Annotated in this window: 59 protein-coding genes and 1 tRNA gene (2 of these 60 cut by a window edge); 14 read left to right on the plus strand and 46 right to left on the minus strand. The window is 62.9% G+C overall.

The window, feature by feature from the left end; translation table 11 throughout:
• Both KGZ40_04925 and KGZ40_04930 read right to left on the minus strand, forming a co-directional pair.
• Window positions 1-2,098: the 5' portion of a PAS domain S-box protein gene (locus KGZ40_04925; protein ID MBS3956852.1), read on the minus strand. 659 nt of this gene lie to the left of the window's left edge; 2,098 of the gene's 2,757 nt are visible here — the first part of the coding sequence; the start codon lies at window positions 2,096-2,098; its stop codon lies off the left edge, out of view.
• Between the two features lie 91 nt (window positions 2,099-2,189).
• Window positions 2,190-2,486, minus strand: a complete 297-nt coding sequence (locus KGZ40_04930) for a hypothetical protein (protein ID MBS3956853.1) — start codon at window positions 2,484-2,486, stop codon at window positions 2,190-2,192.
• 306 nt (window positions 2,487-2,792) lie between these two features.
• Between KGZ40_04930 and KGZ40_04935 the strand changes: the two genes are divergently transcribed.
• The 3 genes from KGZ40_04935 to KGZ40_04945 all read left to right on the plus strand — a co-directional run bounded on the left by KGZ40_04935 (window position 2,793) and on the right by KGZ40_04945 (window position 5,907).
• Window positions 2,793-4,307: a TrkH family potassium uptake protein gene (locus KGZ40_04935; GenBank protein ID MBS3956854.1), complete on the plus strand. Its 1,515-nt coding sequence runs from the start codon at window positions 2,793-2,795 to the stop codon at window positions 4,305-4,307.
• A gap of 95 nt (window positions 4,308-4,402) precedes the next feature.
• Window positions 4,403-4,777 (plus strand): hypothetical protein, encoded by a 375-nt coding sequence (locus KGZ40_04940; GenBank protein ID MBS3956855.1) that lies wholly within the window; start codon window positions 4,403-4,405, stop codon window positions 4,775-4,777.
• 14 nt (window positions 4,778-4,791) lie between these two features.
• Window positions 4,792-5,907, plus strand: coding sequence for a hypothetical protein (locus KGZ40_04945; protein ID MBS3956856.1), 1,116 nt, complete (start codon window positions 4,792-4,794; stop codon window positions 5,905-5,907).
• A 28-nt stretch (window positions 5,908-5,935) separates the two neighbouring features.
• Here the strand turns inward: KGZ40_04945 and KGZ40_04950 are convergent, their stop codons facing one another.
• The 3 genes from KGZ40_04950 to typA all read right to left on the minus strand — a co-directional run bounded on the left by KGZ40_04950 (window position 5,936) and on the right by typA (window position 9,232).
• Entirely contained in the window at window positions 5,936-6,394 is a 459-nt protein-coding gene (locus tag KGZ40_04950) for a hypothetical protein (GenBank protein MBS3956857.1), read from the minus strand.
• Between the two features lie 54 nt (window positions 6,395-6,448).
• Complete coding sequence (locus tag KGZ40_04955; protein ID MBS3956858.1) at window positions 6,449-7,324, minus strand: SDR family oxidoreductase; 876 nt, start codon at window positions 7,322-7,324, stop codon at window positions 6,449-6,451.
• Window positions 7,325-7,390: 66 nt separating this feature from the next.
• Window positions 7,391-9,232: a translational GTPase TypA gene (gene typA / locus KGZ40_04960; protein ID MBS3956859.1), complete on the minus strand. Its 1,842-nt coding sequence runs from the start codon at window positions 9,230-9,232 to the stop codon at window positions 7,391-7,393.
• 225 nt (window positions 9,233-9,457) lie between these two features.
• On the opposite strand from typA, the gene KGZ40_04965 reads away from it, so the two are divergent.
• A complete protein-coding gene (locus KGZ40_04965; protein ID MBS3956860.1) occupies window positions 9,458-10,030 on the plus strand; it encodes a rubrerythrin family protein in 573 nt (190 codons plus the stop codon).
• Window positions 10,031-10,120: 90 nt separating this feature from the next.
• On the opposite strand, the gene KGZ40_04970 is transcribed toward KGZ40_04965, so the two are convergent.
• Window positions 10,121-10,957, minus strand: coding sequence for an aldo/keto reductase (locus tag KGZ40_04970; protein MBS3956861.1), 837 nt, complete (start codon window positions 10,955-10,957; stop codon window positions 10,121-10,123).
• A gap of 90 nt (window positions 10,958-11,047) precedes the next feature.
• Between KGZ40_04970 and KGZ40_04975 the strand changes: the two genes are divergently transcribed.
• Window positions 11,048-11,566, plus strand: coding sequence for a methylated-DNA--[protein]-cysteine S-methyltransferase (locus KGZ40_04975; protein MBS3956862.1), 519 nt, complete (start codon window positions 11,048-11,050; stop codon window positions 11,564-11,566).
• Window positions 11,567-11,608: 42 nt separating this feature from the next.
• On the opposite strand, the gene KGZ40_04980 is transcribed toward KGZ40_04975, so the two are convergent.
• Window positions 11,609-13,516: a cation:proton antiporter gene (locus KGZ40_04980; GenBank protein ID MBS3956863.1), complete on the minus strand. Its 1,908-nt coding sequence runs from the start codon at window positions 13,514-13,516 to the stop codon at window positions 11,609-11,611.
• A gap of 79 nt (window positions 13,517-13,595) precedes the next feature.
• Window positions 13,596-14,138, minus strand: a complete 543-nt coding sequence (locus KGZ40_04985) for a TetR/AcrR family transcriptional regulator (GenBank protein ID MBS3956864.1) — start codon at window positions 14,136-14,138, stop codon at window positions 13,596-13,598.
• Between the two features lie 429 nt (window positions 14,139-14,567).
• Between KGZ40_04985 and KGZ40_04990 the strand changes: the two genes are divergently transcribed.
• Window positions 14,568-15,497 carry a LysR family transcriptional regulator gene (locus KGZ40_04990; GenBank protein ID MBS3956865.1) on the plus strand — a complete coding sequence of 310 codons (930 nt, stop codon included), beginning with the start codon at window positions 14,568-14,570 and terminating at the stop codon, window positions 15,495-15,497.
• Here the strand turns inward: KGZ40_04990 and KGZ40_04995 are convergent.
• The 10 genes from KGZ40_04995 to purD all read right to left on the minus strand — a co-directional run bounded on the left by KGZ40_04995 (window position 15,481) and on the right by purD (window position 25,522).
• Window positions 15,481-15,906, minus strand: a complete 426-nt coding sequence (locus KGZ40_04995; protein ID MBS3956866.1) for a hypothetical protein — start codon at window positions 15,904-15,906, stop codon at window positions 15,481-15,483. The two genes, KGZ40_04990 and KGZ40_04995, sit on opposite strands and share 17 nt — an antisense overlap.
• Before the next feature lie 70 nt (window positions 15,907-15,976).
• Entirely contained in the window at window positions 15,977-16,444 is a 468-nt protein-coding gene (locus tag KGZ40_05000) for a hypothetical protein (GenBank protein ID MBS3956867.1), read from the minus strand.
• Window positions 16,445-16,463: 19 nt separating this feature from the next.
• Window positions 16,464-19,010: a copper-translocating P-type ATPase gene (locus tag KGZ40_05005; protein ID MBS3956868.1), complete on the minus strand. Its 2,547-nt coding sequence runs from the start codon at window positions 19,008-19,010 to the stop codon at window positions 16,464-16,466.
• A 55-nt stretch (window positions 19,011-19,065) separates the two neighbouring features.
• Window positions 19,066-19,584 carry a cupredoxin domain-containing protein gene (locus tag KGZ40_05010; protein MBS3956869.1) on the minus strand — a complete coding sequence of 173 codons (519 nt, stop codon included), beginning with the start codon at window positions 19,582-19,584 and terminating at the stop codon, window positions 19,066-19,068.
• A gap of 64 nt (window positions 19,585-19,648) precedes the next feature.
• A complete protein-coding gene (locus KGZ40_05015; GenBank protein MBS3956870.1) occupies window positions 19,649-20,935 on the minus strand; it encodes a sulfite exporter TauE/SafE family protein in 1,287 nt (428 codons plus the stop codon).
• A gap of 72 nt (window positions 20,936-21,007) precedes the next feature.
• A complete protein-coding gene (locus tag KGZ40_05020; protein MBS3956871.1) occupies window positions 21,008-21,382 on the minus strand; it encodes a hypothetical protein in 375 nt (124 codons plus the stop codon).
• Window positions 21,383-21,515: 133 nt separating this feature from the next.
• The gene (locus tag KGZ40_05025; GenBank protein ID MBS3956872.1) at window positions 21,516-22,328 is read right to left on the minus strand and encodes a hypothetical protein; all 813 of its coding nucleotides are present in this window, start codon (window positions 22,326-22,328) and stop codon (window positions 21,516-21,518) included.
• Window positions 22,329-22,402: 74 nt separating this feature from the next.
• On the minus strand, window positions 22,403-22,840 hold the full coding sequence (gene msrB, locus KGZ40_05030; protein ID MBS3956873.1) for a peptide-methionine (R)-S-oxide reductase MsrB: 438 nt from the start codon (window positions 22,838-22,840) through the stop codon (window positions 22,403-22,405).
• A gap of 107 nt (window positions 22,841-22,947) precedes the next feature.
• Window positions 22,948-24,234 carry a coproporphyrinogen III oxidase family protein gene (locus KGZ40_05035; protein MBS3956874.1) on the minus strand — a complete coding sequence of 429 codons (1,287 nt, stop codon included), beginning with the start codon at window positions 24,232-24,234 and terminating at the stop codon, window positions 22,948-22,950.
• Between the two features lies 1 nt (window position 24,235).
• The gene (gene purD / locus KGZ40_05040) at window positions 24,236-25,522 is read right to left on the minus strand and encodes a phosphoribosylamine--glycine ligase (protein ID MBS3956875.1); all 1,287 of its coding nucleotides are present in this window, start codon (window positions 25,520-25,522) and stop codon (window positions 24,236-24,238) included.
• A 142-nt stretch (window positions 25,523-25,664) separates the two neighbouring features.
• Between purD and KGZ40_05045 the strand changes: the two genes are divergently transcribed.
• The gene (locus KGZ40_05045) at window positions 25,665-25,844 is read left to right on the plus strand and encodes a transcriptional regulator (GenBank protein MBS3956876.1); all 180 of its coding nucleotides are present in this window, start codon (window positions 25,665-25,667) and stop codon (window positions 25,842-25,844) included.
• Between the two features lie 49 nt (window positions 25,845-25,893).
• Here the strand turns inward: KGZ40_05045 and KGZ40_05050 are convergent, their stop codons facing one another.
• The 17 genes from KGZ40_05050 to KGZ40_05130 form a co-directional block, all read right to left on the minus strand.
• Complete coding sequence (locus KGZ40_05050) at window positions 25,894-27,429, minus strand: glycosyltransferase family 2 protein (protein MBS3956877.1); 1,536 nt, start codon at window positions 27,427-27,429, stop codon at window positions 25,894-25,896.
• Window positions 27,430-27,588: 159 nt separating this feature from the next.
• Window positions 27,589-28,878 (minus strand): adenylosuccinate synthase, encoded by a 1,290-nt coding sequence (locus KGZ40_05055; protein MBS3956878.1) that lies wholly within the window; start codon window positions 28,876-28,878, stop codon window positions 27,589-27,591.
• Window positions 28,879-29,070: 192 nt separating this feature from the next.
• Entirely contained in the window at window positions 29,071-30,078 is a 1,008-nt protein-coding gene (locus tag KGZ40_05060) for an arsenic resistance protein (protein ID MBS3956879.1), read from the minus strand.
• A gap of 34 nt (window positions 30,079-30,112) precedes the next feature.
• Window positions 30,113-31,486 carry an FAD-dependent oxidoreductase gene (locus tag KGZ40_05065; GenBank protein MBS3956880.1) on the minus strand — a complete coding sequence of 458 codons (1,374 nt, stop codon included), beginning with the start codon at window positions 31,484-31,486 and terminating at the stop codon, window positions 30,113-30,115.
• A gap of 88 nt (window positions 31,487-31,574) precedes the next feature.
• A complete protein-coding gene (gene dnaB, locus KGZ40_05070; protein ID MBS3956881.1) occupies window positions 31,575-32,948 on the minus strand; it encodes a replicative DNA helicase in 1,374 nt (457 codons plus the stop codon).
• Window positions 32,949-33,195: 247 nt separating this feature from the next.
• The gene (gene rplI / locus KGZ40_05075; GenBank protein ID MBS3956882.1) at window positions 33,196-33,789 is read right to left on the minus strand and encodes a 50S ribosomal protein L9; all 594 of its coding nucleotides are present in this window, start codon (window positions 33,787-33,789) and stop codon (window positions 33,196-33,198) included.
• Window positions 33,790-33,846: 57 nt separating this feature from the next.
• Window positions 33,847-34,806, minus strand: coding sequence for a DUF2232 domain-containing protein (locus KGZ40_05080; protein MBS3956883.1), 960 nt, complete (start codon window positions 34,804-34,806; stop codon window positions 33,847-33,849).
• 13 nt (window positions 34,807-34,819) lie between these two features.
• Window positions 34,820-35,089: a 30S ribosomal protein S18 gene (gene rpsR / locus KGZ40_05085; protein ID MBS3956884.1), complete on the minus strand. Its 270-nt coding sequence runs from the start codon at window positions 35,087-35,089 to the stop codon at window positions 34,820-34,822.
• Between the two features lie 89 nt (window positions 35,090-35,178).
• The gene (ssb, locus tag KGZ40_05090) at window positions 35,179-35,592 is read right to left on the minus strand and encodes a single-stranded DNA-binding protein (GenBank protein ID MBS3956885.1); all 414 of its coding nucleotides are present in this window, start codon (window positions 35,590-35,592) and stop codon (window positions 35,179-35,181) included.
• A gap of 62 nt (window positions 35,593-35,654) precedes the next feature.
• The gene (locus tag KGZ40_05095; GenBank protein ID MBS3956886.1) at window positions 35,655-35,948 is read right to left on the minus strand and encodes a 30S ribosomal protein S6; all 294 of its coding nucleotides are present in this window, start codon (window positions 35,946-35,948) and stop codon (window positions 35,655-35,657) included.
• An 80-nt stretch (window positions 35,949-36,028) separates the two neighbouring features.
• The gene (locus KGZ40_05100) at window positions 36,029-37,108 is read right to left on the minus strand and encodes a peptidoglycan DD-metalloendopeptidase family protein (GenBank protein MBS3956887.1); all 1,080 of its coding nucleotides are present in this window, start codon (window positions 37,106-37,108) and stop codon (window positions 36,029-36,031) included.
• Window positions 37,109-37,265: 157 nt separating this feature from the next.
• Window positions 37,266-37,341, minus strand: a tRNA-Gly gene (locus KGZ40_05105).
• A 66-nt stretch (window positions 37,342-37,407) separates the two neighbouring features.
• Entirely contained in the window at window positions 37,408-38,076 is a 669-nt protein-coding gene (locus KGZ40_05110) for a TrkA family potassium uptake protein (protein MBS3956888.1), read from the minus strand.
• Between the two features lie 3 nt (window positions 38,077-38,079).
• Window positions 38,080-38,724: a TrkA family potassium uptake protein gene (locus tag KGZ40_05115; protein ID MBS3956889.1), complete on the minus strand. Its 645-nt coding sequence runs from the start codon at window positions 38,722-38,724 to the stop codon at window positions 38,080-38,082.
• An 89-nt stretch (window positions 38,725-38,813) separates the two neighbouring features.
• Window positions 38,814-38,960, minus strand: a complete 147-nt coding sequence (locus KGZ40_05120) for a hypothetical protein (protein MBS3956890.1) — start codon at window positions 38,958-38,960, stop codon at window positions 38,814-38,816.
• A 108-nt stretch (window positions 38,961-39,068) separates the two neighbouring features.
• Window positions 39,069-39,773 (minus strand): DUF1461 domain-containing protein, encoded by a 705-nt coding sequence (locus KGZ40_05125; GenBank protein MBS3956891.1) that lies wholly within the window; start codon window positions 39,771-39,773, stop codon window positions 39,069-39,071.
• Window positions 39,773-40,981: a GGDEF domain-containing protein gene (locus tag KGZ40_05130; protein MBS3956892.1), complete on the minus strand. Its 1,209-nt coding sequence runs from the start codon at window positions 40,979-40,981 to the stop codon at window positions 39,773-39,775. Before KGZ40_05130 ends, KGZ40_05125 begins: the two co-directional genes overlap by 1 nt.
• A 76-nt stretch (window positions 40,982-41,057) precedes the next feature.
• Between KGZ40_05130 and ccsA the strand changes: the two genes are divergently transcribed.
• Both ccsA and KGZ40_05140 read left to right on the plus strand, forming a co-directional pair.
• Entirely contained in the window at window positions 41,058-42,029 is a 972-nt protein-coding gene (gene ccsA / locus KGZ40_05135; GenBank protein MBS3956893.1) for a cytochrome c biogenesis protein CcsA, read from the plus strand.
• A gap of 19 nt (window positions 42,030-42,048) precedes the next feature.
• Window positions 42,049-42,693 (plus strand): hypothetical protein, encoded by a 645-nt coding sequence (locus tag KGZ40_05140; GenBank protein MBS3956894.1) that lies wholly within the window; start codon window positions 42,049-42,051, stop codon window positions 42,691-42,693.
• A 70-nt stretch (window positions 42,694-42,763) separates the two neighbouring features.
• Here KGZ40_05140 and KGZ40_05145 read toward each other — a convergent pair whose 3' ends face one another.
• The 5 genes from KGZ40_05145 to KGZ40_05165 all read right to left on the minus strand — a co-directional run bounded on the left by KGZ40_05145 (window position 42,764) and on the right by KGZ40_05165 (window position 47,472).
• Window positions 42,764-44,503 (minus strand): M28 family peptidase, encoded by a 1,740-nt coding sequence (locus tag KGZ40_05145; GenBank protein ID MBS3956895.1) that lies wholly within the window; start codon window positions 44,501-44,503, stop codon window positions 42,764-42,766.
• A 101-nt stretch (window positions 44,504-44,604) separates the two neighbouring features.
• Window positions 44,605-44,943: a hypothetical protein gene (locus KGZ40_05150; protein ID MBS3956896.1), complete on the minus strand. Its 339-nt coding sequence runs from the start codon at window positions 44,941-44,943 to the stop codon at window positions 44,605-44,607.
• 2 nt (window positions 44,944-44,945) lie between these two features.
• Window positions 44,946-46,574 carry a hydroxylamine reductase gene (gene hcp, locus KGZ40_05155; GenBank protein MBS3956897.1) on the minus strand — a complete coding sequence of 543 codons (1,629 nt, stop codon included), beginning with the start codon at window positions 46,572-46,574 and terminating at the stop codon, window positions 44,946-44,948.
• Between the two features lie 36 nt (window positions 46,575-46,610).
• Window positions 46,611-47,000: a 4Fe-4S binding protein gene (locus KGZ40_05160; protein MBS3956898.1), complete on the minus strand. Its 390-nt coding sequence runs from the start codon at window positions 46,998-47,000 to the stop codon at window positions 46,611-46,613.
• 55 nt (window positions 47,001-47,055) lie between these two features.
• Window positions 47,056-47,472, minus strand: a complete 417-nt coding sequence (locus KGZ40_05165; GenBank protein ID MBS3956899.1) for a nitrous oxide-stimulated promoter family protein — start codon at window positions 47,470-47,472, stop codon at window positions 47,056-47,058.
• Between the two features lie 131 nt (window positions 47,473-47,603).
• Here KGZ40_05165 and KGZ40_05170 point away from each other — a divergent pair, with 131 nt between their 5' ends.
• Entirely contained in the window at window positions 47,604-48,365 is a 762-nt protein-coding gene (locus KGZ40_05170; protein MBS3956900.1) for a Crp/Fnr family transcriptional regulator, read from the plus strand.
• 25 nt (window positions 48,366-48,390) lie between these two features.
• Here the strand turns inward: KGZ40_05170 and KGZ40_05175 are convergent, their stop codons facing one another.
• The 6 genes from KGZ40_05175 to KGZ40_05200 form a co-directional block, all read right to left on the minus strand.
• On the minus strand, window positions 48,391-49,413 hold the full coding sequence (locus KGZ40_05175) for a hypothetical protein (GenBank protein MBS3956901.1): 1,023 nt from the start codon (window positions 49,411-49,413) through the stop codon (window positions 48,391-48,393).
• 136 nt (window positions 49,414-49,549) lie between these two features.
• Window positions 49,550-49,753 carry a cold-shock protein gene (locus KGZ40_05180; protein MBS3956902.1) on the minus strand — a complete coding sequence of 68 codons (204 nt, stop codon included), beginning with the start codon at window positions 49,751-49,753 and terminating at the stop codon, window positions 49,550-49,552.
• A 154-nt stretch (window positions 49,754-49,907) separates the two neighbouring features.
• Entirely contained in the window at window positions 49,908-50,363 is a 456-nt protein-coding gene (locus tag KGZ40_05185) for a hypothetical protein (protein MBS3956903.1), read from the minus strand.
• Between the two features lie 52 nt (window positions 50,364-50,415).
• Window positions 50,416-50,619, minus strand: coding sequence for a hypothetical protein (locus KGZ40_05190; protein MBS3956904.1), 204 nt, complete (start codon window positions 50,617-50,619; stop codon window positions 50,416-50,418).
• An 11-nt stretch (window positions 50,620-50,630) separates the two neighbouring features.
• A complete protein-coding gene (locus KGZ40_05195) occupies window positions 50,631-50,972 on the minus strand; it encodes a hypothetical protein (GenBank protein MBS3956905.1) in 342 nt (113 codons plus the stop codon).
• A 115-nt stretch (window positions 50,973-51,087) separates the two neighbouring features.
• Window positions 51,088-51,732, minus strand: coding sequence for a hypothetical protein (locus tag KGZ40_05200; GenBank protein MBS3956906.1), 645 nt, complete (start codon window positions 51,730-51,732; stop codon window positions 51,088-51,090).
• Between the two features lie 512 nt (window positions 51,733-52,244).
• On the opposite strand from KGZ40_05200, the gene KGZ40_05205 reads away from it, so the two are divergent.
• The 4 genes from KGZ40_05205 to KGZ40_05220 all read left to right on the plus strand — a co-directional run.
• Window positions 52,245-53,105: an ABC transporter ATP-binding protein gene (locus KGZ40_05205; protein MBS3956907.1), complete on the plus strand. Its 861-nt coding sequence runs from the start codon at window positions 52,245-52,247 to the stop codon at window positions 53,103-53,105.
• Complete coding sequence (locus tag KGZ40_05210) at window positions 53,106-54,353, plus strand: ABC transporter permease (protein ID MBS3956908.1); 1,248 nt, start codon at window positions 53,106-53,108, stop codon at window positions 54,351-54,353. It begins immediately after the preceding gene.
• Window positions 54,350-55,414, plus strand: a complete 1,065-nt coding sequence (locus KGZ40_05215) for an ABC transporter permease (GenBank protein MBS3956909.1) — start codon at window positions 54,350-54,352, stop codon at window positions 55,412-55,414. Before KGZ40_05210 ends, KGZ40_05215 begins: the two co-directional genes overlap by 4 nt.
• A gap of 68 nt (window positions 55,415-55,482) precedes the next feature.
• Window positions 55,483-56,792, plus strand: the 5' portion of a protein-coding gene (locus KGZ40_05220) for a serine/threonine protein kinase (protein MBS3956910.1). Its footprint extends 424 nt past the window's final position; the window shows 1,310 of its 1,734 coding nt (coding positions 1-1,310); its start codon is at window positions 55,483-55,485; its stop codon lies off the right edge, out of view.

Consider the following 56,792-nt stretch of genomic DNA (forward strand, 5'->3'; position numbering starts at 1 on the left):
GCGGGGTACGAAGTTCGTGGCTCATCGACCGGAGAAAGCGGGACTTCGCCTCGTTGGCCTCGACGAGATCGCGATTGGTCGCCCGCAGCTCTTGGGCAAGCTGCTGAAGCTCCCTGTTGGTCGCGTTCAGCGCTCGCGTGCGCTCCTCCACAACACGCTCGAGCGAAGCGTTCACGCGGAGCACCTCGGCTTCCGCCTCGTGTCTCAACACCACCTTCCACACGCCATCCATGAGCACGGCGAGACGGCGAGCGTCACTGTCTTCGTAAAGGGTGCGAGAACCGCACACGACGACCACGCCTGCGACGCGCTCCGCGCTGAACACGGGGACAGCCAACATTCGGCCAACCGCGACCTCATCCATCATGAGTCCGGTGTCATCACGTCCCGTCGTCCCCTGGCGGATCACCGGCGAACGCGTGGCCACCACTTCGGCGATCAGCTCGCCTCGTCCGGCCGCTGTCTGCACGACGCACGGGTCACTCCCCGCCCCGTCCCAGGTCTGCACCGACCCAGCGAGTGCCACCTCGGCACCATCAGGACCGTACCGGTAGAAGTCAGCGGCGGTACTCCCCGTCATAGTGAGCGCCTCCTCGAGAGCCTCGCTCACGTACCGCTCCACGTCATCATGCTCTGCGCTGGAGACCCGGAGCAGCGCCTCGAGCAGGTCGCTGTGCGTCCTCACCTCGCGTTCTTGCTGCTTGCGATCGGTGATATCGAGTGCCGCGAACGAGTACCCGCGTGAAGGATCCGCCTGATCTATCGCGGTACTGTGGAGCATGATCTCGATGGTTCGTCCATCACGATGCCTGAATCGAGTCTCTACCGTCCCTGTCCCGGATTCGAGCACGCGTTGGTGAAGCTGTCGGCCCACGTGATGGAACTGCCGGTCGCTTACGTATGCTATCCGCTCGGACTTGCCGAGCAGCTCCTCGCGCTCGTATCCAAGCATCTCGCAAAACCGGTCACTCACGACCGTGTACACCCGGTCAACGGTGATCCCAAGGCCCATCGGCGCCGCGCGGAACAAACTGAGCATCATCTCTTGTCCCTCGCGTTGCACACGTTCCGATTCGAGCCGCGCCGAAAGGTACGATGTCCGGCCGAGCTGCCAAACGATGGAAAACCCGCCACCCATCAACATGATGACGCCAACAGCGAGCGCGATTATGAGCACGCCTCGGTCACGCCACTGGGCAAGCGCCTCGGACTCGTCGATCTTGGCTACCATGTACCATTCTGAATCGGCGATCGGCGCCGCGTACGCCAGTACTTGTTCGCCCCGGTAGTCAACTCCGTCCACGATGCCCTCAACGCCCATCACGGCCATGACCGAAGGGTTATCTCCCTGTGTGAGCGGGATCCTGAGTCTGTGAGCGGCATCCTCTGCATGCCGGAGGTCGTTGAGGAAGAGCGCGTGCGAAGCGTCTTTTGCCACCAGCGCCGTCTCCGCCGTGACGCTGGGTGTGGGCCAGCTCTGCACGAGCGGATAGAGGAACTCCTTCGCTGAAGATTGCAAGACGATCGCGCCTGAAGATACGAGCTTCCCGTCCGATTCGAAGAACAGTGGGGCGACGACGTCGATGTACGCCGAACCCCCAGCGGGACCTTCGTGCAAGCGCGTCAACACCGGATTTCCGGACGCGACGGATTCGCGGATGGCCGCGACCGTGTCATCGTGCATAGGTGTCGGCTTGTCGCCTAGACGGAGCAGCTCACGGCCGGACGTGTCCACGAGCACCACATCGAAGTAGTCGTTGCTCGGCTGTTCCGCGCGCATTCGCTGGAGGATACCCGTGGCCGAGGTGGACGCAGGATCTTGCATCCAGCTGTTGACGATCCCGGCAAACAGGCGGCTGTTGGTGAGCCGCCACGCCGTCCTCATGTGATTTTCGCGCCACGTGACGATCTGCTCGATCTTCAAGCCGGCGATCGTCTCCAGCTCGATTTGCGCCCTCTCGCGCAACGCGTTCTCTTGATCGCGATAGAGCCACGTCCCGGCTACGATGACGGCAAGACCCGCAACCACGAGTGCGCCGATCATCCAGACCGGAGGTCTTCCCGCCCAGTCGATCGCGGCCCGTGCCCGTTGCCTCAAAGTGGTGTCCTTTACGCGAATGGGCCTTCCACTGCTATTACAGTGGTTGTCCGGTGACTCGTCAAACCAGAAGCCCGCGCACGCGCTGACGCTAATCGTCGATTTTCCCGATCATGGTGAGCTCAAAGGAGTGATCAGACTCGCCTTCGGCGACACCAGAAGACGTCCGCGTCGAAGTGCACGCAGCTTCCCGCCCGAGGCGCGCCGGGCCGGTCCGATCGCAAAAGACGGCGAAGTCGGTCCTGAGGATGCACTCTGCGAGCTGCGCGCTCGTCAAGCGAGCTACTCTCAACGCGACACTCCCATCACCGTACTTGGTCAACTTCGCTCCTGGTTTGAAAAGGCAGCCGATGCCGCAGCCGGCGTGCGTAAACTCGTCTTCTCTCACCTTATCGGCACCGGTCGCCGACGGGATGAATCGTTGCCGACAACCCGTCGTTCGTGTGCCAGTTTCAGGCAGTCGTTGAGGCAGTCGTTGTTGCCTCCTTCCCCCGCGCGGACATATCCTGGTAACGGTCGCTTAAGACACGGAAGCAACCCGGAGGAGGGGCCACTATTCGCACGCACCGGCTTCAAAGTCCGTTCGAACATTGGCGTGTAGGTCTGCTTGTCGAGTTACTAGCGTTCGGAGCGTTCATCGGCGGAGTGTCTCTGATGGCGGCGCTCATCGCCTGGGTCACCTGAGGTCCGCGCGATGTGGATACGACTCGGCTCTTCCGACCAGCGCCTCATCGTGCACTACGTCGGCGTGCTCGTGATCGGCATCGGGCTGGCTATGTCGGTCCCGCTCGTCACCGGAATCGTATGGGGTGAGTGGGCCGCCGTAACAGACTACCTTCTGGGCATGGGTGTGACCTGCACCATCGGTGCACTCATGATGAACGTTGAGACCCGTCCTGACCGGCTGCGCCAGACACACGCCCTCATCATCACCGCACTCGGTTGGCTCGTCGCTTCGATGGTCGCAGCGATTCCCCTCGCGCTTTCCGGAAACTACCTTTCCTACATTGACGCGCTATTCGACGCGATGTCGGGGTTGACGACTTCTGGGCTGACCGTGGCGCAAGATCTCGACCACATGGCTCACGCTCACAACATGTGGCGCCACCTCACCCACTTGATCGGCGGTCAAGGTATCGTCGTGGCGGCGCTATCGTTGAGTGTCGGCCTGCGCTCAGGCGGCTTCTCGCTCTACCTTGCCGAGGGACGCGACGAGCGCATCCTGCCCAACGTCATCCATACGGTACGCTTCATCTGGTTCGTGACCGCCACCTACATCGCGCTAGGAACGCTCGCACTGCTCGCGGTAACCACATATCTCGGCATGGACCCTGGGCGCGCGGTACTGCACTCATTTTGGGCTGCGGTTGCCACATACGACACGGGCGGGTTTGGTCCGCAGTCCATGAACGCCATGTACTACCACAACTTCCTTTTCGAGACGGTAACCATCTTCCTGATGATCGCGGGCTCGCTCAACTTCAACCTGCACGCGCAAGTCTGGCGAGGGGACCGAAGAGAGCTGTGGCAGAGCATCGAGGTCAGGGTTCTCGCGTCAAGCGTGGCGGCCCTCTCGGCGGTAACGGCGATCGGGTTCGCGACGACACACACGCTTGAGGCGCCGTTCGCCGCTATTCGTAAGGGCGTCTACCACGTGTTTTCAGCCCACAGCGGTGCGGGACATCAGACGCTTTACGGGTCACAGTGGCTCGCCGATGTCGGCGGAGCCGGGTTCGCCGCGATACTGATCGCCATGGCGGCCGGCGGGGCGGTTTCCTCGACAGCCGGTGGCATCAAAGCGCTACGCCTCGGAGTGATTGGAAAGGCGCTCTTGCAGCAGGTGCGTGAAGCCCTAGCGCCTCAAAGCGCGGTCATGCGTGCGCGCTACCATCACCTCGGAGAGAGATTGCTGACACCGGAGACCGTCAGCGCCTCGGCCATGGTGTTCATTATGTACATGATCACGTACGTCACCGGGGCGGTCATCGGCGCGAATTACGGATACGATCTAGGCGAGGCCGCGTTCGAGTCGATCTCGGCGACCGCAAACGTAGGGCTGTCGACAGGCATCACGTCAGCTGCGATGCCCACGGGACTCAAGCTCACCTATATGGCGCAGATGTGGGCGGGTCGCCTCGAGTTCCTCGCTGTGCTTGTGCTTGCCGCCCACATCATCACGTCGCTGGCGGGCGGTCGGCCAAAACGGTGAGGCGAATCTGTGGATCATCTCAGCACTCGACGAGACATGCCCTCGACGCGTAGACTGCGGGAGTACCCGTACCAGTATCCGGAAAGGAGCGCGACATGAGACGGACGCTGCTTGGGTGTGTGCTTGCCGGAATGCTGTCCGGGACGCTCTTCCTCACTGGATGCGGACCCGCGACGCCAGAAGAGGGAGCGGAGTCTGGCGGCAGTGACACGATCGTCCGTATCGCCGACGAGCGCATTCTCGGACAATGGACGGGTGATGACGGAGTAGTTGAGTTCCGCACCGACGGCACGCTGGTGCTCGACGACGGATCCGAAGTGCCGTTCGCGATGCCCAATCCGGACCGTATCGATGTCGAGTTCGCTGCGGGAACCCGCACATTCAACATTACATGGGACGGCGACGACCGCCACGGCGTACTGGCTACCGACAGCACGACGACCACCCCCACTTGGTACGTCCGCAAGTAGCGGACCACCGGCGCATGAACGGTCGCCTTCGCCGCATCTTCACCGTAGCGCTTGCGGCCATCACCCTCACAACCACGGTGGCGTGCGGCCTCGACGGCGGGCACCTGTTGTCGGCAGGCGTCATCTACCCCTCCATCACGCCCGACATGACAGCGGCGGGAACACGGGCCGTTTCACACACCTTCCGGTTCGAGGGCCGCGAACGGACGATCTCGGTAGCCGTCGCCGAGTCCCTCTACCAGGGAGCCCGGTCATCCACCAAGAGTGCCGTGCGCTTTGGAGGATCTGGTTCCGGCGAGTGGATCGACGAGTACTACCCGGCATTCATCTGGGACACCGAACAAGATCCGTTCTTCTCCGACCTTCTTGCGCCCCTGCGAGACATCCGCACGAGCGAGACACTCGATTTGGACCGGTACGCTGAACTCTTAGTGGCGTTCGTCCAATCGTTTGAGTACCGGACTGGCCCTGATGAGCTCGAGCCCAAGTTTCCGGTCGAGACATTTGCCGATCGCTCGGGCGACTGCGATGACAAGGCGTTGTTGCTCGCCGGACTTCTCGCCCGCGAGGGCTACGATGTCGCAATCATGCTCTTCGAGCCTGAGCAGCACGTCGCCGTCGGAGTGCGCACGAAGGGTCCTTGTTACCGAGGAACCGGCTACGCGTTCATCGAAACCACCAGCCCCGGATACATCGGCATGGTGCCAAGTGAGCTCGACGGGGGCATCACGTTGGAGAGCGCGCCGCGAGTCATCCCTATCGGTGAGGGCACCGTCGCGTACGAATCGGGACACGAGGTCGCCGCGATTCTCGCCCTGCTCGCTAACGCAGATGAGCGCATCACGGAACTCAGAGACGCCGTTTCGCGAGCTGACACGGAGATCGCAGCCGCTCGATCGCATGTCGACGCCGAGCAGGCGCGGCTGGAATCGCTCCGCGCTGGGGGCCGCCTTGACGAGCATGATGCGGGCGTCTCGGCATACAACAGCCTTGTTTCGGAGTTCAACGCCTCCGTCGAGACGCGCAACGCCATCGCGAATGACTTCAACCGCTGGGTCGAGATTCAGGCACTGATCGTCGATTCGGCCCATGACCGGCCAGCCGCGTATCGTGCCGCACGGTCGTTTTAAGCCATGATGGCCGACGGCAAGGCGATGTCTACGCTGGCACCCTCGCGATGACGCGTTCGATTTGAGCGTGATGGTGTCTGATGATTTCTCGCGGCGTCCCCCACGCCGACGCGCTCGCCGCTAGCACTTCAATGGCACCTTCAAGACTCTGCCGAGTGGGAGCGCTGTAGTCTCCACCGGCCGACTTGAACGCGCCCCTGACCGCACTCACCACGCTCCTCCTGAGACCCTCTTCATCGATCGGCAGACCGAGATCACCCTTCGCTTGTACGAAAGTCTCTCTCTGCGCGGCCATAAAACACTCTACGAGAAGATCCCGTGCACGCAGTGCGTCAAGTCCCTTGAGTTCAGCCTCACTGACGACCCATCGGTGGCACGTACGAGTGTCCATCGTCACACCCCCATCGCAACATGACGCGCTCCGGCGGCTCTCCCTCGCCCCCAGGTCGATAGTGTCAGGCGCGCCGTACCAAAGTGTGACCATCATACCCCTGGGGGCACTCCTTCTTCTGTGACGAATGAACAACTGGGCAGGACGCGGTTATTGCGGGCAGGTAAGACACCCACACCCGGACAGCTCTCGCGATAGCTCCCAGAGACGGGCCTGCTCTTGCTCATCACGGCTGGCAGCCGACGAACGATGGTGACGGCCGTTGAAGAAGTAACCGCCTGTGACGCCCTCGACGTCCGGTGAGGCCGCGAGCCATATCACGGTTTCAGCGGCCTCCTGGACGCTTCTGGCCGTCAGGGGCGAGAGCGCTCCGATCACGCGGCCCCACGCGCCGTATCCGCGAACAGCGAGCCCGGTCCCCGTCATCCCCGGGTGCACCGCGTTACACGTGACCCCCATTGGCGCGAGTCTCCGCGCCTGCTCATAGCACCACATGATGCCTGCCAACTTCGAGTGCGCGTACGCCGCAAACGGGTTCCATCCGTCACGGAGGGTGAGGTCATCAAACCGGATCCCGCGCCTGGCCGCGTAGTGCGCGTCGCTCGAGACGTGAACCACGCGAGATGGGGAAGACGCCCACATCAGCGGCTGCAGCACGCGCCAAAGCATGAAATGCGCAAGGTGATTGACTTGAAAAGTTAGCTCATTGCCATGCTCAGAGATGAGTCGCTGCGGATTGATCACCGCTGCGTTTAGCACGAGAATGTCGAGCCGGTCGTATCGGTGCACGTACTCATTTGCCGCGGCGCACACCGCGAACAGGTCGGTGAAGTCCGCGACGAGAACTTCCACCCGGTCCGTACCGGTCTGTTCGGCGATCAGATCCCTCGCGGCCTCACCACGCCGCTGGGTGCGCGCGTGCACCACGACGTCAGCGCCCATGCGCGCAAGCTCGCGCGCGGTGACAAAGCCGATACCGCTGGTCGCACCGGTTACAAGTGCCCGCTTGAACCGCAACCCGTCCATCGACGCCTCTCCGTCGTGAACTACCCCCAGGAGTATACAGCGCGCTGGTGATTAATACTAGATAATCTACCCTCGAGTGTCCGTATCCACCGCGCCCGTTCCGCTCTTCTCGCTCTTTTTGCGGTCGCTGGCGTCGAGAACCCGCTTTCGTAACCTGATTGAGCGAGGGGTGACCTCCACGAGCTCGTCGTCCTCGATGTACTCAAGCGCCTCTTCGAGTGTGAACCTCACCGGCGGCGCAAGGATGATTCCCATGTCCTTGGTCGAAGCGCGGATGTTGGTGAGCTGCTTGGCCTTGGAGACATTGACGATGAGATCCCCGGCCTTTGCGTTTTCGCCAACGACCATCCCCGCATAACACTCGTCTCCCGGTGCGACAAAAAGCGTGCCGCGCTGCTGGAGCGAGTCGAGCGCGTACGCGGCCGCCCTGTCGGTCCCCATAGCGATGAGCGAACCGTTTTGACGTCCGCCGAGCTCCCCGCGGTACGGACCGTACGCGTTGAAGTGGTGGAAGAGCGTAGCCTCCCCGCGTGTCGCGTTAAGGATGCGAGTACGCAAGCCCATCACGCCACGCGACGGGATCGAGAACTCGAGGTGGACCTGGTTGTCACGCTGCACCATGTCGAGCATCTCTCCACCACGCGCGCCAAACGCTTCGATCACCTTGCCGGCGTACTCGCTGGGCACATCGACAACGGCAAGTTCATAGGGCTCGAGCACGTCGCCGCCCTCACGCCGGTAGATGACCTGCGGACGGCCCACCTGGAACTCATAGCCCTCACGCCGCATCGTCTCCATGAGTACCGAAAGGTGCAGGACCCCTCGGCCGGCCACCTCTACCCCGGTTCGGTCCTCGACCTCCCGGATACGCATCGAGATGTTCGCCTCGGCCTCGCGCATGAGACGCTCTTTGAGCTGGCGTCCGCCTACGATCTCGCCCTCACGTCCCACGAACGGACTCGTGTTCGCCGAGAAAACCACCGCCATTGTGGGATCTTCGACGTGAATCGGGCCGAGCGTAACCGGTGCCGTGCGGCATGTGAGCATGTCGCCGATATCGACCCCGTCAACACCTACCACCGCGACGATGTCGCCCGCATGCACGTCGGTCGCCTCGACCCGCCCGAGCGCTTCGAACGTGTACAGCTGCTTGGCGGTCGCCTCGTAGCGGCTCCCGTCGTTTTTGATGACAAGCACCCGATCGCCCGTGCGCATCGTGCCCGAGAAGATGCGACCGATTCCGATCCTGCCCACGTAATCCGAGTAGCCGATCGTGCACACCTGCATCGCTACCGGCCCGTCGACATCGACATCAGGGGCGGGGATGTGCTCAAGCACGGCATCAAGGAGCGGAGTCATATCGGTGCCGCCATCGTCCGGCTGAAAGCGCGCGTAACCCTCGGCAGCCGACGCGAACACCGTTGAGAAGTCGAGTTGCGCGTCATCAGCACCGAGCTCAACCATCAGATCGAACACGGCGTCGACCGCCTCGTGGGGACGAGCGCCGGGCCGGTCGATCTTGTTGATGACTACAAGCGGTGTCAGCCCGTGCTCAAGCGCTTTCCGAAGCACAAACCGCGTCTGCGGCATTGGGCCCTCGAAAGCGTCCACGATGAGCAGAACACCATCGGCCATCTTGAGGACACGCTCAACCTCGCCGCCGAAGTCAGCGTGTCCCGGAGTGTCGATGACGTTGATCTTCACATCGCGCCAGCGGATCGAGATGTTCTTTGCGAGAATCGTAATGCCACGCTCACGCTCCTGGTCGCCACTATCAAGAACTCGCTCGACAACCTGCTGGTTCTCGCGGAACACCTCGGTGGTGTGCAAGAGCCTGTCGACCAACGTGGTCTTACCGTGGTCGACATGAGCGATGATCGCGATGTTGCGTATGTCCTCGGCGCGCATGACATGAAGCCTTTCGAAGAGTGGGTACCCGATATGCGAACCGACGATCACGGGCACCCGGGACAGCGGATAAGGGTAGCACGCCTAGCGGCGGAGTGACGAACCCGATCGGCCGTAGTCATAGTCCAATATGCGCACGCGGTCGCTGAAACGGTCATTGTACGTGAGCGTACCGTTCGTGTAGACTTTCAAATCGTAATGGTTCCGAACAATGGAGGATGACGAATGAGCATCAGGGGCACCCGTACTGAGCAGAACCTGCTGAAGTCGTTCGCAGGTGAGTCCCAGGCGCGCAACCGCTACACCTTCTACGCGTCGATCGCGAAGCAGGAGGGCTACGAGCAAATTGCCGCGCTCTTCCTCGAGACCGCCGAGAACGAGAAGGAGCATGCGAAGGTCTTCTACAAGTACCTTGAAGGCGGCGAGGTCGAGATCACCGCGGCGTATCCCGCGGGCACGCTCGGAAGTACCGCGGAAAACCTGCTCCACGCCGCCGATGGCGAGAAGATGGAGTGGGGAACTCTCTACCCGGACTTCGCGGCCACAGCCGATGCGGAGGGTTTCCCCGAGATAGCCGAGTCGTTCAGGGAGATCGCCGAAGTCGAGGAGTTCCACGAGTCCCGCTACCGTACACTCCTGGCAAACGTCGAGGGAGGCACAGTGTTTATGCGTGCAGAGACCGTCAAGTGGCACTGTCGCAACTGCGGCTACGTCCACGAGGGTCCCGAGGCGCCCGAGCTCTGTCCCGCATGCGCGCACCCGCGCGCGCACTACGAGATCCTCGCCGAGAACTACTAGGCGCTGGACCCGCACCGTTCAATGAAGGAGGGGTCCGCGCGGAACGGACCCCTCCTTCAACGGTGTCGAATCACGTTCGCGGCTTTTCGCTCAGCTCCTCGCAAACTCGTCCGGATGCGTCCCCGAGCGGCCGTCCTCTCCGCGATCAAGCACGTCGATCGCGGCTTTCTCGGTGTCTGAGAGGGCAAAGCTGAACACATCGGCGTTCTCCCGGATACGCGACGGCGTCACCGACTTGGGAATCGCGATCCCACCGTTTTGGAGCACCCAGCGGATAGCGACCTGCGCTGGGGTCACGGAGTGCCTGGCGGCTATGTCGAGCAACACGGGGTCGTCGAGCAAGCGACCGCGAGCGATCGGCGCCCACGCCTCGAGCGCGATACCATCACGCCGCAGCCGGTCGCGGAGCGCCGGTTGCTGGAGATACGGGTGGTGCTCGACCTGATCGACCATCGGCGCGATCTCGGCCACCTGGGCAAGCCCGTCCAGGTGAGAACCGAGGAAGTTGCACACACCGATAGCTCGTGCCTTGCCTGACTCGAAAGCCCGCTCCATCCCTCGCCATGTGGAAGCGTAGAGTCGGCTGATCGGCCAGTGCACGAGGTAGAGGTCTACATAGTCGAGTCCGAGCCGCCCAAGCGAGCGCTCGAGCGCGGTGAGCACACCCTGCTCGCCTTGCTCATCGTTCCAGCACTTCGTTGCGATGAAGACCTCGCCGCGGGCGATACCGCTGTCGCGAAGTGCTCGTCCCACCTCGGCCTCGTTGCCGTAAAGCGACGCTGTGTCGATGCTGCGATACCCCACATCGAGCGCCTCTCGCACAGACGTGTACGCCTCATCGCCGCGAATCTTAAACGTCCCAAAACCAAGAACCGGCATCTCCACACCGTTTGCCAGCGTGACCGTAGTGTCGATCGAAAGCTCCATCGGCCGACCACCTCCTCGCCTCTCTATTCCCGAACCGTGCACGTGCACGGTACTCTTCGTACAGAATCGCACCGCGACCAAGGAGCGCGCATGCCCCCCACCGACGAACGGATCCGTTACGCCACCACCCGCACGACGCTCGGCCAACTACTCGTCGCCTGCAGCGACGCAGGCATCTGCGCGGTCTCGCTCGGGAACAACGATGCCGAGCTCCTCGCCGGACTCAAGAGCCGGTTCCCACGCGCACAGATCGAACCGGCCAACTCTGCAATGGAGTTCCCGGTCGAGGCGATCGCGACAATCGTCGAGGAACCCGCCTCGGCACGTCCGGATACGCTGTCGCTTGACATGCGCGGGACTCCATTCCAGCTCTCTGTGTGGAGCGCGCTCACCGAAATAGAGCCCGGAACGACCATCACGTACGGCGAACTCGCGCGGCGCGTGGGGCGCCCAACTGCGGTCCGTGCCGTCGCGCGAGCGTGTGGCGCGAATCCTGTCGGCGTTCTCGTCCCGTGCCACCGCGTGATCGGCGCTGACGGCTCACTCACCGGATACGCCTCTGGGGTGGAGCGCAAAGCCGCTCTGCTCGAACGCGAAGGTGTTCGGTAGCCCTCAAAGCCGCCCCTTCGCGGCACTGCGCGGTGCCCATGCCTACCCGTCCGCGCGCTCAACCGGACACGCGAGCAGCGCACGCAGTTCCGCAAGTGACTCATCGCTGCCAAGCGCGAACAGCTCGTCTTTGGCGTCGATGATCGTCCTCCCGGTGGGAACGAAGACCCGCTCTCCTCGTTTCAACATGACGACGAGCGGCTTGCTCGGTCCGCCAAGATCGAGTAAGCGTGCGCCCACCCCCGGTGAGCAGTCTTCGACGATGAGCCGCTCGACGGTGATGCCTATATCTTCGGGCGTACGCACGTCGATGGGAAATGCCTGGCCTGTGAGGAGATCGACCGCCTGGTCGGCCGCGTCGACAAACGGCAGCAGCACGAGGTCGGCGCCGGAGGCCTTGAGTTTCTCGGCTTCCGCGTCTGAATGCGCTGTCAGCGCGACCTTGCCCTGGTAGCCGTGCACTCGGAGCGCGTGCAGGAGCGACAGGTTGACGTCCATGACAGGCGTTGTGCTCACGATCCAGCGTGCCTGCCCAAGCGGCAGTGTCCCGGTAAGCTCAGGGTCGTCCGCATCCCCGTACTGGGTCGGCACTCCACGACTGCGCGCCTCGCGTATCGCCGCAGGGTCGAAGTCCACGCCGAGGACGTGCAGCCCGCGCCCCAGGAGGCCATCGGCGACTCGCGATCCAAACCTGCCAAGACCGAACACGATCGCATCGACGCGTGCGGGTCCGATGTCGCCCTCCTCGGCGGCGATCTCACGAAACGGCCGCTGCCGTTCGAAAAACCGCAGCGGCCTCTCGAACCGGTCGTAGATCGAGTGAGAGTACAAGATGAGGTAGGTGGAAAGCGCGATTGTGATTATGCCTACCACCGTGATCAGGCCGAGCGTCTCGGAGCCGATGTGACCGAGTGAGACGCCGAGCGCCGCTAAAATGAGTGAGAACTCACTGATCTGCGCGACGGTCAACCCGGCAAGGAAGCCGGTGCGGCGTCGATACCCCATGAAGCCCATGATGCCCACCACGATAAGCGGGTTTCCAACGAGCACAAACACCGAAAGCACGAGCGCCGGAACGATCTGATCGCCGATGGTCGTGACGTCCAGCTTGCTTCCCAGGTCGATAAAGAAGAACAGCAGGAGGAAGTCGCGAACGCTCGTCAAACGAGAAGCGATCGCCTCGCGAAACTTGGTAGACGCGAGCGAGAACCCCGCAAGGAACGCCCCAACCTCCTTACTGAAACCAAGACCGTCCCCGAGCGCGGCGAGCGAAATCGCCCACGCTATCGCCGTCATCACGAGCAGCTCCGGAGAGCGCGCGACCCGCTCGAGAACCCGGGGGATGACAAAGCGCATGAGAACCATGATGAGTGCGACAAACGCCGCGCCCGTTAGAAGCACCCTCAGCAGCACAGATGGCAACGCGACGCCGTCGTCACCGCCAAAGGCGGAAAGCACGATCATGACGATCACGACGACTATGTCTTGCACGATCAAGAACCCGACCGCGATGCGTCCGTGCAGCGAATCGATCTCGCGTTTGTCCGACAACAATTTGACGATGATGATCGTGCTAGAAAAGGTGAGGGCGACGGCGATGTAGATCGCCGCGGTGGTTCCATAGCCAAGCATGAGCGCGATGACGAACCCGACACCTGACGTGAACGCCACCTGGCCCAGACCAGTCGCAAGCGCAACCGGGCCGACGCTCGAGATGAGTCCAATATCGAGCTTCAAGCCCACGACAAACAGCAGAATCGCAATGCCGATGCTTGCGAACAGCTCGATTTGGCTGGTGGCCGTCACCCAGCCGAGCACTGCGGGACCCACAAAGATGCCTGCCGCGATGTAGGAGATGATGAGCGGCTGGCGCAGGGCGGTTCCTATCGCCCCAAACACGCCGGCGATTGCAAGCGTCGCAGCTATCTCGTAATAGACACTCGCGAACAAGCAGGAACTCCCCTGGATCGAAGGCGTCGGATCCATTGTACGCCAACCCGGCTTCGCGTCCCGCCGCCGCGCGGGATACCTACGCCAGCAGTTTGCGCACGACCGCGACGACCTCGATCTCCGGCTCGACTTCTGTGTCGTGCTGCAGCAAGCGTGTCCCCGCGAGGATGATTCCACCGATAAACGTCACGGTCATTGCGGTCGACCCGGACACGTGGAACTCTCCGCTCTTCACACCTGACTCGACCCATTCCGAGATCAGCTCAGTGTAGGCGCTCAGAAACACCCTCTCTCCGATCTCGAACCGCTCTGCAAACTCACTCGTCTTGTGCTCTCGCCACCAGTCGCGGGTCGTACGGAAGATGATGCCGATGAGTCCTTCGATCTTCTCGGCACACGTGCCAAGACCGTCGAGCGCTCCGGTGATCCGCGTCTTCTCCTCGACAGCCATCTCCTGCAAGACGTGCCGGAAAATGTCATCTTTGCTCTTAAAGTGCACGTACACGGTCTTCTTGGAGATGTGGAGCTCACGAGCAATGTCTTCAACAGATGTTGTGCGGAGGCCAACATCTTCGATGTGCCGTCGGAAACTCGCGACGATCTCGCTCTTGGTAACAGCCACTCGTTCGACCTCCGTCCCCCAAGGAAACCGTTCTTACGTTTCAGTTTCCATTATCGCTCCTGCTCGAAGGCCGGTCAACGCGCTCGCGGCCGCGTCTGTAGCCGAGAGGTGACGATGCGATGGCGACAGGCGGCTCCGCCCCAAAAAGGGAGCGGGCCGTCGCCGGCGGGATGAACCGGTGACGGCCGCGCGGGAGCAGCGGGAGACGTGTCGCGGATCAGAACACGGACGCGACTATGGCGGCAACGACCGCCAATCCTGCAATGAGGAGCGTGCGGCCGAGATACACGGCCCTGTCGCTGAAGCTGTCCTGCATCATCGGTGATCACTCCTTCGCAACTGAACGGGCTTCTTCCTGTCTACCAGTATCGGCTATGGATTCTTTCAGTCATATAGCCAACCACTTGATATTCATTTAAGATATACTTCATGTTCAACATCCAGCGCATGCGCATCCTGCGGGAAGTGGCGGCCCGTGGCGGGATCTCGGCGGCGGCAGAAGCTCTCTACCTGTCGCCGTCGGCAGTCTCACAGCAGATGGCGGTATTAGAGCGAGAAGTAGGCATCCCACTGCTCGAAAGAGTGGGACGCGGCGTGCGGGTGACGGCTGCGGGCGAGCGGCTCGTCGCCCACACCGAGCGAGTCCTTACGGTGCTCGAAGAGGCCCGCGCCGATCTTGAGGACATTTCCGCGGGTATCGCGGGCCCGCTCCACACCTGTGCGTTTCCCACCGCGGCACGCGCGTTGCTCGTCCCCGCGCTGGCGCGCCTGCGCGCGAACCACCCACGGATCCGTCCCACCATGAACGACCTGGAACCCGAGGAGAGCGTCCCGCTTCTCAAGCTCGGTGAGCTCGACGTCATCATCTCGTACGGTTTCGATCGCTTGCCTGAGCGTCCCGACCCAGGGATCGAACGCCTCCACCTCATGACCGAACCGCTCGACATCGCCCTGTCCGCGTCACATCCGTACGCGAACTCCTCACGCGCGATCAGCCTTGCCGTCCTGAGTTCCGAGCAGTGGGTAGTCGGGCGCGACGGATCACCATTTATGGATGTCATGATCAAACTGGGAGGCGAATCGGGCTTCGAACCGCGGATCGATCTGCACTCAAACGACTACCAGGTCATACTTGCAGCCGTGGCCGCCGGACTCGGTGTGGCGCTCGTGCCACCGCTTGCTCGTTTCGCCGAGTATCCCGGTGTCGTATTCCGGCGGCCCGACGACATCACCGTAAACCGTCACGTCGTCGCCGTCATCCGCAGCGGCAGCGGCCGCTTGCCAGCGATAGCGGCCGCTCTCGATGAGCTCAGAGCGGTTGCCCGCGAGATCGAGACGAACGTCACCCCTCCCCGATAGCCGCGATGAACTCCGCGATGCGCTCGGCGTCGTTTCCTTCAGCCAGCGGTTCCGCCGCTTGAAGTACGGTGAGGGCGCGCCCGCGCTCGGCCTCGGCCCTTTCCGGTTCTCGCGCGAGCTCAAAAGCGTCGGCGCGCGCCGATAGTACTTCACCCAGCAACCGAGCCCTCACGACGTCGAGCTGTCCGCCAGACGAAAGAAACGTCACGAGTCCGTCACCTGTAAGCGCGTCGGCGAGAGTGATGGGCGTGTCGAGCAACGCCTCCACCGCGTCGCGCGCGATCTCAAGCGAATCATCCGGACGCTGTTCGCGCACAGCGTGCACCATCGCCCGGAGCATCTGCCCCACTGACGCGATCAGGCGCAAGATGTAATCGCGTTCGTACACGTCCGCCCTAAGTGCCGTCATGGCCTACGTCAACAACCAGGATACCCGAACCTGACTCCTGCCAACTGACGATCCTGAACCTCCGAAATATTCACTTGATGGCCACTCGCCGTGCGACCTCCTCGAAACCGACAAAGTACGGTTTGTCCGGACTCTTGTGGAACATGTCCATCGCAAACTCGAACTCTCCGCGCGCGCCGCGGTCGGCGTGCAACGCGACAAAGAGGGTGTCGGTAAGCATTTCGTCGTCGAGCTCAACGCGAACTTCCTTCGAGACACCACGTGGCACCGCGGCAAGACCGACGCGCATCCCCGGAGACCCGTTGTCATCGAGGTGGACCACCAGCCACGAGTCGTCAGGAGCAAGGACCTCCTCTACCATGATCGCGTCCGTTGCGCCAGGCTGGTCCTCAGTCTCAAGAGCAACGTTATCCTCGGCCACGATCACGCCGACCATCATGTAATCTTTCGCTTGCGACTCGGCGAACACAGCCGCCGTGAACGCTCCAAAAAGCGCCACGCCAAGGACTCCGAGCGCTATGGATACCGATCTTTTCATCGGACATCTCCTTTCGTGTCTATGCCGTCCGGCGCAAGCTCGGGCGGAATCGGCGGAGAAGGAGCGAGCTCGTGACGACGCTGACGCTGGACAAGGCCATCGCCGCGCCCGCCAACTCGGGTCGCAATAAGCCGAGCGCGGCGATCGGGATGCCGAGCGAGTTGTAGCCAAGCGCCCAGACAAAGTTCCAGCGAATGCGCCGGATGGTCGCCCGTGACAACTCGATTGCGGTGACAACATCACGCAGGTCGTCCTTCATGAGCACGATACCGCCGGTCTCCATCGCCACATCCGTACCCGCCCCCATCGCGATGCCGATGTCCGCCTGAGCGAGCGCGGGGGTGTCGTTGATGCCATCGCCGACCATCGCCACACGTCTACCCGCCGCCTGCAACGCGGCGACCTCGGCGGCCTTGTGCTCTGGAAGCACCTCTGCGAGAACGTGGTCCGCCGGGATTCCGGCGGCTTGCGCAATCGCTTCGGCGGTCCGGCGATTGTCGCCGGTGATCATGTAGACATCGACACCCATCTCAAGCAGACGTGCGACTGCGGCGCGGGAGCTCTCCTTGAGTGTGTCCGCGACCGCGATAAGCCCCGCTGGCGCACCGTCAATCGCAGCTATCATGACCGTCTTGCCTTCGAGCTCGAGCGCTCCAAGACGAGAAAGGTACGCGCCTAAATCGCACGACTCGTGCTCCATGAGTCTGCGATTGCCGAGCACCACCCGCCTGCCATCGACAACGCCGCGCACCCCGTGACCAGGTATCGCCTCGAAACCTGTCACAGAGGGCAGATCGAGCCCCGCCGCTTTCGCATGCGCAACGATCGCCTCAGCGAGCGGGTGCTCACTCGATCGCTCGAGCGCGGCGGAAAGCCTCAAGAACTCCTCGGCATCAAAAGCTTCTGAGAATACTTCGTACTCCGTAACGACCGGACGGCCATAAGTGAGCGTGCCTGTCTTGTCGAAGATGATCGCGTCGACCTCGTGTGTGGTCTCGAGGGCTTCTCCGCTCTTGATGAGGATACCGTTCTCGGCGCCCTTGCCGGTCCCGACCATGATCGCGGTCGGCGTGGCGAGCCCGAGAGCGCACGGACATGCGATGACGAGCACCGCCGTAGCAACAAGCAGGGCCTTGACGAACGGAGTGAACTCTCCGATCGCACCCGGAAACATCGCTGGACCGAGGAAGAGCCAGACAGCAAACGTCACGAACGCGATCGCGACTACCGCCGGCACGAAGACTGAGCTGATGCGGTCGGCAAAACGCTGTATCGGCGCTTTCGAGCCCTGCGCGTCCTCAACGAGCCGGATGATCTGCGCTAGCGCGGTGTCCCTGCCTACCTTGGTCGCACGGAATCTCAGTGCGCCCAACTTGTTCATGGTCGCGCCGATGACCGTGTCGCCCTCGTGTTTCTCGACGGGGATCGACTCGCCGGTAAGCATCGACTCGTCCACCGACGATCTTCCCTCGACAACTACGCCATCAACCGGAATCTTCTCCCCCGGCCGCACGATGACCACATCTCCTACCGCAACGTGCTCAACGGGAATGTCGATCTCCTCACCGCCCCGCACCACGCGCGCGGTCTTGGCGGCCAGCCCCATGAGCTTCTTGATCGCGTCTCCCGTCTTTCCCTTCGCACGCGCTTCAAGCAACTTGCCGAGCAGGACGAAGGTGATAAGCATCGCGGCGACCTCGTAGAATACGGGCTCCTCCACCAGCCAAAAGGTCGCGACGACGCTGTAGAAGTATGCCGCCGAAGTGCCGATCGCGATTAGGGTATCCATGTTGCCGACCCGTCGCTTGATCGCGTGCCAGAATCCTCGGTAGAACTGGGCACCCGCCACGAACTGTACCGGCGTAGCAAGCACGAGGCCCATGTACTTCATGACCATGTGCGGATCCCATGCGCCCCCCACCCACTCGGCGAGCCACGACGCCACCATGACGGGAACGACGTCCATGAACGGCGGCACCATCGTGAAAAGGAGTGCCGGAATCGCGAGTGACGCGCTCATCACGAGAAGCGCGCGCTGGTGGCGAAGGTGCCGCTGTTGCGCCTCCTTCTGCGCGTCGCGTGCGCCATCGGCCGTCGTACCCCCGTCCGGTCCAGTGACCACAGTGGCGGCGTAGCCAGCGCCTTTCACCGCGCCAACGATCTGGTCAACGCTGACCATGCCGGGGTCGAACGTCACGACCACCGTCTCAGTAGCCAGGTTGACCGCCGCCCGAGAGATGCCCTCGATCCTGCCAAGCGTCTTTTCGATAACAGCAACACACGACGCGCACGTCATGCCCGTGACCGCAAGCGTGATCCCCGCCTCCTGCGGTGTGCCCCCCGAGCTGCCAGGGCCGTCACTTCCCGCGTGTATGGGTGCCGCTTCAAGAGGGATGGCTGAGTACCCCACCGCGCGCACCGCCTCGAGAACCGCTTCTGCATCGACGAGGGTCGGGTCGATCGTCACCGCCGCCCGTTCGGTCGCGAGGTTCACATCGACGCGCTCCACACCTTCGATGCGGCCGAGCGTCTTTTCGATGACGGCAACGCACGACGCGCACGTCATCCCTCCGACGCCGATCTTGACTTCCTGCCTCTCATCTACGCTCACCGTGCGTCACCTACTCCACGACAATCGAGCCGAATACCATCTCCATACCACAAGAAAACCCGTACTCCCCGGGCACGAGCGCTGGAATGCGCACCGTCTTGGGGCCACTCACCAAATCCTCGAAGAATCCGAGTTCCTCAGACATGACCTGAGCCATGCAGCCGAACCCCTGGCTAAACGTGATCTCAAGCGGTACTCCCGCAATCGCCCGGATCACGTTCGGGTCGTATCCGGCGCTCGCGTCAACCATGATGCGCTGCACGTCGCCCTCTACTACCGCAACACCTTCCACGACCTCACCACTCCCGGCGTTTCCGCAACACGCGCACCCAGCACCCGAGCCTCCAGCACCCGGCGCCGAGACGCTTGTGGACCCGTCGGGCGCCCACTCAGGAGAGCTCTTGGCGACGGCGAATCGGTAGCTCGCAAAAAATACGATCGCCAGCAGCGCCGCGACTAGAATGTAGCGCATCATCGCAGTCGAATCGCCCAACGGCCCGCCGCGTTCATTTATCGATGTCTGTGCCATGATCATGTTCCTTTCACCGTGCGCCGTGAGGCGCGTATCTTTCCTTGAGTGCCGCACGTCCCTGCTACGCAAACTGCCCGCCCATCGCGAGGCCGGCGATGACCGCCGCTCCGGCAAGCACGATAATGAGTACTATCGTGCCCAGCGGAAACCCGAACAGTGCCGTCTCGCTCGCCACCGGTGATGAAGCGCATTCTGTCGCCTGGCCCGGCCGTGCGACACCCCCGGCACGTCGCGGGCGTGTCGCGTACAAGCCGATAAGTACGGCGACGATGGCCACAAACGCCACGAGGGGTGTTCGATCCGTCGTAGCGACTGCCGCTCCTACCTGAAGCGTACCGGACATCATTCCCATCTGACAGGTGAGAGAGTACGATCCGGCCGCCGTTGCCGGAATCTCGACGGCGGTGATGCCAAAGGGTGTGAGATCCTGCAACACTCCGATCTGCGGGATCCATAGCTGATCCGAGCATACATTTGCTTCCTGACGATCCACGATGAGCCGCACCGGCTGATCCGCCGGGATCGCTACGACCGCGGGCTGAAACCGGGTGTTGACGATCGACAGCGGAATCTCGACTACCCCGTCTTCGCCCACCTCGAAGTCAACGAGTAGCTCGACAGCGGGCCCGCCCACGATCGCTTCCCGGATAGAGGTGGCGGTCACCGGAGATCCCAGCATCATCGCTCCTCGATCTAACATGACCAGGCCAAGCACGATCACGATCACGGCCGCGAATAGCATCATGCGCGCCTTGAAACGCGCGCTCAACATCCCTGAGACAGTTCCGAAACCAAGCATGAGTGGCGCGGTTCCAACTCCGAAGCCAAGCATGACGAGCGCCCCGGCAAGCGGTGACCCCGCACCGGCCGCAGCGAGCTGGGCGGCTTGTAGCGGACCGCAAGGCATGAGTCCAGTGAGCAATCCAAAGGTGAGCGGGGTAGCAATGCTCGATTTCCCCTGCTCGGCGTCGGACACGGCCTTTCGCCGCGTACGTTGAAGTGCGCGCACAAGGAACGCCGGAGGTCTGAGCGCCAACGACCGGAGCCCCGGCACCCGCCCAGTCATGCTGACGCCGAGCAGAATCATGAACGCTCCGGCTAGAGCCATGACCCAGCCCCGGACGCCATCCAAATCGAAGGCCGAGCCGATCACGCCTAGCGCGAGCCCGACGATTACGTAACTGACTATCTTCGCGCTTTGATACGCAAGGTGCGGGGTGAGCCGCTGTGCGATGGTGCCGTCAGTCGTTCCTTTGATCGCGTAACTGACCACCATGAAGCCGCACATCGTCACACAGTGAACACTGGTGATGAGCCCCACACCCAACCAGGGAAGAAAGAAATCCACCTTCTGCTCCTCGTACGTGTAGACACGGACGGACAACCGCATGTCTGATGACACACGGCAGGGCAGAAGGAATCAGATACGTAAGCGCGTCCCAGACGGGTTCTCGAACGAGATCGGAACCTCCGTCGCGGTAGAGCGCGCGTAAGTCGGCAGCGCTAGGTCCGCACATCGAAGCCCTGGGTTGAAATCAGCGGTCTCCGGTGCCTGCGGCACGGGAATCCCGTCTGGCGTGTCTGCGGCCGTCAGGTAGCTCTCGCACGGATGAGCGCCCGGCGTGTCCTCGCAAGGCCCATCAGCCGCATTGCCGCCACACGAATGAGAGAGTCCAGCTGGCTCGGCCCCACCACCGCACTCCGGCATCGTGCAGACCGGAGAGAGCGCGAAGAGAAGTGTGGCCACGACCCCGAACTGCACCAAGCTCATTATCGTGTTATGCACTCGAAACACGAAACCTCCCGGACACCGACTGAACACACATTAACAGCACGCTACGTGCCAACGCTGAGGGGGCCCCTTCACGGCGGCCCCCTGCTCACTGGCTACTGTACATTCCGCGAGTGCTCGACTCGCTGTAGTCACTCTACTTCACGCCCAGTTTCCGCAACCCCACTCCTAGCGCTGCCACGCCACCCGCGATCGCCGAGAGGGACCCGAAGTCCAGCCCCGTGTAGGGGAGGAACGGCTCGGGATCCTCCTTCTCGACTACCGGATCTTCCGTGAACGGGAGGAACGGCTCGTCCTCGGTCACCGGAGGATCATCACCGGCGGGGGGATCGTCACCGACGGGGGGGTCATCGACCGGCGGGTCGTCAACGGGGGGGTCGTCGACCGGTGGGTCATCGACCGGCGGGTCGTCAACGGGGGGGTCGTCGACCGGTGGGTCATCGACCGGCGGGTCATCGACGGGGGGGTCATCTCCACCGGGAGGGTCGTCTCCGCCGGGGGGGTCATCCGGCGTCTCGTTGCGAGCCACATGGCTCAGAACAAGATTGTTAAAATCCTCGGAATCGACCATCGCGTACGCCGATACGATGACATCATCGGCCGGGGTGCCAACGTAGAAGTGCTGCATCCTGCCTTGACCCGAAGGTTGGCCGGTCGCCATCTTCATCCCGGCGCTCGCGAAGGTTACGTAAAGCGTGCCTCCTGTGGTGCCGCTATCAAGTCCGTTGAGCACGAAGTGCCATACGACCGGATCTGTCAGCCCGCCATCGTCGCTCTCCGTGTTAAACGTCGCGCTGTTCGCTCCGACATGGGAGCTGTGCAAGTTGACCTGTGTGAGAGCAACTGCAGGTGCATGAAGCATGAGTAGGACAGCTGCTGCGAGGGCAAGCGCCATCATGGCCCTGCTCCGCGGACGTGCAGCCATCGCTCGAGTCATCGAGGTCTTCATGACTGCTCGCCTCCTTCCAGAAATACGCCGCACTATCAATACCTACTGCGTACGTACCCCAGACTTAGTATACGCTAACTGTTTTCGGTGATTTCCGTCACACTTTCTCCATCGGTCCTGTCAAGCCGGAGCGCCAATGAGTTCAGACAGTACCGCTGCCCGCCAGGGGGCGGACCATCGGGAAACACGTGGCCGAGATGCCCGTCACACCGTGCACACCGCACCTCAGTCCTCGCCATACCGTAAGAGTGATCCTCGACCTCCACGACCGCGTTCGGACGTGCCGGGCTAGCGAACGAAGGCCAGCCGGATCCGGAATGGTACTTGTCGGCCGATGAGAACAGCTTCGCACCGCATCCCGCGCACCGGTACACTCCGTCCTCTTCGGTGTCGACGTATTCGCCACTCCCCGCCGGCTCTGTACCAGCCCGTCGCAAAATGCGAAACCTCTCGGGGGCAAGAATGACTCTCCACTCGTCATCGCTGAGCACGATCCGCTCTCGCGCGTCCATCACACTCTCCTATCGTTGCGATACGACCTTTCGCAGGCGCTTTTGATTTGACCTCGAGCCGTCAGGCCCAACCCGGCGATCTCTAAGGTCGATCTCGGTGCCCCCCCTCACCCGCACTCGCCAAAGAACATCTTGAGCTCTTCGGGAGGCAGCGCTTCCCGCGCTTGATCGCGAAGGCCGTTCACGCCGATGAAGAACTGTCGCATCATCGCAACGGCAAGGTAGCGGCCCGTGCGGGTCAGCGTGAGCCGCACGGCATCATCAACCGCAAACGCCCTGTTCATACGCATGAACGCCATCTCCATCGGCAAACCCCGCTCGACACTCACCCCAAAGTCCCGGGCAAACGCGACCTTGTCCAGCGCGAGACCAAAGAGGCCCATGAGGAACCGGTAGCGCATTCGATCGCGCCGAGTGAACTCGCGGTACGCGGTCACGCCAGAAAGCCCCGCGTCGATCCTGCGGGTGTACTCGCCGAGTGAGAACGTGTTGACATACAGCGAGCCGTTGAGAAACGAAAACGAGCCCGAACCGACACCCACGTAGTCCTCGTAGTCGACGATGTACTCATCGATCATGCCGCCACCGGTCCGGGAGAACGTCCATGCGCTCGCAGGTTCAAACGTGTCGGCGAGGATCTCACTGAGAATCTCGTAGTACCTGGCCTCACGCGAGTACGAGACCTTGCCCACGCTCCGCCTGAGGGACCCCTCGACCACGGGTGATGCCATGAGGGGGTAGAAAGTGGTCTGGTTAGCCTGACTCACTTTGAGCATCTCGACGTCGCGCGCCAGCATCGCCTCAGTCTGAGAGGGAAAGTTGAAAATCATGTCGACGTTGAGGGAGTGAAACCGTCCCTCTACCGATTGGAGCCGCTCCAAAATCTCCTCTCCCGAGCCGTACTTGTCGTAACGGTCCATCTGTTTGAGGAGCGCGTCGTCAAACGATTGCACCCCAACGCTGAAACGGTCGACTCGATCGACGAGCGGATCGACCACGCGAGGGATGAGGTGGTCCGGATTTGTCTCGCTCGAAACCTCCCGGATCGGAAAGATGCTCCGCGCGAGGTCTATTGTCTCGCAGAGCTCCTCGACGATTACCGTCGGTGTCCCGCCCCCCACGTACATCGATGTGCACTTGAAGCCTTGTTCCGCCACGAAGCGCATCTCCTCACGGAGACGCTTGAAGTACGCCACAGCCCTGTCCTGCTCAAACGGAAATCGGTTGAACGAGCAGTAGGGACACAGCCGCACGCAGAATGGGACATGGACGTAGAGCAGGTATTCAGCCCCGACCGCCGGGCCGGGCAACCGGGACTCGTGATATGGCTTGAGACTGAGAGTCCGCGCGTTCTCGCGACGCATTACTGCCGAGAGCACCCGTTCCGCGAGCACGTCACGCCTGCCATGTGGCTCGACCGCGCATTGCCTTCGCGCCGATGTCGGAACGGTAGAACATGCCCTCGAACCCGATCAGCGCCACCGCCTCGTACGCCCGCTCCCTCGCCGAGGCAAAATCCGGACCCAGTGCGGTCACGTTGAGAACTCGGCCGCCCGCGGACAGCAATGTGCCGCCGGGTGTCAGCCGCGTCCCCGCATGATAGACGGTGACTCCGGAAAGCGCCGCTGCGTCATCGATGCCGGCTATCACCATGTCGGCGTCGTAGTCGCCCGGATATCCGCCACTCGCCAACACGACCGACACCGCCCACTCATCGCGCCAGCCCACATCAAGATCGGCGAGACGGCCTTCCGCGGCGGCAAGCAGGGTTTCCGCGAGGTCACCTGCGAATCTCGGCAGGATGACCTGGGTTTCCGGGTCACCGAAGCGGGCGTTGAACTCGAGGAGCTTGGGGCCCGCATCCGTGAGGATGAATCCTCCGTAGAGTACGCCGCGGTACTCGATGTCCTCTACGGCCAGGCCCTCCACCGCAGCGTACATCGTGGCGAGCATAGTCTCGTGCTCGGCCTCCGTGACGATGGGAACCGGCGAGTACACGCCCATGCCGCCGGTGTTTGGACCTTGGTCGTCCTCGTAGGCACGCTTGTGATCCTGCACAGGCGCCATCGGCACCATGGTGTGTCCGTCGGTGATCACGAGCAATGAGCACTCGGGGCCGGTCAGGTACTCCTCGATCAGCACGGTCGACCCGGCGTCACCAAATCGGCCCGAGAAGCACTCCCTCACCGCCGCGCGCGCGGCCCCCGCGTCCATCGCGACCGTCACGCCTTTGCCCGCCGCAAGTCCGTCCGCCTTCACAACGATCGGTACGCCGACCTCCTCAAGGTACGCGAGTGCTGGCTCTAGCGCCGAGAAGGACCGTGCCGCGCCCGTGGGCAGGCCGTGACGCCGCATGAACTCTTTGGCGAACTCTTTCGATCCCTCAAGACGAGCCCCCTGCGCGCCCGGTCCAAACACAGGGACTCCCGCTTCACGGACCACATCGGCTACACCGGCCACGAGTGGCGCCTCCGGTCCTATGACCACCAGGTCGATCCCGCGCTCGATCGCAAAGGACGCTACCGCTAGGCCGTCCTCGATTGGGAGGTCGACGTTCTCTGCCAGCGCCGCGGTCCCGCCGTTTCCAGGCGCGACAAATACGCTGGTCACACGGGGCGAGGCGACGAGTGACGCCACGATGGCGTGTTCGCGGCCTCCGCCACCGAGTACGAGGATGCGCATGGAAACTCCCTCTGTCTGGGCTTGCGGCGCATACGACGTTACAGGAGCGCCGAGCTCGATTGTAGCGAAGGACGGCGGATGAACGCCATGAATGGGGAATCTACTCGTTCGTATCAACATGCACATGCAAAGGAGGTCGTCGATGGAAGTAGCAGACAAGGTGCTCGAAACGATGAAGAAGGCCGGCGAGCCGCTCAACGCCGGCGCGATCGCCGAGCTTTCGGGCCTCGACCGCAAAGAGGTCGACAAAGCGATGAACGAACTTAAGAAGTCGGAGCGCATCGAGTCGCCCAAGCGCTGCTACTGGCAGCCGCGAATCTGAGTCGCCAGTAAGGGAGCGGTCGCGAGAACACGGCGCCGCTCCCTCGCGATCACACCGCTTCGGGGGCGGGGACCGCGCGCTTCTCGGTTACCTTGTACGAGAACGGCATCCCGAGCATCAAGCGGGTCTGCGCCCTGAGCGCCGGCAGCGTTCCAAGATAGAACCCAACAACCGGTAGAGTCAGCCACGCTACCGCCAACTCGAAAATGACGGAAACAGGCCTGCGGTCCGCCGGTGGCGGCGTACGGATGAGTTCAGCGATTACGGTGGTCACAAGAGCGGCGGCGCCTACGACAAATATCTCCCGTAAGTACGGCACCCCCGGATGCACCATGATGATCCGCGTCAGGTCGTTGGTGAAGAGCGGTTCCGCATAGCCCAGAAGCAGGTAGGTGCTCACAATGAAAAACCACGCTGTGGCCCGTGAGACGTGGTCGTGCAAGACCTGTCCGAACCGAAACACGGCGCGACGATGCCACCACCGCTGCTGCACCATGCGCGCGAGCAGGAATCCGGCATCCTCGGCACCCCACGAGTGGCGCATCACCTGATCGTGCCGGGCTTTGAGCCCGGCCAAGAACGTCTCCCCGTCGACAGCGTCGCCCTTCGTGGGCAGAAACACAGGGGTCAAGCCGACGTCTCCGCCGCGCTCGAACATCACGTTTAGGTACGCGTGCCAGTCCTCGGAGATGACCATCGGATCCCAAAGGCCGCACTCGACAGCGGTCCTGAAGCTCAGGGTGTAGGTGGATATGGGAAGCGGTTCGTAAAACGGCATGGCCAGCTCGGCCATCTGCCCAGCGTGTGCGATCCAAGCAGTGACCCGGATCGGTGCCGGAACCTGCCAGAGGTTGTTGTCAAAATGTAGCGGTGCCTGCCAGAACCTGCCGTAGCGGCGCTGGTCGTTGGCGAAGAGGTCCGAGACGGCCTCGAAATACAGCGGGTGAAGAACCGAATCGGCGTCGCACGAGGTGACGGTGATGCGCTCCGCCGCGATGCCTCGCTCGCCTACAAGCACGGGATACACTTCGCTCGCCGCCCACGACATGTTGGATGACTTTCCAGGGATCTCACCGGGGAGATCGGGCGGGTGCACCGTGACGAAGATCTCCGCGAACGCCACCGCGTACTTCTCGGCAAGGGCGGCGCCCTTCTCGCGCGCTCCTACTTCGCGCTCCTCCATCGCGATGACGGGAATGACCCGTTCGCGAGCACGGTGCTGAACGCTGAGCGCGTCGAGTGTGCGCTCCAGTATCTCGATCGGCTCTTTGTAAGTGGGGATGATCACGACGTGGTAGACGTCGGCGGGCGCGAACCCCGCTGGTCCGGGGACCGAATCATATGACGCCCAATCGGTGCGTTCCCACTCACGCACCCGTGCGCGCCCTATCGCGTAGAACACGAGACTCAAGACCATCCGGGCAACGAAGTAGCACATGAACGCGGATGTAATTACGACCCATGAGCGCGGGTAGGCGATGAAGCCGACCATGGCGACGGTAACGATAGACCATGTGAGCACTCCGGGCAGCGCGTACGCCGCCCGATAGCGATGCTTATATGTGCCAGTCCACGACTTGACCACAAACACTCCTTTTTGCCCCGAGGTAAACCCGAGGTCGAGCGGGCTATCATCTGACTATGCCCGTCATTATCCGCTAGGAGATATATTGTAAAGATTCCGTTACGCGACCTGACGGCGCAGTAACCCCCATCGCAACCACAAACGCCTTACGACACTGCTTTACGGGCGCGACTCCCAACGCCGGATGATCGTCTGCTCGCGACTCGGGCCAACGGCGATCATCGCCACGGGGACATCCGCAAGGTCTTCGATAAAGCCGATGTAATCACGCGCCTCTTGGGGCAGGTCGCTGAACTCGCGGCACGCGGTGATATCGGTTTTCCACCCAGGAAGGTCCTCGTAGATGGGCCTTGCGCGGTGGAACACGCTCTGGTGACAGGGGAGCTCATTGTAGCGATGCCCATCGTACTCGTACGCGACACACACCCGGATTGTCTCAAGCTGGCTCAAAACGTCGAGCTTCGTAATGATGAGTTGGGTGATGCCGTTCACCTGCACCGCGTACCGGACGATCACTCCGTCGTACCAGCCGGCACGCCGCTCACGACCTGTGGTTGTGCCGTACTCGTGCCCAACCTCGATGAGGTGTGCGCCGGTCTCGTCAGAGAGCTCCGTGGGAAACGGTCCCGAGCCGACGCGGGTGATGTAGGCTTTCGCGATGCCCAGAACTCTGTCGATGCGTTTTGGGCCGACGCCTGCACCTGTGCACGCACCGCCCGCAACGGGGCTCGACGACGTCACGAAAGGATACGTACCGTGGTCGAGATCGAGCAGTGTGCCCTGGGCGCCCTCGAACAAAACCCACTGTCCAGAGTCGAGCGCTTTGTTGACGACGAGAGACGTGTCGGCGATGTGCGGCTTGATTCGCTCTGCGTACGGAAGGTACTCCTCGGCGATCTGATCGACGGTGTACGTGGGGAGCCCGTATATCTTGCCGAGAATCTCGTTCTTCTCCGTCAAGGCGGCGTCGAGCTTCTTGCGGAAGATGTGCTCGTCGGTGAGGTCTTGGACGCGGATGCCCATGCGCGACGACTTGTCCATGTACGCAGGACCAATGCCACGTCGGGTCGTGCCGATCTCGAGCGACCCGAGACGCCGCTCACTCGCCCCGTCGAGATCGCGGTGGTACGGCATGATGAGGTGCGCGTTGCAGCTGATGAGAAGCTTGTGCGTCGACAGCCCATCCATCTCGAGCCGGTCTATCTCCTCGAGCAGCACCTTGGGATCGATCACGCAGCCGTTAGCGATGACCGGTGTGATATGCGGGTACATGATGCCGCTTGGGATGAGGTGCAGCTTGAGCGTGCGGCCGCCGTGGATAACGGTATGCCCCGCGTTGTTGCCCCCTTGGAACCGCACGACGTAATCGAAATCGTCTGCGATGAGGTCAGTGATCTTGCCCTTGCCTTCGTCGCCCCACTGGGCGCCGACGAGCACTATGCCGGCCATGTCGGTGACTCCCGCTCCCGTTCGGTCCCGCGGACCCTCGCCGCCGCTCCCGGACCGGGCGCTTCGCCGGTCGAGGCGAGCGCGCAACCGCCCGCACACAGGCGGGCGATGGCGTAAGTATGCCCGACCCGCGCCAAGATGACCAGAGTCGGCGTGCAGAGTGGAAGCAGAGTCGCTAGCGCGGTATCAAGGTCAGGCGGGACGTGAAGGGGCGGCGGCCTCATCCGGAGCGCCAAACACCTTGCCAGTGAGGCGCACGTACCACGCCGCGGCCTGAACCTGCACGACGTAGCCGACCGCAAGCACGAGGGCGGCCTCAGGGCCAAAACTGGCGATCGCAATCCCGAGAGCGATCGAAAGATTGCGCATCGCGGTGCCATACACGAGCGCTATGGCATCCGCGCGCCCAAACAGCAGGCGGCCCACGAGCGTTGAAAGCGCAAAGTTCGCCGCGTAAAAGATGATGAGCGGCGCAAGAATGAGTGCGGCAAGCGCCGGACGACCGGCAATCATCCCGGCCTGCAACCCGACCGCCACGAACACGATGCCGAGCACCCCGATTACGCTGACACCGGGAAACACGGGAGCGATGCGCGTAGCGAAACGCTCCTTGCCATATCGCTTAACGAGCACGGCGCGGGTGAACTGAGCCGCGATCATGGGCACCGCCACCACAAGCATAATCGTCGACGCGATGCCGAGTAGGTCAACACTCACTACCTGGCCAGCAAACACTTCAAGGTAGACGGGTGCTGCGAGCGAAGCCGCGATGAGTCCGATCACGGTCATCTTGACCGCCGCCGTCACGTTGCCTTTCGCAAAGCCGGTCCAAGAGATAGTCATCCCGCTCGTAGGGAAGAGGCCGGCGAGCACCATGCCTACGAACAAACCAGCGTCCGACGCGAAGAAGGCTCGTGCGAGAAGCCATGCGAAAACCGGAAGGACGGTGAAGTTGAGGGCCATCGCAACGGCCACCAAGCGAGTGTCCGCGGGCCCGAGCGCTTCGCGGATGCGGACGTTGATGAGCATCGGATAGACCATGAGCATCGTCAGCGGCAACACAGCCGCTTTGAGCGGTTCGAGGTCGAACGAAACCCCCAGCGCGAACCCGGCGATCATGCTGACCGGGATCGCCCACACTAACGACGAAGAAAGAAACTTCGAGATGGCGGTGAGCCGCCCTGACAATCCGGTCTCCATTCGACTCTGATTTCCTTCCATACCTCTCCGAGCTCTAGCGTGCCGCCGCAATAGCGCGCGCTGCGACAACACCGCTCGCGCTCGACTGGATGAGTCCTCTCGTCACTCCCGCCCCGTCGCCAATCGCGTACAAACCGGTTATCGAGGTTTGCAGGTCAGGGCCGACTTCGAGCTTTGAGGAGTAGAACTTGACCTCGATGCCATAGAGTAACGTACCCGGAGCGTTCACGCCGGGCGCGAGCACATCGAGCGCTTCGAGGAACTCGAGTATGCCGGTCAAATGTCGATAGGGCACAACATTAGAGAGGTCACCCGGGGTCGCGGTTGCCATCGTGGGCATCACGGTCGACTCGGCGATCCGCTCGGGGGTGGAACGGCGGCCAGCCATGAGATCTCCCAAGCGCTGCACCAAGATGCCCTCTCCGAGCAGATTGGCAAGCCGAGCGATGGAGCGCCCGTACGTGGTGGGCTCCCTGAACGGATACGTGAACGCTTGACTTACGAGAACCGCGAAGTTGGTGCGGTCCGTCTTGTCATCGGCGTATGAGTGACCATTCACAGTGATGACATCACCGTACGATTCTGCGGTCACCTCCCCGTACGGATTCATGCAAAACGTGCGCACCTTGTCACCGAACGAGCGTGACCGATATGTGAGCTTAGCCTCGTAGAGGTGGTCCGTAAGCGGTTCCATGACCGTGGCGGGCACCTCGACCCGCACACCGATGTCGACAGCGTTGTTGGCCCGTCCGATGCCAAGAAGGGCAGCTTGGCGCGTCAGCCAGTCAGCGCCCTCACGACCCGGCGCGGCGATCACTGCGCCTGCGTGCAGCGTGGTCCCGTCCTCCAGCTCTACGCCGGTAACGCGACCCTCCTTGGCCACGACGGATTTCGCCGCCGTCTCCGTCAGGATACGCACCCCGTGCTCCAAAAGATTGACCCTGGCCGCATCGAGCACCTTGGGCGATCGGTCCGTTCCGAGGTGACGGATGCGCATGGGAGTCAGGTGCATGCCGGCGAGTTCCGCAGCCCGCTCAAGCCGCTTTGCCTCGTTGGGGTCCGGAGTGTAGACGCGCTTGCTAGCTCCAAATTCGCACCACAAGCCATCGACGTACCCGATGAGAGTATCGAGTTCCTGGGTGCCGATGTAATCGCCGAGCCAGCCGCCCACTTCACCAGTGAGCGTGAGCTTTCCGTCAGAAAACGCTCCCGCTCCACCCCAACCCGTCATGATGTCGCAGGTAGGGCAAGACACGCACCCCCGCTCACGCGCCGGACACCGGCGCTCTGCAAGATTCTTGCCCTTCTCGACGACGATGATTTCGAACCCGCCGAGACGTGACAGCTCGAGTGCCGCGAAGATGCCAGCGGGGCCAGCACCTATGACCACCACCCGATCGAGCGCCATCGCCTCGCCCTCCGTCGTCATACGGTCCGCTCAATCGATCGCGGCAGTCTCGCTCAGCAACCGCTACGAGCCGAACCGCCGGGCACGACTACACGTGATCCGTGTAGTCGATGAACCTGGTGTAGGGCTCGTGGAAGACGAGTCTGACCGTATCAGTAGGTCCATTACGATGCTTTGCCACGACAATCTCGGCCATGCCTTTCCCCGGCCGATCGTCATCATCGTCTGCACGCGGATCAGTGTTGCGATCAATGAACATGACCACGTCAGCGTCTTGCTCGATAGCCCCCGACTCCCTAAGGTCCGACAGTTGCGGGCGCTTGTTTGCCCGCTGTTCGACGGCGCGAGAAAGCTGCGACAGCGCGAGCACGGGAACGTTCAGCTCCTTGGCCAGGATCTTGAGGCCGCGGGATATCTCGGCGATCTCAGTCTGCCGATTCTCCGACCTGCGATGATTGGGTTGCATGAGTTGGAGGTAGTCAACGATGACGAGTCCGTTCTTCGCGTTACGAAGCTGACGCCTCGCTTTTGCGCGCACTTCCAGAATCGAGATCGAAGGCGTGTCGTCAACGTAGATCTCAAGCTCGGCAAGGGTGCCCATCGCACGATGGATATTGACCCAATCGTGGTCCTTTATCCGGCCTGTGCGGACGTCTTGCGAGTTAATCCGCGCCTCAGAACACAAAACGCGCTGAATGAGCTGCTCGGCGCTCATCTCGAGTGAGAACAACGCTACACTCGCCCCCGCTTTGGCCGCGTTGACTGCGATGTTGAGAGCAAACGCCGTCTTGCCCACTGAGGGGCGCGCTGCCAGGATGATCAGATCTCCCCGGTGCATGCCAGCCAGCAACTTGTCGAGATCCCTGAAACCGCTTGGCACGCCGGTGATGTGCTCCTTGCGCTCGAACAACTCCTCAAGTTGACTGAACGACCTCTTCAGTAGATCTTCGATGTCCCGGAAGTTGTTAGATATCCGCTTGTTGGTCACAGCGAAAATGAGCGCCTCGGCCTCCTGGACGACCTCCTTCATATCGTCAGGCGCCTCATAGCCAAGCGCGGTGACCTTGCCCGCGGCCGCGATGAGCTCGCGCAGCATCGCCGTTCGCTGGACTATCTCAGCGTAGCGCAGAGCGTTCGCTGCGGTAGGCACCACGCCGGTGATGTCAAGCAGGTACGCCTTGCCCCCTGCCGCCTCGAGCATCCCTGCGGTCTCAAGCCGGTCAGCAACACTCAGCTGATCGATCGGAACCGCCCTCGTGTGCAAGTACTCTACAGCCTCGAAGATACGTTGGTGGGCAGGACGGTAGAAGTCGCGCGCCGAAAGCAGTGAAAGCACCACCTCGACCGCCTCGGAAGAGAGAAACGTCGATCCTAAAACCGCCTGCTCAGCCTCTACGTTGTGGGGCGGAATGAGTTTTGAGAACGGCGTCGCGACCGCAAGCGTGCGAGCTGATTCGCTCACGTGCCCTCCTCGGAATCTGCTGGCGAAGCGTATTCTTCACCCGGACAATCCGATTCTAACCAACGGTTCTGACATGGGAAGCGGAGTGCTCAAACCATCCACAGCCGCGCACCGGCGCAACCTGTCGGGACTCGGGTTATCCGCAGAATCCACAGATGTCCGATCACTTTCCCAGCGCACGACGGGACGCCTCTGCGCGCGGAGGACGTCCCGTCGTGTCTGGTGCGTTACAGTGGCCGGAAGCCGTTCAGGTTCCGCTCTCCTCGCCGGAATCAGTGATTCCAGCAGAATCCGTCTCGGCTTCGGCCACCTCGGCGTCACTGGCTTCAATCGGCGCTTCGCTCACGGCCTCCTCGGCAGGAGGCTCAGCTATACGCTTCTGAGCGACCGGTGCGCCCTCGGCGATGACCTCAACAAGCACTTCGGCCTTTACGTCACGGTAGATCTGAACCGTGACCGTATAGGTGCCGAGCTGCTTGATGTGGCCGTGCACGTCCATTTTGCGCCGGTCGACTTTCGTCGCGAGTTGCCCGGTAATCGCATCTTCAATCATCTGCGTCGTGATGGAACCGAACAACCGGCCCTCCTCACCCGCCTTCGCCTCGATTGTGACCTTCTTTGCGTCGAGAGCCGCGGCGACCGAGCGGGCCTCCGCGAAACGCGACTCTTCCCGCGCGAGGATGTTGCCCTTGCGCGCGGCAAGCTGCTTGAGATTGCCGGGGGTCGCCTCGATAGCGAGCTTACGAGGCAGCAGGTAGTTGACAGCGTAGCCACGGGCGACATCGACGACGTCACCCTCGCCACCTTTCCCCTTGATCTCTTGCGTCAGGATGACCTTCATCACGTACTCCTTCTCTGTTTCCAGCGCGAATGCGCCAGACGGCACATTCTGTCCACACTACTCCGGATCTTGTCGTTCCCTGGCTCCGTCATCCGGTGCGTCTTCCCTAGGCAGCTTGCGAAAGTTCGCGAACAGGTCGACTAGTCCCAGCATGCTCACAACAGGAATGAGCGCCTCGACAACCACTAGTAGACCGAGGCCGCTGACACGCCCGAACCGTCCCACACCTATCCGGCGGTAGAGGGCGGCAGCAACCCCCAGCCCCTGCGCCAGGAGCGGGAGTCTTACCATGATGAGCAGGTTCAGGCCGGCGGCAAACGTCCAGTTTGCCGCATCACCCGTCACCCTGTTCGCCGCGAGCAGCATCAGGCCCGCAATGAACGCCCATAGCACGTGGGGGCTCACGTCGAGTTCCGCCAAGCCCGGAAGGCGCTTCACTTCCGCCCCCGCTCGCGCGGCCGCCCAGCCCGCTGTCATGACAGCCGCGGTGGCCGTGAGGATGGCTGCGGTGAAATAGTCCGCTGGCCAGAGCGCCACAAGGAGTTCCACAAGCTCAGGTCTGCCTAGACCGAACACGCCCTCCACATCTACCATCACGTTCCCGGCGGTAAGCGCGAGCGCGTCGTTCACGATCTCGGTGCGCAGGAGAAGCAGTGTCGTCCCAGCCTGCCACGCGCGCGCGATATCCGCCGCGAGGGCGGCGACTCCAACAACTAGCGTCAATCCCGCGACCATCCCAAGCGCGGAGCGCACCTTCATCTGCGCGATCGCAAAATACAGCGCCGCGAACACAGGTGCGAGCATGACGGCATAGACCGGGGCGGCGAACGCTCCGGTGGCGACCGCAAGTCCGGCGGCAATCGCCGCCGACCTGTTGCGCCCGGTCCAGAGCAGTCCCGCCAGTCCCGCAGCCGCCAACGGCACCCCCACGAACGCGAACACCGGCGCGACAACCCCGCCTATCGCTACGGTCGCGATAAGCATCACCGTGTCACGCGTGTGCACGGTCGAGGTCACAGTGCGATCCTCTTCACCGACCGCGCCGCCCGTCAATTTTGCCACTGATGACCGGCACGGCATATGGAACGAGCGCCATCTCGCGAGCGCGCTTGACCGCCATGGACAGCTGGTGCTGGTGTTGGGCGCAGTTCCCTGTGACACGCCGCGGCTTGATCTTGCCGCGATCAGTCATGAACTTGCGCAACATCTGGACGTCTTTGTAATCGATGTACCCGGTCTTGTCTTTGCAGAACGCGCAGTACTTGCGCCGCGGTCTGCGTGCGTAATCGGACACTCTCATGTCCTCCTTTCGCTCCTTCAGGAGCGGAGTGGTCACTTCCGTGCGGGCGTCCGGGCGGGAGGGGTCCGGCCCAGTACGCCTCAGGTGCGTTAGAACGGAATCTCGTCGTCTGAGGGCAGATCCGGCGCTGGGCCGGCATCGTACGCCTGCCTTGAACCAGCGGAGGCGGAGTCTCTCGACGACATGAACTCCAGGTCGTCGACTGCTACCTCGACCTTCGAGCGTTTCTCTCCCTGCTGATTCTCCCAGCTGCGATAGCGAAGCTTTCCTTCGATCGCCACCTTTGTCCCTTTGGCCAAATACTTCGCTACAGCCTCGGCCCTAGAACCGAACATCACGCAGTCGATGAAGTTGGGATAGTCCTCCCACTCGCCCGTCTGCTGATTCTTGCGCCTGTCGTTCACGGCCACGCCCAGGTTCAACACGGCCATCCCTCCAGGTGTCGAACGCAACTCTGGGTCGCGAGTGAGGTTCCCGCTAATGACGACCCTATTGATGCTCATCGCTTACCACCACCTGATCTCTCGAAACGGATGCCTTGTCCGGCGCTCCGGGCACGCTGAAGCTACTCGCGATCTTCGCGTCGGAGGATCATGTACCGGAGTACCGGGTCGGTGATGTGCAGCACGCGATCGATCTCAGCGATCGCGGCGGGGGACGTGTGAAAGTCGATGAGCACATAGTCACCCTCCGCGTTGTCGTCAACCTCGAACGCGAGACGGCGCTTGCCCCATAGATCGACGTTGTCGACGACCCCGCCGTCGGCGGTGACGAGACCCTGCGCCTTCTCGACGACCCCCTCACGGGCGTCGTCCTCGAGACGCGGATCCAGCAAAAGCAGCATTTCGTAAGCCTTCATTAATTCACCTCCTCTGGGCTAGTGGCCCCGGGACTATGAAGGCAACGGCCCGGGACAGGAAATGAAGCTCTGGCAGTGTATCATCGGACCACCACTGCCGCAACATCCTCAGGTGCGACGTCGTTTGCGCTGCGTGCAGCAGCGCCACCACGCCAGATCGGCCACAGCATTCCGAGACCAAGCGCGAGCCCGAACGCCGTGAGAAGCCCGCGCCGGACGAGTGCGCTAACAGCATTGGGAGCCGCAGAGTCCGATCCGTCGGCTGATTTGGTCCGGTACGCGGGGACAGACGCACTCGCCGGGACTCGCGTCGCCACCCCCGGCACCGGCGGGATCGGTTTATCTGCCACAGCCAGGTGGTTCGCACGCGCGCCAATGTGGACCTGCGGCACTCCGGAGTTTGAAGGCGTCGCAGGGCGAACAACCGGAGCGGCCGGTGCCGCCTCTGGAGCCACGTGCGGGACAATCGTGCCGCTCACGGTGTGTGGGCCCTCCACGATACGCGTGTCCGGGATGAAGGCGCCCCCAGCCGCTCCGGATGACACAGCGGCCGGTGCGGTGATTTGGGCACCCGAAGGAGATTGCGCCGAGTGGGGCGTCGAAGCGGGGGCAGGGACCGTCTCGGCGGCGCGTTCTGGAGCCGTGACGGGCTCTGGGCTTGATGGCGTCTGCGCAACCGGCGAAGCAAGATACTTCATCGGGTCCACATAAAGATCGCCGATCCGCGCCCCGACGTGAAGGTGCGCGACAGGCGTCGAGCGATCGCCCGTCGCGGCCAGCATTCCAAGCATGCCCCCAGTCTCCACACGGTTGCCGGTCTTGACCGAGACCTCCGCGAGCGGCAGATAGGTGAGCCGGAATCCTTCTGACTCGATAGTGACCGCGAGCATGGTCGCCCCTTCGCCGGCTGGAATCCGGCCAGCAAACGTCACCGTACCCGCGCGTGCGGCATAAATACTCGCTCCCGCAGGAGCTGCGAGGTCGATACCGCGGTGCGTGAGCGCCTGACCGCTCTCGCTTTGGTACGAGGCGCCGAAGCCGAGCAGCACCTCCGCTGGCCCCTCGAGTGGCCATCCCTCAGAGACCTGAGCGGCCATCGCGGGAGCAGCCACCCACGCGCATGACACAAGCACCATCAGTAAGACAACGAACCGCTTCACGGCGCACCTCCCTAGCGTTGCCGCGCAGGAGGTGGGGATGCGGCATGTCGGGCGAATCGAACATGTGTTCGTGTTCAGGATAGCGCCCTGGCCCGCCCGGCGCAAGCCCCCCGCCAAAATAAGACGACCGCGCATGGGACGGCCGTCGTTGATCGCGTGGAGCGGGCAACGGGTCTCGAACCCGCGACCTACAGCTTGGGAAGCTGTCGCTCTACCAACTGAGCTATGCCCGCGCTGAAACGTGTCGCATTGTACGTCAGCGCCGAGCCAAGCGGCAAACGCCGCTCATCCAAGCCGGACTACTTCCCCGTTAGCACCCGCTTGAGCTCCCGTTCCCGCTCAACCGCGGTGAACGCTATGATCGTGTCGCCTGGCTGCAGTTCCGTGTCGCCGCGAACTGTCACCACCTCATCCTCGCCGCGTACTATTGCAACGAGAACGCACTCTGCTGGCAGGTTCAAATCGGCGATCCGCTTTCCGCATACGACACACTGGTCGGTTGGCAACTCGATCTCGACGATCGCCATGTTGCCCTTACGCAGCGCGATAAGCGTGCGGATATCGCCGACCGTCGCCTCCTCCTCAATCATGCGAGAGATAATTGTGGTCGAGGAAATTGCCTCGATCCCAAGCTTGTTGAAGATGTGCTCGTTTTTTGGGTTGTTGACTCGGGCGATCGCGCGCGGCACAGCAAATGCGACCTTCGCGAGCTGACAAGCGACCAAGTTGTCGTCGTCGTCGCCTGTGGACGCGACGAAGACATCGGCGCGCCCGGTTCCAGCATCCTCCTGAAACAACGAATCGCAACCGTCGCCGTGGATTATGAGCGCGTGTCTGGGAAGCTCCGCGACAAGCCGCTCGACGATCTCGGCTCGCTTCTCGATGATCGCCACATCGTGGCCAGCGTTAAGCATTGTCCGGGCAAGGTAGGCAGCGACCTTTCCGCCACCGTTGATGACGATGTACATCGATCACTCCTCGGCCATGTATCGCTCGACCTTGGCGTAGACCTCATCCTTCACGGCCGCCACGATGATGTCGCCCTCGTGAAGGATAGCCTCGGGCTCGGGCACGAACATCTCGTCGCCACGCGCGACCGCGGAGATGCGGAAACGTCGCACGATCTCAACTTCTTCGACACGCTTGCCCTCGACCTCGCCGGACGCCTTGAACTGGACGAGTTCAACGTCGCCGAGTTGCGTGACGTGGTGACCGTGCCCAGAGCGCATCTTATCGAGGAGCGTCTCGGCGACGAGCGTGGTGCCACACACGTAGTCGAGACCGAGCTGTTGATACGTGCGCTCCCGCATCGGGTTGTAGAGCCGAGCAACCACGTGAGGCACGCCGAATATCTTGCGAGCGACTTCGGCGGCCATGAGATTGGTGTTGTCGAGGTTGGTCACCGCCGCGAACGCGTCGGCTGCGCGAATGCCCGCTTCCTCTAAGACCTCTTCATCGAAGCCGAGCCCCTTGATCGTGACCCCGTTAAACGCCGTACCGAGCCTCTTGAACGCCTCCGCATCACGGTCGATGACGACAACGTTGTGCCCTTCGACGGAAAGCAGGGTGCCGAGTTGGGAGCCTACGCGTCCACATCCGACGACGACCACGTTCATCTCGCCCGCCTACCTCCACGACCTCGTGCGACAACGGACGCCGTGGCGCTTCGCCACCGGCGCCCGCCGTGCCGCACATCTCGATTACACTACTTGCCGATCTTGAAGATCTTGGTGTTGCACTCGGGACAGATGCCCTGCGTCGCGGGGCGGCCGTTCTTCATCGTGATCTCCTGAGCATCCCGGATCTCACGCTTGGACTTGCACTTCACACAGTACCCTTCCTTCGCGGCCATGCAGCGCTCCTCTCATGTCCTGTAGTGAAACGGCGCCGGCGAACTCGGGTCGGCACCGTATCCCCCTTCAGGCACACACCGTGCCCGACATGCAGTGTACACCTTGTTTCACACTTGTGATGCATCACCGGTACCCACTCGCGCCCTAACCTGCCGGGCGGTAACACCGAGAATTACCGCTCCGAGCGCCACGAGCGCCCCCCACGAGGCGCCCGAGACGATCCAAAACGGCAGCGGGAACAGCTCTATCAGCAATTCACCCAGGGGGAAGAGCCACGTGTCGCCTTCAAAGAACAGCGCGTGGAAGATGGTGAACGCGCGATCGAAATCGGCAATCATCGCGAGAGCGGCCACGCCGAGCGGGCCTGCGAGCGCGAGAGCGGCCCACCTCATCGAGCGCGCCAGAGCACGCATGCGGCGCGCCTGCAGGCCCGTGAGTCCCCACGTTACCCACGCCACCGCGATCGCGATCGCGACCCACATAGCCAACCGGGCGCGTGCAATCACGTCGCGTACATCGTCGAGATGAGCGACCGCTCGCTCGCCGAACGCCGCCCGCCCGTCGGGAAGCGTACCGGGCAACTCGACGTTTGGCTCACCGGCCACGTGGGCCCGGACCTGCTCGGCTAACACGAGTGTCTCTTCTGAAGGGAGGCCGGCAAGCTCAGGCGCACCGACCGCGAGCACGAGAACCCGAGTGTAGGCGGGCACGAGCAGCACATGGAGCGAGACGCCGAGGACAGCAAGTACGAAAGCAAAAGCGCCCACCGCGCCCGCAGCGCCCGCAGCGAATCCGAGAGCTCGCGTCACCATCACGCCGCCATCACAACGCGATTGCCGCCTGCCTCGACCGCGTGGTAAAGGGCCTCATCGGCGGCCGTGAGGAGTCCGTCAGCGGTCTGCCCCTGCCGCGGAAAGCCAGCCACTCCAACGCTGACGGTCACGCCGACGCCCTTCACGAGGGTGCGCTCGGCCGCAGCCCGGACCGCTTCGGCAACGTGGAGCGCATCATCGTCGTCAGGGGGTCCGCCCGAGCATCCCTCGCTCAGCAAAATGGCGAACTCCTCGCCACCAAAACGAGCTACGAAGTTGGTCTCGAATGTCATCGCCTCGCCACACTTCTCGAGAGATTCGTTGAATGCCGAGCCGAGCTCCGCGAGAAGCGCGTCGCCCATGTCGATACCAAAGAGGTCGTTGAACGCGCCAAAGCCGTCGATGTCGACGATTGCGACGTACAGGGAACGGTCGTCGCGCTCCGCTCGCATGATCTCGCTACCGAGCGCTCGCATGAAGTAGCCGCGCTCGTATAGACCGGTCTTCTCGTCGATGATGGCGCTTGCGGCGATGTGGGCCTCTCGCGAGCTCAGCGCGACCGTCATCAACGTCGCCACCATGGCGGCGCCTCCAAACATGGCGACCTGCCACATGAAGCGTACTGTGACGTACACCGCGTCCGTCCGCAGCGCCTCATCCGTAAAAGGGACGACAACGTGCGGCAGCAGACCCCAAAGCTCACCGAAAAGGACCACGCCGTAAGTGATCGCACAGAACGCAGCGACCAGCCACGTGTCTCTGGCGCGCGGCAATATGAACGCCGCTTCGAGGATGAAAAGCAGGTAAAGCGCGTAGAACCAGGAGGCCACACCCCCTGAGTAGTACACAAGCACGCCGGTGACCAGAACATCGAAGAGTAGTTGAGCGTGGTTGAGGAACGCGATGTTGCCGAGCCGCCGGTACGTCAGATGGTAGTACGCGTTGTACGCAACGACAAAGACTACGGCAAGCGCCGGCACCCGCATATTGGTCAGGAGTTCCTCCCACGGGAACTGAAGCGAGTACACACTGACCGAGACCGCCGAGAAGAGCGCAAGCAGCGCGACTATCGCCCAACGCACCCTGATGACGAGCCCCACACGCTCAATGTTGGCCTGAAGCGCCTCGATGTCGTAGCGGGTGGGTTGCTCACGCCATGTAACCTTGGCACTTCTTATGAGGGCTCTCGTGAACCGGCTCGTGCTCAACGGGCGTCTCCGAAAATGGGCCTACAACGCGACGGCTGAATCAGTATACTGGAGCGACGCGCTCACGACGGAGTAGGTGCCTATGAACCCCGCCGCGACAAGGACTGAGTTCGCCGCCATCATCGACACTCTTGCGGCGTTCGGAACACCGCTACAGGTACTCATGCCTGTAGGAGCCGCAATACTGCTCGCACTCGCGCTCGTCCCCGCATGGCAGCGCTACCTGGGCCCGGCGGTAACCGGCACCACCATCCTGCTTCTTTTGGGTTATGCGTTGCTCGCATGGTTCCACTGGCGCGTGTGGGAGCTAGCCGTGGTGGTGAGTCCCGAAACTGGCGCGATCAGCGGACGTGTCGCGGTTCCTCTGTGGATTGAGTCTGTGAAGCTCTACGTCTGGGCGCTCACCGTCGCGCTCATGGCCGTGTGCATCAAGCGTCACCGCGCAGAGCTGCTGCCGGGCGTGTCAGTTATCCTCTCGATTCTCATCGCCGGCGCGGCCGTGTGGGGCAAGCCGTTCACTGAGCCGCTACCCAGATTCCTCAACCAGTACTTTGGATATCTCGCCGCGATGGACAGCGGTAACTTTATGATCGCCATGAACGCGTACCAGGGAATGGAGGGGGCACGGCAGTTCTACTACAACACGATCTACATGTGGATCCACCCTCCGGCTCTGTTCTTCGCGTACGGCACGTTTGCGATATCGTTCGTGGCCACGGTGCTCATGATCATGCGCCGCCACTCAAGCTACGAGACAACGGCGTACCGGTGGGCCCGCCTCGGCTATCTGCCGCTTACCGCCGGCATGTTGCTCGGCTTCCCGTGGGCCATCATCGCGTGGCAAGGAGAGTCGTGGTGGTGGTCGGGCAAGGTCAACATGTCCATCATGCTCTGGGTGCTCTACACCGCCCACCTGCACGCTCGTCTGTACCTGCGTCGCCAAGGGATGTGGCGGTGGGTGGCCGCGCTGTCGATCCTATCGTTCCTGGTCCTGCTCTTGACATACCTTGCCACCTACTTCGTTCCTGGAGCTCACAGCGTAGTCTGAGGAAAGGACTGGTCCGCCGATGAAGACGCCCGCACACCTACGCCAGTGGGACTACGCGCTGACCGTCGTGACCGTAGCGCTCCTCGGCACGCTTGGGTTGCAGTCGTTCATCGGCACGGCCTACGTATGGTGGGCGGAAAGTGTGATACCCGGCTGGCAGATCTCGGGCTATCCGGACTTCATGTTGGTAATGAACGTGATCGCGGCGCCACAGGTCATCGCTCTCGTAATCGTGATGGGACTGTGTGTGCCAAAGAGACTTTTTGATCGCACCGCGCTCGTCATCGTCTCGGCAGCGATGCTCGGAGCCGGAGTGGCGGCGTGGGCATGGACCGGCGACGCGCAGACCGGACTCGCGGTATTCTTGGCCCTCTCCGCCCTCATTCAGGTGGCGGTTGTCGCTCTAACCGTCGCCGGTGTGCGCGGTCCGTCGTACCTCACAGAGGGCCGACTCGTAAAAACCGGCTCGGGCCTGCTCCACCTAGGCTTCATCGCTTTTGCGTACGTGGTGGTCGCCCTCCAGGACTCGGTGTTCATGTTGCCAGCGTTCTGGATCGCAACATTTTTCACGATCGCGGGCACTCTCATGGCGTTCTACGCCGACAAGCTGGCGTTCAAGAAGACTGTGCGTGTCGAAGTGGACCGCTCGTTCGAAGCGGTATGATCGTCTTCGCCTCACACGTTGACCCGTCGACACCTTATTAAGTCCTGAGCCGCTCCCGGCGGTTTCCTGTCTACAACGCCCGCACGAGCTCGGTGACGAAGCGTGCCGCATTCTCGAGGTTATCCTCGGAAATATTGTCTACCGTGTCGGTCTCCCAGTGCCAGTTGGGCAAGCGTCCGTTGACGTCGAACGCCATCACGCTCATCGCGCGCATCCGGCGCGCGAGCGCGGGAGTAGCGTCGGTCGAAAGTCCCTTGTAGGCGCGTGCGCGCACCGGCAAACCATTTTCTGAGGCGACACGTTTTCCCGCACTCAAGAGGCGCCTGTCACTCCGATACCGTCGCGCCATGCCCTCTTCGGTGACCATGTGCAGCGTGCCCGCGCCAAGGTTGTCAAGGTTGATGATGAGCGCCCGCCTGAGCTCGTCCGGATACGCCGCAATCAGCGCTTGCATCCCACGTGTGCCGACCTCTTCTGAACCGGTCGCGACAAACCATATCTCCTTGTCGGCGAGCGCGCGGTCAACCCTCTCGGTCACGCGGCGGCGGATGCGCGACGCCTCGGCGGCCGCGTACTCAGGATCGCCGAGCGGGTCATCGCTGGCACGCCCTCCCTTGAAGCCAAACCCGTCATCATCATCGTCCTCGGCAAAGTTCTCCCACGAGCCGATCTTGCGGCCTTCATTCCGAGGATCGAAGCTTCCGCCGATCCCGAGCCATCCATCAATATCCTCATCGCGCTCATCCCGCTTCTTCCGCCCGCCGAGCAGCCCCTTGAGCTTGGAGCCGATGCGGCCCCTGTCACGGCGCTCGTGCTCGCCGTCCTCATCTGACTCGACGTCTTCGAGGGGCCTTCTCGGCACGGAGGACGCCGGGCCTCCAACCGCATCGAACTCCACTGTGTCTAGTGAGGAGTTGGATCTGGGCGTCTCGGCCCAACGGAAATCGTCTGGAAGCGTCGTGAGGTCAGGCTCGCCGGACTCCGCACCGATGTACTCAATCTCCGCGCCCGCGGGCACCACGCCCGCTTCGTAAGCCGTGCCGACATCCCGGCGAATCCGTGGGAACGCCCCTGTGCCGCTCGTCTCCTCGGCAGGCTCCGTGACGCGAGCGAGCACATCGAGCATGACGGCGACCCCGCTCGCGTTGTCGTTGGCTCCCTCGGTGGGCCCCATAGCGATTTCGCGGTGAACGTTGATGAGCAGCGGCACCAAGAGGTAAGCGCTCGCCGCGATTGTCACATACCACAGCCACGGATCCCAGTTTTGGGTGAGGGGAAGCGCGCCGAGAAGGGCAAGCGCTGGAACCGCGAACGTACACCCCTTCATGAGGGCGAACGTCGCCGAGAAGTTCTTGACCATCGACGGAGCAAACGCGAGCGAAGCGCGCGCGCTGTCGTAGTGGGCGACGATGACGACCCGCACCGGCCGCTCGCCCCGACGGGCGCGAGGGACATGCCGGGCGATGACGTTTTGACTCGGGCCCTTAGGCGGAAGCCATCCGGAAAGGCCAAAGCGTGTGTCGAGATCCATCCACATGAGAAACGCCGTGAGCGCCGCGACGGCAAACGCGGGCCACCTGAGAAACTCCCAGCCAGAGGCGACCGCGGCGGCAATCGTGAGGAGATGGTAGATCGCGTACGCCCATGAGTACGTCCGCGGGCTATCGAACTCCTGACGCTCGATCTCGACGGCGCGGGTACGAAACACCGACTCGATGTAGTCGGCCGCTTCCGCCTCGGCGTCAGTGGTCGCGGGTCTCGGTCCGATGGTGTCTGACAGGTGGCGCAGGTGCTCGATCGCGTGGGACATGCGGTCCTCCGGGTCCATGCGGCACGCGCCTGCGACGTGCCGCTCCATCCGAAGACATGATACTGCACCGCGAATCCGGTAGCAGAACCGCGCGCGCGGAGTTACTGGCCGCCCATCCCAGGGGAGTCGCCCGCGTGGCACGAGCGGCACTCACTCATCCGGTACTTTGAGTGCCGCTCGACCACCTCGGGGTTGTCGCTGTGACAGCGGCATCCGGGGATCTGGACCGCGAACGGAGCCTTCTCCTCGGCAGGCGCGGGAACGACGGGCGCATCGGCGCCTTGCGAAGCGGGAACCGGCGTCGAAGCCTGAGCCTGCGCTGCGGGGACGTCTCCGTTCGAGACAGATGGCGCCTGCGGAGTGCCGAACGCAAACGCCAGAGCTGCCGCAACGATCGCAAAGCCCACCGCACCTGCCACGATAGCGACTGCTTTCTTCACAACTACGCCGCTTCCGTGCCGAGGATGGTCGCGAGGTCTTCTGCGGCCGTCTCGGCGATCGGTTTGATGTCGAAGGTGTCGACGAGCACCTGCAGCACGTTGGGGGTGACGAACGCGGGCAGGGTCGGCCCGAGGCGGATGTCGGTGATGCCGAGGTGCAGCAGGGTGAGCAGGATGGCCACGGCCTTCTGCTCGTACCACGACAGGATCATCGAGAGCGGCAGGTCGTTCACGCCGACCTCAAACGCGTCCGCGAGGGCTACCGCGATCTTGATCGCCGAATACGCGTCGTTGCACTGACCCACGTCGAGCAGGCGCGGGATGCCGCCGATGTCCCCGAGCTGCTTGTCGAAGAAGCGGAACTTGCCGCATGCGAGCGTGAGCACCACGGTGTCCGCCGGGGCCTGCTCGACGAAGTCGGTGTAGTAGTTGCGGCCCGGCTTGGCGCCGTCACACCCGCCCACGAGGAAGAAGTGCTTGATCGCGCCACCCTTGACGGCCTCGATGACCTGGGGCGCGACACCGAGCACCGTGTTACGGCCGAAACCGACCAAGACACTGCCGCCATCGGTCTCATCGGCGAAGCCACTCATGGCAAGCGCCTTCTCGATGACCGCCGAGAAGTCACCCTCGACGTGCGGCACGCCGGGGAACTGGACCGGGCCGCTCGTAAAGAGGCGCTCTTTGTACTCGTCACGCGGAGGCATGAGGCAGTTCGTGGTCATGAGAATGGCACCGGGGAAGGCGGCGAACTCCTTGTGCTGGTTCTGCCACGCGGTGCCCCAGTGGCCGTAGAAGTGCGCATGCTTCTTGAGCTCGGGGTACGCGTGCGCCGGGAGCATCTCGCCATGCGTGTAGATGTCGATGCCCTTGCCCTCGGTCTGCTCGAGCAACAGCGAAAGGTCGAGCAGGTCGTGACCGGAGATGAGAATCGCCTTGCCCGCCCTGTGGCCGAGCGGGACCTCAGTCGGAACCGGGTGCCCGTAGGTGCCGGTGTTGCCCGCGTCAAGCAGCTCCATCGTGCGCAGGTTCACCGCGCCGCACTCGAGCGCGAGGGCTACCCACGCCCCGAGGTCGAGCGAGCCGTCACCAAGAGCGTCGAGCGCCTTGAACAGGTACGCATAGACCTCAGGATCCTCCTGGCCGAGGACACGTGCGTGGTGCGCGTACGCGGCTACCCCTTTGAGACCGTACAACGTGGTTTGTTGGAGCGCCTGGACGTCCTCGTCGCGCGTCGTGTCCCACGGCCTGCCGAGCTCGATGCCCTGCTCAACTTTGCCCTCAACGCCCGGAAACGGCCTCAGGTCGACAAACGCCCCGGCCGCCGCGGCCGCGCTCGACTCACGAGCGAGCTCATTGCGCAAGCGCACAGCCTCGTCGATCTTCTCGGCAATCGACGCCGGGTCGAAGTCGACGTTGGTCAGGGTTGTGAATAGCGCGTCTGCGACGAAACGGCCGGCATCCGCAGTGTCAAGTCCGCGGCGTGCCGCATCAATCGCTACTGTCGCAAGGCCGCGGCACGCGTTGACAAGCAAATCTTGCAGCGCGGCTACGTCCTCCTTCTTGCCGCACGCACCAACAGTGGTGCATGCGATTCCCTTCGCGGTCTGCTCACACTGGTTACAAAACATGTTCAAGTCCCTTCGTCGCCAACGATACCGTCGCCCCTACCCGTGTATGAGAGCGGGGATACACCTCGTGCACACCCACGTGCTGTCGCCCCCGGTGCGAACCGGCAAGAGCGGGCGATCGTCCTCAGACACGCCGCACCTGAAGCAGTGCTGAGCAAGATAGTTCGCCTTCTTCTCGGCGATGATCGGTTCGGCCGCCGCGTGATCAAACGGCACGGTCTCACGCAACTCGAGTGTGAGAGCGCCCGTAGGACACACGCCGAGACAAAAGCCGGCGCCGTCACAGAGCTCCTCACGGATGACTGTTGCTTTGCCGTCGACGATCTCGATGGCGCCTTCGGCGCACGGCGAGACGCACAGGCCGCAGCCGTTGCAGAGTTCCTCATCGATGCGGACGATTTGGCGCGTAACGGTCGTAGTGCTCATGTGAGTTTCCTCTCAGTAGTGGCGCTAGATGTCAGAACGGTGTCGCGTCATGGGGTCAGAAAGGTGGTCCGGGCGGTGTCCCCCGGGAGTCGCGCGCAGCGCGCGCGTGGCGGCGGCCCTCGATGAAGTGTTTGACGGAATCGATCGCATGCCCGCGCAGCATCGAGCGAGGGCCTGCGTAGCGCATGACATCACGCATACGCTCGCGCATGTCAGCCCTGTAACAGTGCGTGTCGCAGTAGCTGCAAAACGGTTTGGGGTCCTTAGGGCAAAGCGCGCGCCGCTTCTCCGCGTACGCGAGAAGCTCGGCGCACTCATCACACACGAATGGAGGACGCGTACCGTATACGCCAAGGACGGCGCCGGGTGAGCTGAGCGGAGCGCGCGCGGCCTGGGGATGGTTCCCCTTGCAGTAGATGGCAGAGAAGTCGCCTAAAAGTCGCGTGTCCTTCGCGACATCGGTTCTTGCCATCTGCTGGGTGAAACGGTCGTTCACTGCGGTGTCCCTCGCTACTCTTGCGTTCGCCCTCACGCGCAGAATACGCAGGACGCATCACTGCTAACCTTGACGCGAGTCAATTACGCAGAGAATCTTGAGCGGGTATGTCAGACATGCCAGTGAACCCAATCGCCGAGGAGGCCGCGTTGAGCGCTCGTCCAGCCGAGATCCGTCCCGACCTGTGGAGCGCGCTGCGTGAGTGCCGCCTGTGGCGCGCCGCCTCAGACGACGCAGTCACCGCGCTCGCCCGCCGCGCAACTGTCCGCAACGAACCGCGAGGGTCACTCCTTGTGCAAGAGGGCGATGCGGCGACATCGTTTGGCGTGATGGTGGCCGGAAAGGCTCGCGTGTACCACCTGGGCGCCGATGGCAAGCAGTTCCTCTTTGAGACGATGGGCGCGGGAGATCCGGTGGAAGCGGTGGCCGCTCTGAGCGGCGGACGTTATCCGGCGAACGTGGAAACGGTGACTCCGGCGACGATCGCGTGGCTCCCCCGCGAGGCGCTCATGGACCTTATAGCTGAATCACCTGATGTCGCGCGAGGCGTGATAGCCGACCTCGCGAACCGGGTCGTCAACTTCACCGCCGTCGTGCAGTCGCTCTCGCTCGATGTCCCATCACGGCTTGCCCGCTACCTCTTCCAGCGCGCACTCGCCGCAGGCAAACCATCGCCTCGCGGCCTCGAACTCGACCTCGGCATGGCGAAAAGTGAGCTCGCCGCAGCCATCGGAACCGTGCCCGAGACGCTCTCACGTGCGTTCGCGCGACTGCGCGACGACGGCGTCGTCGAAGTGCGTGGCGGCACGGTCACCGTGCTTGACGTGCGAGCCCTCGCCGAGCTTGGGAGCGGCTACAGCGAATCGTAGCCGCCATCAATCGCCTCGCCGCACGCTACTCGGTTCCTGGTACCGGAGTTGTCTCGCGACCCGGTTCGGCATCTGGCTGGCCTCCGTCGGGCTCGCGTCCAGCTGCCTCGCGCAGACGCGCGTCAGCCTCAGTTGCCTTGGCCCGCGCGTCGAAGTAGTCCTCCGTGGCCTCAGCCGCGTGCCGCTCGTACGCGGCGGCAATAAGTTCGGCCGGCGACGCCGGTAGCGAAGCGGCCTTAACCGCGAGCGCCTTTTCGGCCGCGTTGTACTGTTCCGAAAGCGTGTTTGCCTCGGCGAGCCTGCCTGCAAGGTACGCCTGATCAGCTCGCTTGGAAATCTGAAGAGCGGCGTACTTTTCGTCGCAGTACTCTAAGTACGGGCCAAAATCGACTTCCGGAAAGCCTGTTGCGGCCTCGCTGAACAACTTCCTCGCATCGAGAATCTTCGCCTCGGCTTCACGAGTGAGAGTCGCCGAACGCGTCACTCCCTCGCGCGTGAGCTTGTTGTACTCCTGGACCGCCCTGACCGATATCTCTCCTGCTTCGACCGCGAGCGCCCACGCCGCAAGGGCGGGATCGAGCGCGGCTGCGGCCTTCACGTTGTACTCGAGGATGGTCTCGGCCGCGTCGAGCATGATGATTCGTGTGCGCGCCGACTCTTCAAGCGCGATCGCGTATTGCGCCTCGTTTTCTGGCAGGTCAACACGCGCTTGGCCGATGAGCCTGATCGCGGTGATGAGCTCTTCGCGAGCGCCCGGAACGCGCGGGATCAACTCTGCGGCACGCTCGCCCACTTCCCGATCGATCTCCGCCCGGACCACTTCATCGACCGCTAGCACGGTCGCGTCAGCGATCTCCACGTGCACTGTCGCTTCATCGAGGCGCGCAACGGCTTCGTTTCTTGCCTGAATCTCCTCGTAGTACAGCCATCCGGCCACGCCCGCCACGGTCAGGGCCGCCAGTACGACGACTCCGATGAAGACCTTACGGCCTGTCCCGGAAGTCCGGGGAGCGCTCGGAGCGGGGTCTGCGGGGTCGTGATTCTTCATGGCCTGCTCTCCCTTCACACTGTAAGCGCCAGCATACAGGGTCAGCTAACGCGTGTGCGTCATTTCGCTGTACGAACGAAAGCCGGGCATCCCAAAAGGAATGCCCGGCCGACGGGAACAGGAGTAGCGGCGACGCCTAGATGGCGCGCACCTGCGTAGCCTGCTTCTTGCCGTTCTGGCCCGTGGCCTCGGTGAACGAGACGGCCTGACCCTCATCGAGAGTCTTGAAGCCATCCGACTGGATCTCCGAGAAGTGGACGAACAGGTCGTCTCCGTCCTCGCGCTCGATGAAACCATAGCCCTTGTCAGCGTTGAACCACTTAACGGTACCTTCTGCCATGTAAAACCCATCCTCTCGCCCCAGCGGGGCAAAACAAAACGACCCGACACATCCGCCAGAATGCGGCGTGTCACGTCGCAATCCTATGGGCCCCATCGGCCCACCGTTTCGCAGTGTAACACATGTCGATTCACTGTGCTCATCAAGGTCGCCATCAAGGTCGCACCGGAGCGCCTGAACCGGAATGGGCCCGTCGCCTGGTACCTTGCACGCGAGCAATCGCCGAGTGCGCATCGATGCTAACGCCGGGTTGACCAACGAGAAGGTTGACGATCGCAGCCGCCTCGCAAAGAGCGGAAAGTGCGACGAGATCGTCGTCGTAGTCAAGCGTGACACGAAACACCCCGTGGCCGTCAGCGGAGAAGTCCCAGCGGGTTTCGCCTTCGATGCCGCGTGGTGAACCGGCAAGCACCATGAGTTCGAGAGCGACGTGTTCGAGCACGTGCGGAAGCTCGGTGTTCGCGAGTTCGGCGATGATGCCGTGTGGCGAACCGCACTCACACCGGTGACGGACAATCCCAGGAAACGCCGAGAGCACACGGTCCGCCAAGCCCGGAACCGTTGCGGTCCCAAAACGTGTGCCCGGAGCAAGCCGCACGGTGGCTTCCACGCGAGCGTCCCCAACACGGACTCGCACGATTGAAAGCCGCGCGCCTGTTGTCTCACTCGGACCCGTCGCCACACCAGCACTTCCGCGTGCCGAGGTAGTATGCGAGCGAAGCGAGAAGCGCCATGCCGATTATGCCCGCAGCGACGAGCTTGACCGGGTCCGCATGTGTCACCCTGCGGACTTCCGCCCTCGCGAGCGCCTGAACCTCCTCGGCCCGGTGTCTCACATCGTCAATAGTCAGTCTGTCCTCAGACATCCGTCCCCCCATCATCGCTGCATGTTCTTAACTTTTAACACCACAAACACGGCCGAGCCGAGCACCAGCACGGCACCGATGGCGAGCAACGCTCCCGGCCATGTGAGCCACTCCGCGAGAAGTAGCAGCAGGCCAACCGCGATGAAACATACCCCAAATACGAGCAGGGTCGCGGCGGCGGCGGCCGAGACGATCGTAAACCCGAGTTTCTGCAGCGGAAGCACGATCTTCTGACGGACTAGTGCCTCGGCCTCCTGGCGCAGCCAATCAACGACGGTCTGCAGCAAATCGGCTACCGCATCGATGACGGTACGCTGTTCAGGAACCTTGGCGGCCCCACCTTGCTCGGCCATCGAGACACCTCCGCGAGATACGTCAATTCCGGCGCCCATGCGCCACATATAAGGTACCCCAAAAACCAGCGCCGACCCGACTGGGCCGACGCTGGTGGAGCGTGTGTGGATACGTTTACCTGCCGAGAATTCGGTAGTTGACCGTAGCGACCCCGGTAAACCCAAGCGCTTTCGCGGTACCAGGACCCAGATCCCATACCCGGCCCGCGATGTGCGGTCCCCGGTCATTGACGACGGCCGTGACGACGCGGCCCCTGTACTCAAACTGCACCTGCGTGCCAAACGGCAGCGTCTTGTGGGCGACGTTCATCATGCCCTGTGTGAGCACGGCGCCGCTTGCGGTCCGCCTACCGTAGAAGCCGGGACCATACCACGATGCGCGCGCCGACAGCCACGCGCCGGAGTCCGCCGCCCGGCTCGGTGCCGCGGGAGTTGCCGCACGCGGCTTGGCGACGACCCTGGGCTTGGGGGCGGGCTTAGGCAGCGGCGCTTTCGCGCGCGCTGGCGGCGCCATTATGGCTGCCGGGATGGCAGTGCCATCGGCGACTGGCACTTTGTCATCCGCATCGATCACGGTGACGGCCGACGCCACTCTCTCGCCTACGCCGAGGAGTTGCTGAGGCGCCATCCGGGGCGCCGCATCAGCGTGTGCCGCGGGCAACACCCCAGCGGCGAACAACGCTGCCACCGCGAGCGCCGCGGTTGCGGCAAGCGCTGTTGCGGCGAATACGGGCATGACGATCGCTTTACTGGAACTCACATACACCTCCGAGTCCGGGGACAGAACTAGGCGGCGGACACGCGAGGCACGATAGGCACAGGGATATCCCTGAAAGAGGTGGTGCAAGAAGAGTGGGTGTAGCTGCCTCGCGCCGGCTTAGGGGGCCTGATGGCCGCCACCTGATGCCGATAGCACGGGTATGCTGTTGGCTTGGACCTCTTGTATGTTGAACTCGGTCGCCCGCGCGCCCCTAAGGCGCGGACCCGGCCGATCCGATCGGGTTTTGCGTCACACCCCGGGCGTCAGTCCGTACGGTCACCCCGATCGTCTCGTGACCGCGCCGCCCCGGCGGGCGCCTTTCACACTACACACGAGGACGGATACTACCACGAGATGGCCAATACGGCAAAACCGCTGACCTTTCCGCTGGTCTTTCCAGCCGGAGCTTCACCGTGCCGCGCTCGCGAGCCATTGGGGATACACGACGTTTGCACGTCGCTCGAACGGGTATCTGAAGACGTGGTGCGACACCAGGCCGAAAGGAGTACCTGATGACCGTCCCCGCCATCATGGTCGAGAACTTGAGCTTCTCATACGGCGACATAGAGGCGGTCAAGGACGTCAGCTTCGACGTCGCGCCCGGTGAGATCCTCGGATTCCTCGGCCCCAACGGCGCCGGCAAGTCCACAACGATCAAGATGCTGACCGGCCAGCTTCCCCCCAAGAGCGGACGCGCGGAGATCCTCGGGAGGGAGATAGGACGCGACGACCCGGTCTTACAGGCGCAAATCGGGGTCTGCTTCGAAGAGAAGAATCTCTACCTCAACATGTCGGCGCTTGAGAACCTTGACTTCTTCGCATCGCTGTACGGCATCAAGAACCCTGGCTCTCTCGAGGTGCTGCGCAGGGTGGGCCTGGGTGACCGCGCGAAAGATCGCCTCCACAGCTTCTCGAAGGGCATGCGCCAGCGCATGATGATCTCGCGAGCATTCATCAACAAGCCTAAGGTGCTCTTCCTGGACGAACCCACCGACGGGCTCGACCCGGTCACGTCGGCCCAGATCCGCATGACCATCAAGGAGGAGGCCGAGCGGGGCGCGGCGGTACTTCTCACGACGCACGAGATGTTTGAGGCCGATCAGCTCGCGGACCGTGTGGCGTTCATCAACGAAGGGAGAATCGTTGCGCTGGACTCCGCCGAGAACCTCAAGCTCAAGTACGGTACTCGCTCCGTACGCATCCGGTTGCGCGACGGCGACGGCGTTCACGAGGAGCACATCCCACTCGGTGACGCGGGTTCCTCGGCCCGGATCGCCGAACTTGCGGCCTCACCGGAGCTCATGACGATTCACACCGAAGAAGCGACGTTGGAGGCGGTATTCATCAAGCTCACGGGCAGGGGGCTGGAGTAGATGGAGCCCACCGCCACCCGGTTAGGGATTCTCCGTGCGCTCCTGAGAAAGGAGATGGTCGCGTACTCGCGTGACAAGCTCTACCTGTTCCTGACCCTGCTCACGCTCGTGTTCGCAATCTCCGCATTCTGGATCATCCCCGATTCGGTGGACGAGACGGTTACCCTCGCGGTAGCTCCCCCCGTCGAGACCCTCGTCTCGCGAGGCGTCGACTCGCTCATTGAGATGGGGACTTCCCCGGAGCAACTCGCCGCGCTGACCTCAGCTGATCTCGCCGAGGAACAACCGGGTCTGCGTCTCCTTGAGTTCGAAAGCAAGGCCGATCTTGCCGCCGTAATCGAAGGTTCCGCCGAGGCGTGGCGGACGGAAGATGGCGAGATAGTGGTGCGCGACGCTCGTGCGGGCGATCTGGACCAGGAGGGCGCTGAGCGCGTAAGCGTCGGGATCGGCGTCGCGTTTCCTGAAACGTTCATCGCCGATGTCGCTCGCGGCGCCGGCGATGTGACCGTCACCGTGTACTCTGACGCCGCGGTGCCGGAGGAGATCGAAAGCGCGGTGAAGGGCTTTGTGCGCGAGGCGGCTTTCCAGCTCGCCGGAGAACAGCTACCCGTCGAGATGCCGTCTGCGGGTGTCATCGTGCTCGGAAAAGACCGCATGGGCGACCAGGTCTCCATGCGCGACAAGCTCATCCCGATGCTCGCCTTCATGATCCTCCTCATGGAGACGTTCTCGATGGCTTCCCTCATCAGCGTAGAGGTCTTGAGGCGCACCGTGACCGCGGTGCTCGTCACACCCGCACGCATAGCCGACTTTCTTGCCGCGAAGTCAATATTCGGGACGGGCATGGCGCTCGTCCAAGGCGTCATCGTACTCGCCCTTCTGGGAGCGTTCACCGCACAAAACTGGTGGCTGCTGGTTCTGACCGTTCTTCTCGGCTCAATGATGTTTACCGGCGTCGCGATGATTGTCGGTGCCGCCGGCAAGGACTTCCTCGGCCAGCTGTTCTACGCAATGGTGTTCACCGTCCCGCTCATCATCCCGGCGGCCTCGGTACTCTTTCCCGGCACGGCCGCAACATGGGTGCAGGCAATCCCGACCTACCCCGTACTCGCCGCCCTTGTCGACATCACGATATATGACGCTCGATGGGCCGGCGTTTGGCACTACTTCGCGTTCGCACTGGCGTGGGTTGCCGTGCTCTTTGGCGCTGGCCTGCTCACGCTGAAGCGGAAGGTGGAGTCGCTATGAGCCTCTCTCGCATCTGGGCCGTGTTGCGTAAAGACCTCGCGCTTGGCCCTCGCTCTCCGTTCTTCCTCTACACGCTCGTACTGCCGATCGTGCTCACCGTGCTCTTCCAGTTCGCATTCGGCTCACTGTTCGAACCGCGCCCGCGCCTGGGCATCGTGGACTCGGACGGCTCGGCGATTGTGACCATGCTTCGCCAGGCCGAGGGTATCGAGCTCACGCTCATAGCTGATGCGGTTGAGCTCAAGGAGCAAGTGGAGGCAAACGACCTCGACGCGGGGCTCGTGCTGCCCGCCGGCTTCGACGAAGCCGTTAGAGGCGGTGAGCGTCCGGTGCTCGAGTTCTACATCGGTGGCGAGAGCTACGCTTCGAACCGCGCGATCCTCACCGTGACGGCGCTCGACGCGATCCGAGCGCTTGAGGGTGATGCCGCTCCCGTCACCGTCGAGCTGGTGAGCTTGGGTGAAGAGGGGTTGCCCATCACGCTCAGGCTCGTACCCATCATCATCTTCTATGCGCTCGTCCTTTCCGGTGTCTTTGTCCCGGGATCGAGCCTCGTCGAGGAGAAGGAGCGCGGAACGCTCTCGGCGCTCCTCGTGAGCCCCGTGAAAGTGAGCGAGATCCTCGTCGCCAAGTGGAGCCTCGGCGTGCTCCTCACCTTCACGATGGCAATGCTCACGCTCGTGCTCAACAGCGCAATCGGCGGCAATCCGTTCGACGTGGTGATAGTCATCCTTGTCGCCGCAATACTCACCTCAATGCTCGGCCTGCTCGTTGGCGTCGTTTCGAAGGACTCGACGATGATGTTTGGTCTCATCAAGGGAGTGGGCGTGTTCCTGTTCGCTCCCGTGCTCTGGTACCTCTTCCCCGATTGGCCGCAGTGGATCGCCAAGCTCTTCCCGCTCTACTGGATCATCGAACCGATCTGGCAGGTCTCGATCCTGGGCGGCTCGATCGTGGACGTGGCTGCAGAGCTCGCGATCGCGCTCGGCATGGCGATGGCCCTGCTCCCGCTCATCATCATGCTCGCCCGCCGCATGCAGGCGCAGATGGCCGCACGGTAGCGCCCGATCCCTCCTCGCTCTGTCGAGTCACGGTACAATGTGCGCGACCGTGACACGTCAGGGGGACCGTGGAACAGCAGCTCATCTGCGAGAGGTACCGGCCGCTCGCCGAGCTCGGCGAAGGTGGTTACGGCAGCGTCGTGCTGGCCTACGACACCCGCATTCAGCGACGTGTCGCGATCAAGCGCCTGCCGTTCGCCCGTATTCGCGGTAGCTCGGGCGAGCCCGTCGGTCTGGCTGAGGCTCGTACCGCCGCCCTGCTCAACCACCCCGCAATCGTCACAGTCCACGAGTGGGACACCGACGCTGACGAGGCATTCATCATCATGGAGCACGTCGACGGCGCGACCGTCGCCGATCTGCTCGAACTCTCCGGCGGCACGCTCTCGTTCGACGAAGCTGCCGCGATCCTCGAAGCCGTGGCTGACGCGGTCGCGTTCGCGCACGAAAACGGCGTCCTCCACCTCGATCTAAAGCCAGAAAACGTGCTCGTCACCACAGAAGGACGGGTCAAAGTGACCGACTTCGGTGTCGCCGCGCTTTCCTCGGCGGCCGGCTACGGTCACGGCGCGGGAGGGACGCTCGGCAATATGCCGATCGAACAACTCCGCGGCGAGCCGGTTGATGAGCGCACCGACACCTGGGCATTCGCGGTCCTCGCCTTCGAGTTGCTCACAGACGTAAACCCCTTTAGTGCCGACACATTCGAAGGCGCGATCTTTAACGCGGAGATCATCGAGCCGCCCGCGCCGAGTGAGTTCGCGCCGGAACTGCCGCGTGCGCTCGACGACATCATCCTCGCCGCCCTGGCAACCGATCCGCGCGATCGCTACCAGGACGTTCGTACGCTCGCTGGGCACTTGTTGCGACACCTCGGCGACCCGGTCACGGGTCGCCGGTCGCTCGCCGATCTCGTCGCGGCCGCGCTTGGCGACGAAGCGGCGGCGAGCGGCGAGCGCATGCCTGGCGTCTGGGACCGCCTCATGCCGAGCCTCCCGTTGCTCTCCGGCGGCACCGCGGCGGTGGTAGCCGCGTGGCTCGCGTGGACGGGTCTGGCGCCTTTCGAACTCCCTATCGCCCCCGTGCTCGCCGCGGTCGCGCTCGCCGCCCTCGCCGCGGCGGTCGTGCCCGGTGCAGGTCTCGGTGTCGCCATCGCACTCCTCGCCGCCGGGCTCGTGCGAGCCGGGCTCGTGCTTCCCGGAGCTGGTGTCTTTATCGCGGGGATGGTGGCGTGGTGGACCCTAGGACGCCGCGGCGCCGGTCTTCTGCCGATGTTCGCGGGGCCACCGCTTGCGGCGGTGTGGCTGGGACCGAGTGCGCCGCTCATTACGGGATTCACGACGCGACCGGTGCGGGCTGCGATACTGGGTTCGCTCAC

This window comes from Clostridiales bacterium (assembly GCA_018333995.1).
Taxonomy (GTDB): Bacteria; Actinomycetota; Coriobacteriia; order Anaerosomatales; family SLCP01; genus JAGXSG01.

Bases quoted from the DNA above. Each gene is read 5' to 3' on its own strand.
- KGZ40_05115 (MBS3956889.1), bottom strand. From the start codon at position 38,724: ATGAACGTGGTCGTCGTCGGATGTGGACGCGTAGGCTCCCAACTCGGC.
- KGZ40_05060 (MBS3956879.1), bottom strand. From the start codon at position 30,078: ATGGAGACCGGATTGTCAGGGCGGCTCACCGCCATCTCGAAGTTTCTT.
- KGZ40_04950 (MBS3956857.1), bottom strand. From the start codon at position 6,394: ATGATGGTCACACTTTGGTACGGCGCGCCTGACACTATCGACCTGGGG.
- KGZ40_05195 (MBS3956905.1), bottom strand. From the start codon at position 50,972: ATGGCCGAGCAAGGTGGGGCCGCCAAGGTTCCTGAACAGCGTACCGTC.
- KGZ40_05190 (MBS3956904.1), bottom strand. From the start codon at position 50,619: ATGTCTGAGGACAGACTGACTATTGACGATGTGAGACACCGGGCCGAG.
- ssb (MBS3956885.1), bottom strand. From the start codon at position 35,592: ATGAGCATCAATAGGGTCGTCATTAGCGGGAACCTCACTCGCGACCCA.
- KGZ40_05180 (MBS3956902.1), bottom strand. From the start codon at position 49,753: ATGGCAGAAGGTACCGTTAAGTGGTTCAACGCTGACAAGGGCTATGGT.
- KGZ40_05025 (MBS3956872.1), bottom strand. From the start codon at position 22,328: ATGAAGACCTCGATGACTCGAGCGATGGCTGCACGTCCGCGGAGCAGG.
- KGZ40_04940 (MBS3956855.1), top strand. From the start codon at position 4,403: ATGAGACGGACGCTGCTTGGGTGTGTGCTTGCCGGAATGCTGTCCGGG.
- rplI (MBS3956882.1), bottom strand. From the start codon at position 33,789: ATGAAGGTCATCCTGACGCAAGAGATCAAGGGGAAAGGTGGCGAGGGT.
- purD (MBS3956875.1), bottom strand. From the start codon at position 25,522: ATGCGCATCCTCGTACTCGGTGGCGGAGGCCGCGAACACGCCATCGTG.
- KGZ40_05095 (MBS3956886.1), bottom strand. From the start codon at position 35,948: ATGAAGGCTTACGAAATGCTGCTTTTGCTGGATCCGCGTCTCGAGGAC.
- KGZ40_05065 (MBS3956880.1), bottom strand. From the start codon at position 31,486: ATGGCGCTCGATCGGGTGGTGGTCATAGGTGCTGGCCCCGCTGGCATC.
- KGZ40_05160 (MBS3956898.1), bottom strand. From the start codon at position 47,000: ATGAGCACTACGACCGTTACGCGCCAAATCGTCCGCATCGATGAGGAA.
- KGZ40_04975 (MBS3956862.1), top strand. From the start codon at position 11,048: ATGCCCCCCACCGACGAACGGATCCGTTACGCCACCACCCGCACGACG.
- rpsR (MBS3956884.1), bottom strand. From the start codon at position 35,089: ATGAGAGTGTCCGATTACGCACGCAGACCGCGGCGCAAGTACTGCGCG.
- KGZ40_05170 (MBS3956900.1), top strand. From the start codon at position 47,604: ATGTCAGACATGCCAGTGAACCCAATCGCCGAGGAGGCCGCGTTGAGC.
- msrB (MBS3956873.1), bottom strand. From the start codon at position 22,840: ATGGACGCGCGAGAGCGGATCGTGCTCAGCGATGACGAGTGGAGAGTC.
- KGZ40_05000 (MBS3956867.1), bottom strand. From the start codon at position 16,444: ATGAAAAGATCGGTATCCATAGCGCTCGGAGTCCTTGGCGTGGCGCTT.
- KGZ40_05045 (MBS3956876.1), top strand. From the start codon at position 25,665: ATGGAAGTAGCAGACAAGGTGCTCGAAACGATGAAGAAGGCCGGCGAG.
- KGZ40_05175 (MBS3956901.1), bottom strand. From the start codon at position 49,413: ATGAAGAATCACGACCCCGCAGACCCCGCTCCGAGCGCTCCCCGGACT.
- KGZ40_04955 (MBS3956858.1), bottom strand. From the start codon at position 7,324: ATGGACGGGTTGCGGTTCAAGCGGGCACTTGTAACCGGTGCGACCAGC.
- KGZ40_05205 (MBS3956907.1), top strand. From the start codon at position 52,245: ATGACCGTCCCCGCCATCATGGTCGAGAACTTGAGCTTCTCATACGGC.
- KGZ40_05120 (MBS3956890.1), bottom strand. From the start codon at position 38,960: ATGGCCGCGAAGGAAGGGTACTGTGTGAAGTGCAAGTCCAAGCGTGAG.
- KGZ40_05110 (MBS3956888.1), bottom strand. From the start codon at position 38,076: ATGTACATCGTCATCAACGGTGGCGGAAAGGTCGCTGCCTACCTTGCC.
- KGZ40_05215 (MBS3956909.1), top strand. From the start codon at position 54,350: ATGAGCCTCTCTCGCATCTGGGCCGTGTTGCGTAAAGACCTCGCGCTT.
- KGZ40_05140 (MBS3956894.1), top strand. From the start codon at position 42,049: ATGAAGACGCCCGCACACCTACGCCAGTGGGACTACGCGCTGACCGTC.
- KGZ40_05055 (MBS3956878.1), bottom strand. From the start codon at position 28,878: ATGGCCGGCATAGTGCTCGTCGGCGCCCAGTGGGGCGACGAAGGCAAG.
- hcp (MBS3956897.1), bottom strand. From the start codon at position 46,574: ATGTTTTGTAACCAGTGTGAGCAGACCGCGAAGGGAATCGCATGCACC.
- KGZ40_05165 (MBS3956899.1), bottom strand. From the start codon at position 47,472: ATGGCAAGAACCGATGTCGCGAAGGACACGCGACTTTTAGGCGACTTC.
- KGZ40_04970 (MBS3956861.1), bottom strand. From the start codon at position 10,957: ATGGAGCTTTCGATCGACACTACGGTCACGCTGGCAAACGGTGTGGAG.
- KGZ40_05145 (MBS3956895.1), bottom strand. From the start codon at position 44,503: ATGTCCCACGCGATCGAGCACCTGCGCCACCTGTCAGACACCATCGGA.
- KGZ40_05210 (MBS3956908.1), top strand. From the start codon at position 53,106: ATGGAGCCCACCGCCACCCGGTTAGGGATTCTCCGTGCGCTCCTGAGA.
- KGZ40_05005 (MBS3956868.1), bottom strand. From the start codon at position 19,010: ATGACGTGCGCGTCGTGCGTTGCCGTCATCGAAAAGACGCTCGGCCGC.
- KGZ40_05010 (MBS3956869.1), bottom strand. From the start codon at position 19,584: ATGGCACAGACATCGATAAATGAACGCGGCGGGCCGTTGGGCGATTCG.
- KGZ40_04965 (MBS3956860.1), top strand. From the start codon at position 9,458: ATGAGCATCAGGGGCACCCGTACTGAGCAGAACCTGCTGAAGTCGTTC.
- KGZ40_04990 (MBS3956865.1), top strand. From the start codon at position 14,568: ATGTTCAACATCCAGCGCATGCGCATCCTGCGGGAAGTGGCGGCCCGT.
- typA (MBS3956859.1), bottom strand. From the start codon at position 9,232: ATGCGCGCCGAGGACATACGCAACATCGCGATCATCGCTCATGTCGAC.
- KGZ40_05125 (MBS3956891.1), bottom strand. From the start codon at position 39,773: ATGGTGACGCGAGCTCTCGGATTCGCTGCGGGCGCTGCGGGCGCGGTG.
- KGZ40_04995 (MBS3956866.1), bottom strand. From the start codon at position 15,906: ATGACGGCACTTAGGGCGGACGTGTACGAACGCGATTACATCTTGCGC.
- KGZ40_04945 (MBS3956856.1), top strand. From the start codon at position 4,792: ATGAACGGTCGCCTTCGCCGCATCTTCACCGTAGCGCTTGCGGCCATC.
- KGZ40_04935 (MBS3956854.1), top strand. From the start codon at position 2,793: ATGTGGATACGACTCGGCTCTTCCGACCAGCGCCTCATCGTGCACTAC.